Annotated in this window: 46 protein-coding genes and 1 tRNA gene (1 of these 47 cut by a window edge); 33 read left to right on the top strand and 14 right to left on the bottom strand. The window is 70.7% G+C overall.

The window, feature by feature from the left end; translation table 11 throughout:
• Nucleotides 1–133 precede the first annotated feature (133 nt).
• Together D4740_RS01595 and D4740_RS13415 are read left to right on the top strand one after the other, a co-directional pair.
• Nucleotides 134–961 carry a GAD-like domain-containing protein gene (locus tag D4740_RS01595; protein WP_119835164.1) on the top strand — a complete coding sequence of 276 codons (828 nt, stop codon included), beginning with the start codon at nt 134–136 and terminating at the stop codon, nt 959–961.
• A 131-nt stretch (nt 962–1,092) separates the two neighbouring features.
• The gene (locus D4740_RS13415; RefSeq protein WP_182911302.1) at nt 1,093–2,373 is read left to right on the top strand and encodes a polymorphic toxin type 15 domain-containing protein; all 1,281 of its coding nucleotides are present in this window, start codon (nt 1,093–1,095) and stop codon (nt 2,371–2,373) included.
• Between the two features lie 268 nt (nt 2,374–2,641).
• On the opposite strand, the gene D4740_RS01585 is transcribed toward D4740_RS13415, so the two are convergent.
• Nucleotides 2,642–2,908 carry a hypothetical protein gene (locus tag D4740_RS01585; protein ID WP_182911301.1) on the bottom strand — a complete coding sequence of 89 codons (267 nt, stop codon included), beginning with the start codon at nt 2,906–2,908 and terminating at the stop codon, nt 2,642–2,644.
• 263 nt (nt 2,909–3,171) lie between these two features.
• On the opposite strand from D4740_RS01585, the gene D4740_RS01580 reads away from it, so the two are divergent.
• Both D4740_RS01580 and D4740_RS01575 read left to right on the top strand, forming a co-directional pair.
• The gene (locus D4740_RS01580; RefSeq protein WP_396027211.1) at nt 3,172–5,565 is read left to right on the top strand and encodes a type IIA DNA topoisomerase subunit B; all 2,394 of its coding nucleotides are present in this window, start codon (nt 3,172–3,174) and stop codon (nt 5,563–5,565) included.
• Between the two features lie 219 nt (nt 5,566–5,784).
• Entirely contained in the window at nt 5,785–6,849 is a 1,065-nt protein-coding gene (locus tag D4740_RS01575) for a GNAT family N-acetyltransferase (protein ID WP_119835161.1), read from the top strand.
• 113 nt (nt 6,850–6,962) lie between these two features.
• Here D4740_RS01575 and D4740_RS01570 read toward each other — a convergent pair whose 3' ends face one another.
• The gene (locus D4740_RS01570) at nt 6,963–9,494 is read right to left on the bottom strand and encodes a DNA topoisomerase (ATP-hydrolyzing) subunit A (RefSeq protein ID WP_119835160.1); all 2,532 of its coding nucleotides are present in this window, start codon (nt 9,492–9,494) and stop codon (nt 6,963–6,965) included.
• Between the two features lie 99 nt (nt 9,495–9,593).
• Between D4740_RS01570 and D4740_RS01565 the strand changes: the two genes are divergently transcribed.
• Both D4740_RS01565 and D4740_RS01560 read left to right on the top strand, forming a co-directional pair.
• On the top strand, nt 9,594–10,193 hold the full coding sequence (locus D4740_RS01565; protein ID WP_119835159.1) for a DUF5998 family protein: 600 nt from the start codon (nt 9,594–9,596) through the stop codon (nt 10,191–10,193).
• A 101-nt stretch (nt 10,194–10,294) separates the two neighbouring features.
• Nucleotides 10,295–11,563 (top strand): alkaline phosphatase family protein, encoded by a 1,269-nt coding sequence (locus D4740_RS01560; protein ID WP_182911313.1) that lies wholly within the window; start codon nt 10,295–10,297, stop codon nt 11,561–11,563.
• Nucleotides 11,564–11,616: 53 nt separating this feature from the next.
• On the opposite strand, the gene sepH is transcribed toward D4740_RS01560, so the two are convergent.
• Nucleotides 11,617–12,945 (bottom strand): septation protein SepH, encoded by a 1,329-nt coding sequence (gene sepH / locus D4740_RS01555; RefSeq protein ID WP_119835158.1) that lies wholly within the window; start codon nt 12,943–12,945, stop codon nt 11,617–11,619.
• Nucleotides 12,946–13,333: 388 nt separating this feature from the next.
• On the opposite strand from sepH, the gene D4740_RS01550 reads away from it, so the two are divergent.
• The 5 genes from D4740_RS01550 (at nt 13,334) to D4740_RS01530 (ending at nt 16,596) form a co-directional block, all read left to right on the top strand.
• Entirely contained in the window at nt 13,334–13,639 is a 306-nt protein-coding gene (locus tag D4740_RS01550) for a DUF4193 domain-containing protein (protein ID WP_119835157.1), read from the top strand.
• Nucleotides 13,640–13,658: 19 nt separating this feature from the next.
• Nucleotides 13,659–14,255 (top strand): hypothetical protein, encoded by a 597-nt coding sequence (locus tag D4740_RS01545; RefSeq protein WP_147392813.1) that lies wholly within the window; start codon nt 13,659–13,661, stop codon nt 14,253–14,255.
• Between the two features lie 270 nt (nt 14,256–14,525).
• On the top strand, nt 14,526–15,302 hold the full coding sequence (locus D4740_RS01540; RefSeq protein WP_119835155.1) for a DUF3710 domain-containing protein: 777 nt from the start codon (nt 14,526–14,528) through the stop codon (nt 15,300–15,302).
• 13 nt (nt 15,303–15,315) lie between these two features.
• Nucleotides 15,316–15,744 carry an OB-fold nucleic acid binding domain-containing protein gene (locus D4740_RS01535; protein ID WP_119835154.1) on the top strand — a complete coding sequence of 143 codons (429 nt, stop codon included), beginning with the start codon at nt 15,316–15,318 and terminating at the stop codon, nt 15,742–15,744.
• A gap of 78 nt (nt 15,745–15,822) precedes the next feature.
• Entirely contained in the window at nt 15,823–16,596 is a 774-nt protein-coding gene (locus D4740_RS01530; RefSeq protein WP_119835153.1) for a DUF3159 domain-containing protein, read from the top strand.
• Between the two features lie 32 nt (nt 16,597–16,628).
• On the opposite strand, the gene D4740_RS01525 is transcribed toward D4740_RS01530, so the two are convergent.
• A complete protein-coding gene (locus tag D4740_RS01525; RefSeq protein ID WP_119835152.1) occupies nt 16,629–17,345 on the bottom strand; it encodes a TrkA family potassium uptake protein in 717 nt (238 codons plus the stop codon).
• The gene (locus tag D4740_RS01520) at nt 17,345–18,016 is read right to left on the bottom strand and encodes a TrkA family potassium uptake protein (RefSeq protein ID WP_119835151.1); all 672 of its coding nucleotides are present in this window, start codon (nt 18,014–18,016) and stop codon (nt 17,345–17,347) included. Before D4740_RS01520 ends, D4740_RS01525 begins: the two co-directional genes overlap by 1 nt.
• A 48-nt stretch (nt 18,017–18,064) precedes the next feature.
• On the opposite strand from D4740_RS01520, the gene D4740_RS01510 reads away from it, so the two are divergent.
• The 4 genes from D4740_RS01510 to D4740_RS01495 all read left to right on the top strand — a co-directional run bounded on the left by D4740_RS01510 (nt 18,065) and on the right by D4740_RS01495 (nt 25,753).
• The gene (locus tag D4740_RS01510) at nt 18,065–20,209 is read left to right on the top strand and encodes a DNA-binding protein (RefSeq protein ID WP_182911300.1); all 2,145 of its coding nucleotides are present in this window, start codon (nt 18,065–18,067) and stop codon (nt 20,207–20,209) included.
• A gap of 163 nt (nt 20,210–20,372) precedes the next feature.
• Nucleotides 20,373–21,842 carry a class I SAM-dependent RNA methyltransferase gene (locus D4740_RS01505; protein WP_119835259.1) on the top strand — a complete coding sequence of 490 codons (1,470 nt, stop codon included), beginning with the start codon at nt 20,373–20,375 and terminating at the stop codon, nt 21,840–21,842.
• 391 nt (nt 21,843–22,233) lie between these two features.
• Complete coding sequence (gene acnA / locus D4740_RS01500) at nt 22,234–24,906, top strand: aconitate hydratase AcnA (RefSeq protein ID WP_119835148.1); 2,673 nt, start codon at nt 22,234–22,236, stop codon at nt 24,904–24,906.
• Between the two features lie 283 nt (nt 24,907–25,189).
• On the top strand, nt 25,190–25,753 hold the full coding sequence (locus D4740_RS01495) for a helix-turn-helix transcriptional regulator (RefSeq protein ID WP_119835147.1): 564 nt from the start codon (nt 25,190–25,192) through the stop codon (nt 25,751–25,753).
• 652 nt (nt 25,754–26,405) lie between these two features.
• Here the strand turns inward: D4740_RS01495 and D4740_RS01490 are convergent.
• Nucleotides 26,406–27,020, bottom strand: a complete 615-nt coding sequence (locus D4740_RS01490; RefSeq protein ID WP_119835146.1) for a YbaK/EbsC family protein — start codon at nt 27,018–27,020, stop codon at nt 26,406–26,408.
• A gap of 318 nt (nt 27,021–27,338) precedes the next feature.
• Here D4740_RS01490 and D4740_RS01485 point away from each other — a divergent pair, with 318 nt between their 5' ends.
• Together D4740_RS01485 and D4740_RS01480 are read left to right on the top strand one after the other, a co-directional pair.
• Entirely contained in the window at nt 27,339–28,883 is a 1,545-nt protein-coding gene (locus D4740_RS01485) for an NAD(P)/FAD-dependent oxidoreductase (RefSeq protein WP_119835145.1), read from the top strand.
• Between the two features lie 75 nt (nt 28,884–28,958).
• Nucleotides 28,959–29,465, top strand: coding sequence for a tRNA (cytidine(34)-2'-O)-methyltransferase (locus tag D4740_RS01480; protein ID WP_119835144.1), 507 nt, complete (start codon nt 28,959–28,961; stop codon nt 29,463–29,465).
• Between the two features lie 140 nt (nt 29,466–29,605).
• On the opposite strand, the gene D4740_RS01475 is transcribed toward D4740_RS01480, so the two are convergent.
• Both D4740_RS01475 and D4740_RS01470 read right to left on the bottom strand, forming a co-directional pair.
• On the bottom strand, nt 29,606–30,457 hold the full coding sequence (locus D4740_RS01475; RefSeq protein WP_119835143.1) for an SDR family oxidoreductase: 852 nt from the start codon (nt 30,455–30,457) through the stop codon (nt 29,606–29,608).
• Nucleotides 30,454–31,029 (bottom strand): YbhB/YbcL family Raf kinase inhibitor-like protein, encoded by a 576-nt coding sequence (locus D4740_RS01470; RefSeq protein WP_119835142.1) that lies wholly within the window; start codon nt 31,027–31,029, stop codon nt 30,454–30,456. Before D4740_RS01470 ends, D4740_RS01475 begins: the two co-directional genes overlap by 4 nt.
• Before the next feature lie 273 nt (nt 31,030–31,302).
• Between D4740_RS01470 and D4740_RS01465 the strand changes: the two genes are divergently transcribed.
• From D4740_RS01465 to dnaE, 4 genes are all read left to right on the top strand, one after another.
• Nucleotides 31,303–32,244 (top strand): hypothetical protein, encoded by a 942-nt coding sequence (locus tag D4740_RS01465; protein ID WP_119835141.1) that lies wholly within the window; start codon nt 31,303–31,305, stop codon nt 32,242–32,244.
• Nucleotides 32,241–34,001, top strand: a complete 1,761-nt coding sequence (locus tag D4740_RS01460) for a DNA polymerase Y family protein (protein WP_119835140.1) — start codon at nt 32,241–32,243, stop codon at nt 33,999–34,001. The genes D4740_RS01465 and D4740_RS01460 overlap by 4 nt, the downstream gene beginning before the upstream one ends.
• A gap of 256 nt (nt 34,002–34,257) precedes the next feature.
• Nucleotides 34,258–34,905, top strand: coding sequence for a thymidine kinase (locus tag D4740_RS01455; protein WP_119835139.1), 648 nt, complete (start codon nt 34,258–34,260; stop codon nt 34,903–34,905).
• Between the two features lie 178 nt (nt 34,906–35,083).
• Nucleotides 35,084–38,671, top strand: a complete 3,588-nt coding sequence (dnaE, locus tag D4740_RS01450; protein WP_119835138.1) for a DNA polymerase III subunit alpha — start codon at nt 35,084–35,086, stop codon at nt 38,669–38,671.
• A gap of 148 nt (nt 38,672–38,819) precedes the next feature.
• On the opposite strand, the gene D4740_RS01445 is transcribed toward dnaE, so the two are convergent.
• Nucleotides 38,820–40,382, bottom strand: a complete 1,563-nt coding sequence (locus D4740_RS01445) for an AI-2E family transporter (protein ID WP_119835137.1) — start codon at nt 40,380–40,382, stop codon at nt 38,820–38,822.
• Nucleotides 40,383–40,466: 84 nt separating this feature from the next.
• On the opposite strand from D4740_RS01445, the gene D4740_RS01440 reads away from it, so the two are divergent.
• Both D4740_RS01440 and D4740_RS01435 read left to right on the top strand, forming a co-directional pair.
• The gene (locus D4740_RS01440) at nt 40,467–41,480 is read left to right on the top strand and encodes a D-hexose-6-phosphate mutarotase (RefSeq protein ID WP_119835136.1); all 1,014 of its coding nucleotides are present in this window, start codon (nt 40,467–40,469) and stop codon (nt 41,478–41,480) included.
• Between the two features lie 139 nt (nt 41,481–41,619).
• Nucleotides 41,620–41,707, top strand: a tRNA-Leu gene (locus tag D4740_RS01435).
• Between the two features lie 150 nt (nt 41,708–41,857).
• On the opposite strand, the gene D4740_RS01430 is transcribed toward D4740_RS01435, so the two are convergent.
• On the bottom strand, nt 41,858–42,451 hold the full coding sequence (locus D4740_RS01430) for a DUF805 domain-containing protein (protein ID WP_119835135.1): 594 nt from the start codon (nt 42,449–42,451) through the stop codon (nt 41,858–41,860).
• Nucleotides 42,452–42,629: 178 nt separating this feature from the next.
• Here D4740_RS01430 and D4740_RS01425 point away from each other — a divergent pair, with 178 nt between their 5' ends.
• The 5 genes from D4740_RS01425 to D4740_RS01405 all read left to right on the top strand — a co-directional run bounded on the left by D4740_RS01425 (nt 42,630) and on the right by D4740_RS01405 (nt 47,829).
• A complete protein-coding gene (locus D4740_RS01425) occupies nt 42,630–43,850 on the top strand; it encodes a GNAT family N-acetyltransferase (protein WP_119835258.1) in 1,221 nt (406 codons plus the stop codon).
• 119 nt (nt 43,851–43,969) lie between these two features.
• Nucleotides 43,970–45,529 (top strand): MFS transporter, encoded by a 1,560-nt coding sequence (locus D4740_RS01420; protein WP_119835134.1) that lies wholly within the window; start codon nt 43,970–43,972, stop codon nt 45,527–45,529.
• Nucleotides 45,530–45,567: 38 nt separating this feature from the next.
• A complete protein-coding gene (locus D4740_RS01415; protein ID WP_119835133.1) occupies nt 45,568–46,101 on the top strand; it encodes a TetR/AcrR family transcriptional regulator in 534 nt (177 codons plus the stop codon).
• Nucleotides 46,102–46,320: 219 nt separating this feature from the next.
• Nucleotides 46,321–47,415, top strand: a complete 1,095-nt coding sequence (locus D4740_RS01410) for an NAD(P)/FAD-dependent oxidoreductase (RefSeq protein ID WP_119835132.1) — start codon at nt 46,321–46,323, stop codon at nt 47,413–47,415.
• Between the two features lie 60 nt (nt 47,416–47,475).
• Complete coding sequence (locus D4740_RS01405; RefSeq protein WP_119835131.1) at nt 47,476–47,829, top strand: DNA primase; 354 nt, start codon at nt 47,476–47,478, stop codon at nt 47,827–47,829.
• Nucleotides 47,830–47,910: 81 nt separating this feature from the next.
• Here D4740_RS01405 and D4740_RS01400 read toward each other — a convergent pair whose 3' ends face one another.
• Nucleotides 47,911–48,891 carry an aldo/keto reductase gene (locus tag D4740_RS01400; RefSeq protein ID WP_119835130.1) on the bottom strand — a complete coding sequence of 327 codons (981 nt, stop codon included), beginning with the start codon at nt 48,889–48,891 and terminating at the stop codon, nt 47,911–47,913.
• 167 nt (nt 48,892–49,058) lie between these two features.
• Entirely contained in the window at nt 49,059–49,280 is a 222-nt protein-coding gene (locus D4740_RS01395) for a sulfurtransferase TusA family protein (RefSeq protein ID WP_119835129.1), read from the bottom strand.
• Nucleotides 49,281–49,327: 47 nt separating this feature from the next.
• On the opposite strand from D4740_RS01395, the gene D4740_RS13080 reads away from it, so the two are divergent.
• Complete coding sequence (locus D4740_RS13080) at nt 49,328–49,462, top strand: hypothetical protein (protein WP_259390581.1); 135 nt, start codon at nt 49,328–49,330, stop codon at nt 49,460–49,462.
• Here the strand turns inward: D4740_RS13080 and D4740_RS01390 are convergent.
• A complete protein-coding gene (locus D4740_RS01390) occupies nt 49,455–50,549 on the bottom strand; it encodes a YeeE/YedE family protein (protein WP_119835128.1) in 1,095 nt (364 codons plus the stop codon). The two genes, D4740_RS13080 and D4740_RS01390, sit on opposite strands and share 8 nt — an antisense overlap.
• A gap of 661 nt (nt 50,550–51,210) precedes the next feature.
• Nucleotides 51,211–51,981: a RecB family exonuclease gene (locus tag D4740_RS01385; RefSeq protein WP_396027215.1), complete on the bottom strand. Its 771-nt coding sequence runs from the start codon at nt 51,979–51,981 to the stop codon at nt 51,211–51,213.
• Nucleotides 51,982–52,331: 350 nt separating this feature from the next.
• Between D4740_RS01385 and D4740_RS01380 the strand changes: the two genes are divergently transcribed.
• The 4 genes from D4740_RS01380 to arc form a co-directional block, all read left to right on the top strand.
• The gene (locus D4740_RS01380; protein WP_119835127.1) at nt 52,332–53,483 is read left to right on the top strand and encodes a site-2 protease family protein; all 1,152 of its coding nucleotides are present in this window, start codon (nt 52,332–52,334) and stop codon (nt 53,481–53,483) included.
• Nucleotides 53,484–53,536: 53 nt separating this feature from the next.
• A complete protein-coding gene (locus D4740_RS01375) occupies nt 53,537–54,760 on the top strand; it encodes a multidrug effflux MFS transporter (RefSeq protein ID WP_119835126.1) in 1,224 nt (407 codons plus the stop codon).
• 101 nt (nt 54,761–54,861) lie between these two features.
• Nucleotides 54,862–56,172: a tRNA (adenine-N1)-methyltransferase gene (locus D4740_RS01370; protein ID WP_259390580.1), complete on the top strand. Its 1,311-nt coding sequence runs from the start codon at nt 54,862–54,864 to the stop codon at nt 56,170–56,172.
• Nucleotides 56,169–57,481: the 5' portion of a proteasome ATPase gene (gene arc / locus D4740_RS01365; RefSeq protein ID WP_119835125.1), read on the top strand. It continues 616 nt past the right edge of the window; only the first 1,313 of its 1,929 coding nucleotides appear in the window; the start codon lies at nt 56,169–56,171; its stop codon lies beyond the right edge, outside the window. The genes D4740_RS01370 and arc overlap by 4 nt, the downstream gene beginning before the upstream one ends.

Below are 57,481 nucleotides of genomic sequence, written 5' to 3'. Positions count from 1 at the left end.
GCTGTCTTCTTCAGGACAGGGTACTGCACTGAAGTTGGTTGACGAGTTCCGGACCGCTTGTCACGAAAATAGGTGAAAACTGGCTTCCTGAAACGCCTGCGCTGCCTCCGTGGTCTGGGTTACGGTTGGGTTTATGCGGATGAGCAAGGAGGAGTGGCACCAGGCGTGGCTGCACGCGACCCCTGAGTGGGTGGACGCGAACATGGACGACCTGGTGGAGGAGGGGTACGCGCCGATGGGTGTGGGCCACCCGGTGACCCAGGAGCACCTGGGCTACTTCGGTGGGGTGCTGCCCGCGTCGGTGCTGCACCTGTGGCGCCGGTTCGGGTTCGAGGGCTTCGGGCAGGGGCGGTGGTGGTTCACCGACCCCTTCCTGTGGGCGCCGGTGGTGGACGCCTGGCTGGAGGGCACCCCTGTGCCGTTCCCCAGCCAGCGGTGGTGGTGCCTGGCCCGCTCGGCGATGGGTGACATGGAGCTGTGGGGGGAGGTCTCCGGACCAGCACTGACCCTCACCCCCGCCCTGGGACGCGTCTACCCCCACTCCGGCAACGCGGCCAAGATGCCGGACCCGGTAAGGCGTGAGCGCATGGGGGCCACCACCCTGGTCTCGGCGTCGGAGGACCTGGACGACGACGACACCGGGGTGCTGGTGGCCGACTGGGCTATCGAGCACCTGGGGGTGCTGGGGGCGGGGCAGGTCTACGGGCTGACCCCGGCCTACTGCTTCACCGGGAGGGTCAGCACCAGCCAGGTGGGTGTCGAGGACGCGGTCGCGCACCTCACCTTTCTGGCCCAGGCCCAGGACCACGTCCTGGGCCCCGACTTCTCCTCCGCAGCCGCGCAGGCAGCCGCCAGCATCGCCGCAGACGGCCCGGGCACCGGTGACGGGACAGGCGGCGGCCCGGGCGGGGATGGTGGCCCCGGTGACGAGGGGACGGGCGGGCCGGGGGCGGGGTCGTGATGCCCGGGCGCTGGCGGGACCGGCCCCGCTGGCTCAGGCGCGGGCGCGGGCGCCCACCCGCCCCCGCCGCTGGTCCCGCAGGCAGCGGTGGTGGTCAGGCCCCCGGCCACGGCGGCGGGAGCACCGCCCTGGTGGCCTCTGACATGTTCACCCCCGGGCGGGCCGGTGGGAGGGAGGTCCTGGTGTGGGAGGGATCTGCTGCGGCGCCTGCCAGCCCGCTGGCCTGGCACTCGCGGGTCCCGGTGGAGGTGTTCTTCCACACCGGCCACCACGACTCCACCCAGGCGCTGGCCTCCGAGTTCACCCGCCAGCTCGACCGCCAGCTCTCGGCCCTGTCCCTGCTGTCGGCGGAGCGCCTGCTGGAGGGCATCCGCGCCTACCGCACCCAGGGCCGCCACCCCACCTCCACCAGCACCCGCAAGGACAAAAAACTCTTCATGAAGGAGGTCGTGCGCGAGCTGGTGGACGACTACCAGTTCTCCCGGGAGGACGCGCGGGCCGCGACGCGGGAGGTGGACCGGGCGCTGGTGGTGCTCCACGAGTCCGACCAGGTCACCTACGGCCCCTCCCAGCCCGCCACCACCGCCGAGGGGTGGCCCTCCCTGGGCCACGGGGCGGTCAACTCCTCTATCGGGGGCCAGAACAAGCCCATGGCCGCAGTCCTGGAGCAGGCCGCCCTGGCCGTCCCGGCCGACCGGAGGCCGCGTGTGCGCCTGCTGGTGCGCGCGGTGCTGACAGGCTCCCCCACCCTGGCCCAGGACCTGCGACACGGGCGCACCCACCTGGAGCCCCGCACCCAGGCCCAGAGGGACGCCACCAGCCCCCGGGGGCCGCCGTGGACCCCCACCCACCTCGCCTCCACCATCGCCACCGGCCACACCCCCTGGCACCCACCACCACCCCGGGCCCCGCAGCCGGGACCAGACCAGCCCGGGGCCGAGCCCCACCAGCCGGGCCAGCCCGCCACCACCCGGCCAGGCCCCACCCGCGTCGGCGCCGCTACGGCTGGGCCGCCCCAGACGGGCCAGCCGCCCCAGGCGGACAGGCCGGGCCAGCCGCCCCGGCCCCTGACCCGCGAGGAGGTCCTGGCCAGGATCACCGCAGCCACCCAACAGGCCGCCCAGGACCGGCCCGGAACACCCACCGGGACCGCCCGCACCACCCGCCTGCGCGAGGCCTCCTTCCCCCACCCGCCCACCACCGCCGCACGAACACCACCACCACAGGCCCAGCCCCAGACAGGCCCCACCACAGACAGACCGTCCCGAGCGGGCCAGCCGGGCCACAAGATCACCCCCGAGGAGGTCCTGGCCGACATCAAGGCCCGAGCCGCCCGAATGACCCAGGAGCCCCCCACCCCACGCCAGACCCCCACCAGAAAGCACCGACGCAACCGAGGCCTAGGCCGCTAAAACCCACCAACCCCACACACCCGCACCCACGCAGCCGCTCCTTCAGAGGTAACCCGTCTGCCGCCCCGGCCTGCCCGGAGCCTGACGGTCTGCCCAAGCCTTCCCCGGGACGGTGTGCGAGGCTCGGGTACGGGAGGGGAGCGCCGGGGCGTCGCTGCACGCACCCGAAGGTCGGAGAGTGGAAAACGGAAACCGGAAGAGCAGTGATCCCCCCGGCCTCCGGGGCCGGGGGGATCACGGACGTCAGTGCTGGACTGGGCTGGGTCAGTCAGTCCTGGGACAGGAGGCGGTCGGACTCATCCTGGACGAACAGGGCGCTGGCCTGCAGGGCGTCCGCGTGGGCGCGGCCGTGGTGGGCGCAGAAGAGGAGCTCTCCGGAGGCGAGGACCACCCGGACGTAGGCCTGGGCACCACAGGCGTCGCAGCGGTCAGCAGTCGTGAGGGGACGCCGGGCCTGGTCTGTGGAGGTGGTGCTGGCAGGGGCCGCCGCGGTCGCCTCGGTCGCGGCGGCGGTGGTCGTGCTCATTGCGTTCATGACCCCAATGACATCACGTCCAGCCAGGCGGATCCTACCCGGGAGGCCTCCTTCCGCCCCGGGCGCAGCACCTGTGCCCACGGCGAACGGTGGGAATCCGCGCGGTGGTCGAGCTCCTGCATCAGGCTCACCCTGCGGGTCGGCGCCCGGCAGAGGCGTACCTGCTGCGACTGCCCTGGCCCGGTCCTGGCGGCGCGGAGGCGTTCTACCTCCCTGTGGTGGGGCAGAACGCCTGTTCGACCCTGATCCGCTATGGTTCGCCCGTGCCCGCATCCAAGACCGCAACCAGCCGTACAGACAAGCCTGCCACCACGTCAGGCAGGTCTGAGCAGCCTGCTCAGACCTCCTACTCCGCCCGTCACCTCTCTGTCCTGGAGGGGCTGGAGGCTGTGCGCAAGCGCCCCGGCATGTACATCGGCTCCACCGACCAGCGCGGCCTCATGCACTGCGTCTGGGAGATCCTGGACAACGCCGTTGACGAGGCCCTGGAGGGCCACGGGGACGACATCACCCTGGCCGTCCACGACGACGGGTCGATCGAGGTGCGTGACAACGGCCGCGGCGTTCCAGTGGACGTCGAGCCCTCCTCTGGGCTGACAGGGGTGGAGCTGGTCTACACCAAGCTGCACGCGGGAGGGAAGTTCGGCGGGGGCTCCTACGGTGCCGCAGGCGGCCTCCACGGGGTGGGCGCCTCCGTGGTCAACGCCCTGGCGGCCCGCATGGACGTGGAGGTGGACCGGGGTGGCCAGACTTATGCCATGAGCTTCCGCCGGGGTGAGCCGGGGGTCTTCGACGACTCCGCCGGGCGCAGCCCGGAGTCTCCCTTCACCGGCTTTACCCAGGCCTCGCAGCTGCGTGTGGTCGGCAAGGTGAGGGCGGGTGTGACCGGCACCCGGGTCCGCTACTGGGCTGACCCTCAGATCTTCCCCAGGCCGACTGAGTTCGACGCCGGAGCGCTGCGAGCCCGGCTGCGCCAGACCAGCTTCCTGGTCCCCGGGCTCACCCTGCGCCTGGAGGACCACCGTCCCCAGGAGGAGGCGATGGCCGCCTCCTCCACGCCGGCGGCGGACGCTGGCGCCACCGACGACGCCGTCCACGAGCCCTCCCTGCGGGTAGCCACGACAGGCACACAAAGGAATGCTGCCAGTGTCGCGGATGCCGTGAAGGGCGTCAGGGTGGGTGATGGTGACCTGTTCTCCGCCAGCGGGCAGATTCACAGGGGCGGTAACGACACTACCCGTGGCAGCATCTCTGCCAGCAGCCCAGACACCGCCGAGGTCTTCCACGCCCGGGGCGGGACTGCTGACTTCGTGGACTTCCTGGCCTCCGACGGCTCCGTGACGGACACCTTCCGCCTGACGGGCCAGGGCACCTACACCGAGACCGTACAGCAGCTGGACGCGGGCGGTCACCTGCGCCCCGTCGAGGTCGAGCGGACCTGCCTCGTGGACGTGGCCCTGCGCTGGGGGGTCGGTTACGACACCACGGAGCGCTCCTTCGTCAACATCATCGCCACCCCGATGGGAGGCACGCACCTCAGCGGGTTCGAGCAGGCCCTGACCCGGGTGCTGCGCAAGCGCATCGAGGCGGACTCCCGGGCACTGAAGCTTACCTCCCGTGACGGGCGGGTCGAGAAGGACGACATCCTGGCGGGCCTGACCGCCGTGGTGACCGTGCGCGTACCCGAGCCCCAGTTCGAGGGCCAGACTAAGGAGGTGCTGGGCACGGCTCCCGTACGCCAGATCGTGGCCAGGGTGGTGGACACCGAGCTGACGGCCCTACTGACCTCCTCCAAGAGGGACCTCAAGGCCCAGGCCCGCTCCCTGGAGGAGAAGATCGTCGGGGAGATGCGCGCCCGGGTATCGGCGCGCCTCCACAAGGAGATCACCCGGCGCAAGACGGCCCTGGAGACCTCCTCCCTGCCCGCCAAGCTGGCTGACTGCCGCAGCGACGACGTGGCGGCTTCTGAGCTGTTCATCGTCGAGGGTGACTCCGCCCTGGGAACAGCCAAGAACGCCCGTAACTCCGAGTTCCAGGCGCTGCTGCCGATCCGTGGGAAGATCCTCAACGTCCAGAAGGCCTCCCAGGCGGATATGCTGCGCAACGCCGAGTGCTCGGCCATCATCCAGGTGGTTGGGGCCGGATCCGGGCGGACCTTTGACATCGGCGCCTCGCGCTACGGCAAGGTCATCCTCATGACTGACGCCGACGTGGACGGCGCGCATATCCGCACCCTCCTGCTGACCCTCTTCTTCCGCTACATGCGCCCCATGATCGAGGCCGGGCGGGTCTTCGCCGCCGTCCCGCCCCTGCACCGTATCGAGGTGGCAGGCAGGGGGCGGCGTAAGAAGGAGGTCATCTACACCTACTCCGACGAGGAGCTGGTGACCACCCTCCAACGCCTGGAGCGCTCGGGGCGCAGCGTCAAGGAGCCCCAGCGCTACAAGGGCCTGGGGGAGATGGATGCCCACCAGCTGGCCGAGACCACGATGGAGCCCGAGCACCGCACCCTGCGGCGCATCACCCTGGCTGACGAGGCGGAGGTTGTCCGGGCGGAGTCCGTCTTCGAGCTCCTTATGGGCAGCTCGGTGGAGCCGCGCCGGGACTTTATTGTCCAGGGCGCCAGGGACGTGGACCGGGGGCGCATCGACGCCTGAGAACCTCTAGCAGGCCTCGGACAGGCGGTGGCAGCGACCAGACTGGTGACGACGCGTGGCGCGCTGAGTAGGTCGACGGGCTGGTACAGGCCGCAGGTAGGGAGGCCGTACTCGCCGTCCGACGGACCTGAGGTAGGCTTTGCCCCGGTCCTGCCCTGCCAGCCTTGATAGCCCCGGACACCTCCGACAGGTCCGGCCCTACCCGAAGGAGGGCGTCTTATGGCTCCAGTCTATGGTTCCCCTCGTGGCGGGGGCTGGTCCCCGTGGGCCATGCTGCGTCCCGGACCCCGGTCCTCGCTGTCGCGCCAGCTGTCGTGGATGCCGCTGAGCCCTGAGGACAACACCGAGCTCGCCGCTCTCATCTCCCGCGCAGAGACGGTGGACGACCCCCCCTACCGGACCACCGCCCAGGAGACCGCCGAGTACTTCATCGATCCCACCTACTCCGGTGTCGCAGGCCGCGACGAGGAGGGGGTCATGCGTGCCTTCGGGCTGGTACGTCTGCGCCCTGCTGGGGAGATCTACGCCTCCATGACCGGGGTCGTGGACCCGAGCAGGCGTGGGCAGGGGATCGGGCGCTCGCTGCTGCACTGGCAGGCTGAGCGGGCGCGCCACCTCGTAGGGGCCGAGCGGGCGGTCTCGCTGGCCGACTCCGCCGGTCCCAGGGCGCGGCACCAGCCTGCCCACGTGGTCACCACGGTCCTGGAGGGTGACGAGCGGATGCAGGAGCACCTGAGGCACATGGGCTTCGAGCCCCGCCGCTGGTACCGCGAGGTACGTCGCTCCCTGGCCCTGGACATCCCGGTGGTCCAGCTGGACGGCTTCCTGCGGGTCGAGCCGTGGACGCCCGAGATTGACGACGCTGTACGCCGGGCGCACAACCAGGCCATAGGAGAGGGCTGGGGCTCGCGGAGCCTGACCCCCGAGGAGTGGGCGCAGGGAGACGCCTACTTCGCGCCCCGCTGGAGCTTTGTCGCCATGGACCGCTCCGGCGACCGTGCCCGGGTGGCCGGCTACCTTCGCTCCAGCCGCTACGAGCAGGACTGGGAGGCTCTGGGCTGGACAGAGGGCTACACCGACATGCTGGGTGTGCTGCGTGACTACCGCAGCCGACGCGTGGGCTCGGCACTGCTGTGTGCCGCCATGCAGGCCTACGCGGTTGACGGCATGGAGTACGCGGCCGCAGGCGTGGACACGGACAACCCCTCAGGAGCGGTTGACCTGTACGAGTCCCTGGGCTACGAGCCCACGCGCGGGACAGTCCTCTACGTCCTGGACGTGTAGAGGCGGCTGGCACGTCAGACCTGGGCCGTGTGCTGGCGTGCCGCGGGGCGGGTAGGGGCTCCAGCCAGGCACACAGGCGCACTCCGCAGGGTCATCAGCCGGGTACCCGCAGCTCAGCCGACTCCGGTGACTGGCGAGTCTGGCTGGGTCCCCGAGCCGTCCCGGCGCTCGTCAGGCTCCGGCAGAGGGGTCGGTCTGCCGCCAGAGCGCACTGCCCTGACGGGGGCCACGCCGACCCACGCCAGCACCAGCTCATGCTCTCCGTGGAGGAAGCGGTGCGTGCGCACACCCGCCGTGGCACGTCCCTTGGCCGGGTAGCGGTCCAGGGGAGTGACCTTGACGCTGCCTCCGCCGGTGCCGGGCAGTGTCTGCCCGGCACCGGCGACGGTCACCACCACGGCCTCGGCAACCAGCTCCTCAGGGACGGCTCCGCCAAAGACCACCCGGGCTCCGGGGCGCAGGGAGATGCCTGCCATCCCGGCGGCGCCCCGACCCTGGGGCCGGACCCTGGCGGCCTGGAAGCGCAGCAGCTGGGCGTCGGAGGAGACCAGGGCGAGGAAGTCGGAGTCGGCGGCAGTGGTTGCGCACACCACCCGGTCCCCCTCGGACAGGGAGATGACCCCCCAGGTCTGGCCGTTGCGGGGCTCGTCCCCGGGACGTACCCGCTTGACCACGCCCTGGGCCGTCACGAGGACCACGGGGTCGGTCTGGGCGGGGCCTACGGGGACCAGCCCGACCACCTTCTCCCCGGAGGCGGTGTCTACCAGCTGGTGCACCGGTGCGCAGCCGGCCAGGGAGGGTGCCTCCCCGGTCCGCTCGACCTCTGGCACGGAGACCACGTCCATGAGGACGAGGCGCCCGGTGTCCGTCACGGCACCGACCGTGCCGCGCGTCGTGGCTGGGACCTGGGAGGTCAGGGCGTCGTGCGGGCGACGGGCACCGGTGCGGGCTACCGGCTCAGGGCCGCTGGTGCGCGCGACCAGGCCTGTGGCGGACAGGAGCACCTGACAGGGTACGTCGGGGACAGTCAGGGGTACCTGCGTGCTACCGGCCGTGAGTGCCACCGCCTGGTGCCGGGGGGCTGAGCCTGGTCCTCCCCCCGCCTCTGCCCTGTCCGAGACCTGGGCGGCCCCCACGACGTCCTCGCCGGAGGACTCCAGCAGCACGGTGCGCCGTGGCGTGCCGAACTCCTCGGCCACGGCGGCCAGCTCGCGGGAGACCACGTCGCGCAGCAGGGCCTCGTCAGCCAGCACCGCCTCCAGTCTGCCGATCTCCCGGGCCAGCTCCTCCTTCTCCTTCTCCAGCTCGATAACGGAGTACCTGGTGAGCCGACGCAGCTGGAGCTCCAGGATGTAGGCCGCCTGAACCTCGGTGAGGTCAAAGACCTGCTGGAGCCTGGTGCGTGCGGCCTCGGCGTCCTGGGAGGAGCGGATGACGGCAATGACCTCGTCGATGTCCAGGATGGCGATGAGCAGGCCGTCAACCAGGTGCGCCCGCTCACGGCGCCGTTCCAGTCGGAACCGGGTGCGGCGGGTGACGACCTCGGTGCGGTGGCGCAGGAACACCTCCAGGAGCCCGCGCAGCCCCAGAGTGCGCGGCTGCCCCTCAACCAGGCACACGTTGTTGATCCCGAAGGAGTCCTCCAGCGGGGTGTGCCTGTAGAGCTGGGCGAGCACGGCCTCCGGGTTGTAGCCGTTCTTGACCCCCACGACCAGGCGGGTGCCGTTCTTGCGGTCGGTCAGGTCATTGACGTCGGTGACGCCCTGGAGCTTCTTGGAGGCCACGGCGTCCTTGATACGGGCGATGACCTTCTCCGGGCCCACCAGGTAGGGCAGCTCGGTGAAGACGATGCCCTTGCGGCGTGGCCCGATGGACTCGATGTGGGCGGTTGCACGGGTAAGGAACTTCCCCCGGCCTGTGCGGTAGGCCTCCCGGATGCCGTCCAGGCCGACGACCACACCCCCGGCGGGCAGGTCTGGCCCGGGCACCAGCGCCATGAGGTCCTCCAGGGTGGCCTCCGGGTGCTCCAGCAGGTGGCGGGCGGCGGCGACCACCTCCACCAGGTTGTGGGGAGGCATGTTCGTGGCCATGCCCACGGCGATTCCCGAGGCTCCGTTGACCAGGAGGTTAGGGAAGGCCGCGGGAAGGACGCCGGGCTCGGTGAGCGTGTAGTCGTAGTTGGGGGAGAAGTCGACCGTGTCCTCGTCGATGTCCGCCGTCAGCGCCAGCGCGGAGGCCGCCAGGCGGGCCTCGGTGTAGCGGGCCGCTGCGGGGCCGTCGTCCAGGGAGCCGAAGTTGCCGTGACCGTCCACCAGGGGCAGCCGCATCGTGAAGGGCTGGGCCTGGCGCACCAGGGCCTCGTAGATCGCGACGTCGCCGTGGGGGTGGAGGCGGCCCATGACGTCACCGACGACACGGGAGCACTTGACGTGAGGACGGTCCGGGCGCAGCCCCATGCGGTCCATCTGGAACAGGATCCGCCGCTGGACCGGCTTGAGGCCGTCACGGGCGTCAGGCAGGGCGCGGGCGTAGATGACGGAGTAGGCGTACTCCAGAAAGCTGGTGCGCATCTCCGTGGACAGGTCGAGCTCGACGATCTCTCCGTCGTCTGGGGGAGGGGCCTGGGTGGAGGCGGACTTCGACATAGGCGCATTGTCGCCACAGCCAGGGAAGGCTGTCACCACGACACCCGACCCGTGACCGCTCCGACGGAGGCGACGGGGCGCAGGTGGCACAATTCGGGCATGACTCCCACGCGACGACGGGCTTCCCACGACACCCACGCGGACGGCGCCCTGGCGCTGGAGGTGGAGCGCGCCGGCTACTACCCCGAGCTGGTCCTGGACACCCTGGCCCTGGCGGCTGGCGAGGAGGAGGTCACGATCAGCCTGGTCCACGCCGAGACCACGTTTGCCGACTCGGTCCACCGGCACCTCACCGTCCTGGCTCTGACCCCCAGCCGACTCATCGTCGTCCACGTCGACGACGCCCCGCGGGAGGACGGCCGCCCCGGCGCCCTGGCCACCTCTGAGGCCGTCCCGGTCAGTCGTGTCCGCTCGGTGGCCCTGACCCGGGGGGTCAGCGAGCCCGCAGCAGGGGGCGGGACCCTCACGGAGATGACGATCGCCGTCTCCTGGGGGGCGGTGCGCCGCATCGACCTGGAGCCTGTGACCTGCGGTGACCCGGACTGCCAGGCTGACCACGGGATGTCGGGAGTCCTGGCTCCTGACGACATCGCCCTGCGGATCGCCGCCGGTGTGGAGGGGGACGCTGCCCTGGCCCGCGCCGAGGCCTTTGCCCGAGCCCTGTCCCGGGCCACGGCTCAGGCTGCGGCAGGCTCGTGAGCGGCGATCCCGGGGGGAGCCGGTGCCCCCCGCGTACCCAGGACACGGCGGACACGGCACCGGGTGCAGTACCTGCGGTATCCGGCGCGCCCACCGGTGACGTGGTGCCTGGCGCTGCGACTCCCGCAGGCACGCAGCATGCGGGCCTGCGCCAGGTCCTGGCAGCCGCCGCTGTCGGTGCGGGCCTGGTGCTGGCCGACGTGGGCGACCCGGCTCTGGGCGAGGCCGTCCTGGCTCACGACCAGGCCCTCCGGTGCGCTCGTGCGTGGGGCCTGTCCGAGCCAAGGCCGACTGTCCTCGTGCTGGTGGACGGGCTGGGTGCAGAGCTCCTGGACCAGCGGCGCGGGCACGCCCCGGTCCTGCGCCAGTGGTCCGCGCTAACCGGCTCCGGCACCGGGGCGGGGCTGACGACCTGCAGGCCGACGACCACGGCAGCCGCGCTGACCACCCTAGGCACGACCGCGCTGCCGGGCACGACCGGGATGGTGGGCTACTGCGTGCTCAACCCGCTTCTGGGCGGCCGCCTGCCCGAGGGGACCGTCCCCAGTGCGGACCAGCTGCTCAGCCTCGTCTCCTGGCAGGGAAGTGCCCTGGACCCCAGGTCCTGGCAGGACGTCCCGACAGTCTTTGAGCGGCTTCGCCGTGAGCCCGGGACCGCTCCGGGCAGGACCGGCCTAGCGGCAAGCGTGGGGCCCGCCCGCTTCGTCGGCTCCGGCCTCACCGAGGCGGCGCTGCGGGGCACGACCCACTTGGGGGCAGACCGTCTTGAGGAGCGCCCCGGACAGGCGGCCAGGGCGCTGCGGTCAGGTACTCCGCTGGTGTACCTCTACGTCGGTGAGCTTGACCACACCGGGCACCACCACGGCTGGCGCAGCCACCAGTGGCTGGAGCAGCTTGAGCGTCTTGACGCCGCGCTGGCAGAGCTGCAGCGCCGGGTACCGCCTGGTACCCGGCTCCTCCTGACAGCCGACCACGGCATGGTTGATACCGATGCCGCGCACAGGCTGGACCTGGCAGATCACCCCGACCTCGCTCGCGACGTGGTGGCCGTCGCCGGGGAGCCCCGGTTCACGCACCTGCACCTGCCGCACGCTGACGGGGCACTGGCTCAGGAGGTCGCCCAGCGCTGGCGCCAGCGGCTGGGGCCTCGCGCCGCCTGGGTCGGCACCCGGCAGGAGGCCGCCGTCCACCTCGGCCCCCTGGGGCCGAGGGCCCGTGACGTCACCGGTGACGTCGTGGTTGCTATGGGGGGCACCTGGGTCCTGGTGGACTCGCGTGTCCACTCCCAGGCCGCGCTGGCGATGCGCGGCGTCCACGGCTCCCTGACAAGGGCAGAGACGACTGTCCCGCTGATGACGACAGTCACCTGAGCCAGCAGCGGTAGGCCGGTAGACAGAAGAAGTGCACGGGGGCTAGCCGGAGGCTACTCCGGCTTGGCGCCGAAGACGATCTCGTCCCAGGAGGGGACGGAGCGTCGGGAGCGTCGTCTGGACCTGGGCGCGGGGGAGGCAGCCGTCTGGGCGGCAGAGGTCTGGGGGTCCGTGGCGAGGTTGGCACGGCTGCCCGCCCGGGTGGGGGCCGTGACTTCCGGTACCGGCTCGGTGTCAGGGTCCGCGGAGTCGGCAGGCACTCCGACGGCGGGGGTCTGCGAGGTGGGGTCGCTCGGCTCAGGTGCCGGGGCGAGGCGTGATCCTGCGCTGCCGCGACGCCGACGCTCGGACATGGAGTAGACCTGTGCACGGATGCCGGAGGTCTGGGTCCCGTCCTCCGCCGCGTACCCGGACTGTGGGGCCTCGGGGGCCTGGTCGGAGAACAGGAGCGCGTCCTGCGGGTCCTCTGCAGGCACCTCGACCTCCATGCGTCGTCCCCGGTTGGAGGCAAGGTCCGCCAGCAGGGCGTCGGTGGCGTCCAGGGTCGTGGCAGCCGAGGCGGGTCCGGCCGGGGAGCCGTTGCCAGGGGAGGCGGGCTCAGGGACGTGGGACGGTCCTGGCGCAGGCTGGGTGCCCTCGCCGAAGTCGTGCCGGACAGCCTCGTCAGGGCCGACCGAGTCCTGGGACGAGGGCGTCACGGCGGCGTGGCCGGGATGCTCCGCCCCGGGCGCACCAGCCCTCCCAGGCTCCTGGCCCCAGCGGGCCGAGGCCCCGGGGGCCTGAGAGTCCTGGTCGAAGACGGCGGGACGGCGCGAGGCGGAGGCGGCCTCGGTGAGCCAGCGGGCCTCGTCGTCCAGGGCGTGGACGGATCGGGCTGCCAGGTCCAGTGACCAGCGGGCGTGCTTCTCCTCTGCGGACTGGACGAAGGTCACCATGATGAGCCACGGGTCGCGGCCCTCACGCAAGGCGTCCCACTCCAGGCTGGAGGGGTTGACCCCTCGTGTCGCCAGACGGTCCACCACCAGGTCGCCCAGCAGCGGCGAGTCCTTCTCCCAGCCGATCCGGCAGGACTGAGCCTGGGTGACCGCCCACTGCCGCTCGGCGACCACCGGTCCCTCGTAGCGGCGCACATGCGCCACGTCCATCCCGGTGGCAACGGCGACCTCGGTGGCAGTGGCTCCGGCGCGCATGAGGGCCTGGAGCTGGCGGGGGCGAACGGGGGCGTCGGCAAGGACGGGAGTCGGCTGCGGCAGGACGGCGGCACGGTCACGGCGCACGGCAGCGCGCAGGGCGTCGTCGATGACGATGCTGTAGCGCTCACCGTTGGCGTCAGTCATGACGACCGTGTCCCCGTTGGCTCCCAGCAGCTCGAGCTCGACCATGGCTAGCCCTCCTCAGCGTCGTGACGGTACCGTGGCTCATGCGGCGGCTCGTGCCTTGCTTGTGAGGCGCCTGTGCACGCCCACACGACAGTCGTTCCCAGCCTGCCACCTCGAGACTGCCCACGGCGGGAGGCTGGGCGGTGTGCCTGCTGTGAGGCGTGCGCCCGGCAGGTGTCCTCCTCCCCCTGTTTTCTCTCCCCGGTTTCACTCTCCGGTTTCCTCCTTCATTCTGACTTGACGGCAGGTCCCTCGGTGCTATGGTGCGCGTGCCCTTCCCGGACGGGGCACAGCGGCACCACACCTGCGCCGCGAGGCTGCCCGCGCTGGTGAGATCCACCTGAGGTCTGGGAGCTAGATGAGAGCCGTCGAAAGAAAGAGTGACGAGGCCATGGCGACTGACTACGACGCCCCCCGCAAAAACGAGGACGAGCCCGAGGCCGATTCCATTGAGGAGCTCACTGCGCGGCAGAAGGACCAGTCGTCTGCCGCTATTGACGAGGACGAGAACGAGGCCGCTGAGGGCTTCGAGCTGCCCGGGGCGGACCTGTCCCGTGAGGAGCTGAAGGTCCACGTGGTGCCCCAGCTTGAAGACGAGTTCACCTGCTCGGAGTGCTTCCTGGTCCACCACCGCAGCCAGCTGGCCTACGTCGACGACGCCACGGGCCTGCCGGTATGTGCTGACTGTGCCGGCTGACGGCAGCCAGCGCGTCAGCATGAGGGACTGGCCGGGTCGTGCGCCTCGGGAGCCGCTGCCGCAGGCAGTGGTCCTCCCGGGGCGGGCGGCCAAGGACCCGCGTCTGTGGGCCAGCGTGGGCACAGGCATACTGACGGCCCTGCTGGCCCTGACTTACTGGTTCGGTACGCCCAGGCCTGCTCGAGGCCCCTACGCGCAGGACCAGCACCTTGAGACCGTCATCGCGGTCCGGCCCTACCTTCTTCCCTCCGTCTCCTGGCTGGTGCTAGGGGTGACCCTGATGGGCCTGTGCGTCACCCTCGCCGTCGCCAGCTCCTGGGTGGTGGCGAGGGTGTGGTCCGTGCACGCCGCCCGTCGGCCGGGCCTTGCCCAGCCTGGCAGGATCGTTCGCCTTCTGCCCGGGCTAGGGGTGGGCATGGCGGTGTCCGCAGTGGTGGGCGCTGCCCTCCTCCTGACCTGGCTCACCACCGGTCCCCAGGTGTCCGAGGTCTCCTGCCCGGAGCGTCCGGAGGGCTCCTGCGTACGGCTGGCGTGGGGCTGGACGGACCTTGACACGATCGTGTTTGACAGGCGCGGGCTGACCATGGTTCCTGTGCGCCTGGGCGGCAGCCAGTGAGCATCCAGTGAGCATGAGGTCTCCCGCCGGGCTGACGTGCCGGGCTGACGGTGCCGTGCTGTCACGCCTGGTGGGCAGGTCATCCCGGCGAAGGTCACCTGCGCCCGCCGTCCTGGTGCTGACTGCCGACCCTCGCAGGTGCGTCAGGGCCGGCTGGTGGGGCTTGTCCTAGACTTCGCCCGGAGCCTGTCCGCAGACCTCGTCCAGGGCCACGGTCCGCATTCGGGCCGGGCGTTCCTTACCTATACTCGTCGAGCTCAGGAGATCCGCATGGGACTGTTCTCACGTCGTCGTGAAGACCGCCGTGACCACGACAGCCGTCGCGCTGGAGACGACTCGAAGGCCTCGACACGGCAGGCCTCACGCCCCTCCGGGCAGGTGGATCCCGCTGCGGCCAGGACCGCAGCGCCCGCCGAGGGCGATTCCGCCTCCTCATCCACGCAGGGGCCCTGGGACGCCGCGAACCTGCCCAAGGAGCAGGAGGAGGTCACACGGGTGGACCTGGGCGCCCTGCGCGTCCCGGCCGTGGACGGTATGCAGGTCCGGCTGGAGCAGGCTCCCGGCGGCGTGCTCACCGCCGCCGTCCTTGCCCTGGGAGGCTCCTCCCTGGAGCTGCGTGCCTTTGCCGCGCCCAAGAGTTCGGGCGTGTGGGACGAACTGCGTGCCGACATCGCCCAGAGCCTGTCCGGGGCCGGGGCCAGGTACCAGGAGGTCGAGGGTGACTACGGGACCGAGGTCCTGGCCCAGATCCCCATGCGCGCCCCTGACGGGGCCACCTCGATGGGCACGGTGCGTTTCATCGGTGTCGACGGGCCCCGCTGGTTCCTGCGGGCGGTGCTTCAGGGGCCGGCCGCCTCCAGCACCGACCCGTCCGAGGAGCTGCGTGAGGTGCTGCGCCGCACCGTCGTCGTGCGTGACGAGCAGGCGCGGCCTCCGCGTGAGGTGCTGCCGCTGCACGCCCCGGGCGCGGCTGCCGCTCCGGAGGCCGAGGAGCTGCCGGGGCTGGACCCGTTGGCTCCCGGGCCGACGGTTGCCGAGGTGCGGTAGGCGCGTCGATCATATGGGTGTCTTCAGCGCGGTGCTCAGGGCTGTGCGCGGGGCCTGGCGCCACGGCGGCGCGCGGCAGCCAGAGGAGGGGGCCTCGGGGGAGACAGCGCTCTACCCCGGCACCCAGGCTGTCGCCGAGGTCCTGGTGCGGCGCAGAGCACGGGTCTGTGGTGTGCTGCAGGCCGTGACCTACAGCCCTGCGGTGGGCAGGCCGCTGCTGATAGGGCACCTGTTCGACGGCACGGGTCGCCTGGACCTGGTGTGGCTGGGGCAGCGACGCGTCGTAGGTATCGACCCCGGTCAGTGGCTGGTGGCCGAGGGCACGGTCGCTGACGGCAGCCCTCGTCCCCGTATCTACAATCCCGCCTACGAGCTTCTCGGGACGCCCCCTGAACCGTACCGTGACTGCTATCGTGGCTGCCGAGCCGTACCAGGGCCATGAGGAACCATGGGGAAACGTAAGAAACCGTGAGGAACCGTGAGGAACAAGGCCGCGAGGACAGGAGACTGGGACGACACGATGACAACGACGACAGGTACTCCCTCCTCCGGCGGCACGCCCTCTCCCGGCTTTGTCGGTCCGGTCGGCGGTGTCCGCCCATCCTCGGGGGGCAGCGGACTGGGCGCTGTCGGTGCGGAGCGCTTTGACGCCCTGGCGGCGGTGGGCGGACTGCGGGGGATCGCCGAGTCCGCGGTGCCCACGGTCGTCTTCGTGCTGGTTTTGGCACTGCGGCCCCAGGCGCTGGTACCTGCCCTGCTCGTCTCCCTGGGCGTCAGTGCCCTGGCCCTGGTCCTGCGGCTGCTGCAGCGCCAGGGCACGACCCAGGCGGTAGGCGGGGTTGTCCTGGTCCTGGTGTCTGCGGTGTGGGCCTGGCGCAGCGGCGAGGCCTCGAACTTCTACGCCACCGGCCTGGTCATCAACGGTGTGTGGTTGGTCGTCTGCCTCGGCTCGCTCGTGGCTGGCTGGCCCCTCGTCGGTGTCGCGGTGTCCGCGGTCTCATCCTCGGTATCCTCCTCCGCGTCTACCTCTACGAGGTCCTCCCCTGCGACGGGGGTGATGGGCTGGCGGTCCGACCCGGGCCAGCGCGGGCTGCGGCACCGCTACCGGCTGGGGACCGCCGTCCTGGCTGCGATGTTCTGCCTGCGGCTGGTTGTCGAGGTTCCCCTGTACCTGGCGGGCGACTCGGCGGTGTCGGCGCTGGGAGTCGCCAGGCTCGTCCTGGGGGTGCCGCTGTTCGCCCTGACCCTGTGGCTGGTGTGGCTGCTGGTTGCTCCGGGTCGTCAGGCCTCGTAGCCGACCTCCTGCCGCGGGCTGCCGTCACGTTCTTACAGGTCCTCGGGGTCGGTCTGGTCGCGCGCGGTGCCGGGCCCGGGGTCCTGGCGGGTAAAGAGCAGGGGAATCTGGTGCAGGTCGTCCTGTCCCTCCTGGGAGGTCAGGAAGACCAGCTCGTCGCCCCCCTCGAAGCGTTCCTCGCCGCCGGGGCTGACAGGCTGGTAGCCCCGTAGGATTGCCGCCAGGACGGTGTGCGGGGGCAGGCTGATGTCCCGGACCAGCCTGCCGACCACGGGCGAGTCACCGGAGAGGGTTAGCTCGTGCATCTGGGCGCCGGACTGGTGGAAGCGGAAGACCGGAACCAGGCTGCCGATGCTGACGGCCTCCTCCACCAGCGCCGTCATGAAGCGGGGAGTGGAGACTGCCACGTCCACCCCCCAGGTCTCGTCAAAGAGCCACTCGTTCTTAGGGTTGTTGACCCGGGCCACCGTGCGGGGCACGGCGAACTCGGTCCTGGCCAGCAGGGAGATGACGAGGTTGGCCTTGTCGTCCCCCGTGGCAGCCACGACCACGTCACAGTCTGCGGCCCCTGCCCTCTCCAGGGCGTCGACGTCACAGGCGTCGGCCAGGAGCCAGTCGGCCTCAGGGGCTGAGGCGATCCGCATGGCATCCGGGGAGCGGTCGACAAGGGTGACCTGGTGGTGGTGGCTGAGAAGCTCGCGGCCGATAGAGCGTCCCACCGAGCCGGCTCCGGCGATCGTGATCCTCATCAGGGACGGTCCTCCTGTACGGGGGGGCGGGAGAGCGCGCGCTGCACCCCGGCCACGCGGTCGCTGTTCACCGCGACGTGAAGAAGATCATGCTCCTGGACGACGCTGGTGGCCTGGGGGACGAAGGCGGTGTTCCCCCGGGAGACCCAGGCGACCTTGACGCCCAGCCTGTCCTCCAGGACCGGGACGGGAGTCCCCACCCACGCCGGGGAGAGGTCGGGCTGGAGCAGGGCCACCGCCCCGGTCGGGTCCTCCAGTTCCCGTGCCGTACCCCCGGGCAGGATTCGGCGCATCATCTGCTCCGCAGTCTGACGGACCGTAGCCACGGTGGGGATGCCCAGGCGAGCGTAGACGTCAGCACGTCGGGAGTCGTAGATGCGGGCCACGACCCGCTCCACCCCGAAAGTCTCCCTGGCGACGCGGGCAGCAACGATATTGGAGTTGTCCCCGTTGGACACGGCGGCAAAGGCGTAGGCCTCGTCGATGCCGGCCTGGTTCAGCGCGTCGCGGTCAAAGCCGATCCCCTTGACCTTGCGGCCGCTGAAGTCCGAGGGAAGTCGCCGGAACGCGTCGGCAGAGCGGTCGATGACGGACACGGAGTGGCCCGTGCGGTCCAGGCGGGCTGCCAGGGTGGCCCCCACCCGTCCGCAGCCCATGATGACGAAGTGCACGAGGAGGACGGTACTCCAGTCACCAGGCGCTGGCGCAATAATGGCCCTGTGCGTGACACCGCAGATCGTGGCAGGAGGGGACGGCTCGGAGCCGGCCCCTCTGCGTGGGCCCCGGCCGGTGCGTCCTGGTCCCGGTCCTGGGCCGGTGCGGCCGCCCTGTCCGTCACGGCCTACGTCCCCGACGCCGTTCTTGCCGCTGCCGCCGCCGCCGCAGGTGCGGCAGCCTCCGGGCTGGCTACGGGAGCCGTCCTGGTGTGCGTGGTCCTCCTCCTGCTCGTGGCCGTCTCCTACCGTCAGACCGCGCGCGAGGGGCAGGGGGTCGGTGACCTCGGCTACGGGGTCGTGGCCTCCAGCCTGGGGACATGGCCGGGGCTCGTGACAGCCGCCGCCCTGCTGACGTGCCACGCCCTGGCCCTGGCCGTGTGCACGGCCACCGCCGCCTCCTACCTGGCGGTGACCGTGCCCCGTCTGGCACCTGCCACGGTGCAGGTGGCGGCGGTGGGGGCAGCGGCCCTGGGGCTTGCCGTCCTGGGGGCCGACAGGCAGGTCGGCAGGGGGCTGAGCCGCCTCGCCCGGGTATGTGTGCCCGCCTATGCCGTGGTCCTCGGTGCCGTGGTGGTGGCTGGCCTGGCCCAGGACCTCACCGGCAGCCTGGGCCGGGCCGACTCCGCTGTCCTGGAGGTCCTGCCTGAGACAGGGGGGCAGCACGGGCAGCAGGGTCTGCCGTCCCTGGCAGCACTCCTCCCGGTGATGGGGGTGCTAGTGAGCGGTTCCGCTGTCCTGACCGGGGTAGGGCCCGTCTTCGGCGGAGGTTGTCTCCGTGGTGATCGTCCTGGCAGCGGCCCTGACGGCTCCCGGCGCGGCGGGCGAGATACCGCTCAGGACACCAGGCGGGACACCGTCTCCGGCCTTGTCCTGCTGGCGACCGGAGCCGCCCTGGTGGTGGTGATCGTCTACCTAGCCGGGACGGTCGGTGCGCGGGTCGTGGAGGACCCGGCCGGGCAGCTGCTGCGTGACGATCTCCCCGTGGGGGAGGGGTACCACCAGCTGCCTGCCAGCGTGCAGGTGGCTCGTGCCGTCTTCGCCGACGCCCCCCTGGTCCCCTTCCTGGTAGTGGTGACCACTGTGGCGGTGATGCTGCTTGTCGGCGCCACGGTCCTGACCCGCCTGCCCGTGCTCGCCGCCGTGCTGGGCAGGGACCACCTGCTGCCGCACAGGATGTGCCAGCCGGGGGACCGGCGGGTCCGCCTCTGGTGCGCCGCGATGGCCTGGCTGGGAGCCGTCGTCCTCCTGGTGGTGGCCCGTGGCTCGGTTGCTCGCCTCCTCCCGCCCTACGTGCTGACGACATCGGTCTACCTGACCCTGGTCCAGGTGGGCATGATGCGTCACTGGTCGTACGGGCTGGCCCGGGCAACCGACCCCCGCGCGCGTCAGCGCATGCGGCGCTCCCGCGCGCTCAATGCTGCGGGCGCAGCGGCGACCGGAACAGTCCTGGTCGGCCTCCTGAGCACCTGGCCGACCCGGGACGCGTGGATCGTTCTGGCCGTCCTGGCGCTCCTGGCTGCCGTGTGCTTGATCATGCGCGTGACCTGGCTCTACTACCGTCGTGTCAGCGCGGAGACGTCGCTCAACGGGCTCCAGGACGTGGAGGTCCTGCCCGCCCAGGTGCGTGCGGTGGTCCTGGCCTCCCGGTTCCACCAGCTCACCGTGCGTGCCCTGACCTACGCCCGTTCCACCCACCCGGCCTCCGTCGAGGTGCTCACGGTCGACATGGGCGACGGCTCGGCTGAGCGCCTCGTGGAGACCTGGGAAGAGGCCGGTGTCGCCGTCCCGCTGACTGTCCTGGGCTCGCCGACCCTGGAGGTGGTGCCGCCCGTGGTGTCCTACATACGCTCCCTGCGTAGTGACGCCCCCCAGGACCTGGTCGTGGTGTTCCTGCCCGAGCACCTGGTGAGCCACTGGTGGGAGCGTGTGCTCCTCAGCTCGACCACCACGCGTCTGGGGGCGGCTATGAGGCGTGTCCCCGGCGTGGTCGTGGCCTCCGTCCCCTGGCGCCTGGCTACGCCTGGCCAGCCCGGACGGGGCGGCCCGGGTGGCCAGGGTGCCGCTGGGGGAGTCGAGGACGTCATGGACGCAGACGTTGCTGCCCGCCGCGCCTCCCGGAGGCGCCGGGGACAGGGCGGGCCGGGCTGAGCCCGTGACCGTGGCGGCCCTGCGTACCCTACTGACTGTCAGGAACTGCCAGGACTACCAGGAGCACCACGTGACCCCCCGCCGTACCCCTTCTGCATCCTCTGCGTCCGGCCGCCCTCGACCCGAGGGTCGTGGCCGCCGTGGACGTCCTGGAGGCTCCAGGGTGGTCCGTCTCCCTGAGCCTGCCGGGAGGGGGTGGCCGAGCGGGACCGGGAAGCCGGGACAGTCGGGGCCGGGAGACCAGGAGGGGGAGGACCTGCTCCTCAGGGTCACGGCCCCTGCCCACGGGGGTCACTGCGTGGCCCGTCCCGTGGACGACCCCTCGGGCCGGGTGGTGTTTGTCCGCCACACCTTGCCAGGGGAGACGGTTCGCGCCCGGGTGACCCAGCGGACGTCAAGGGCCTGGAGAGCCGAGGTCGTGGAGGTCCTCGAGCCCTCACCGGACCGGGTGAGCTCGGTGTGGCCCGAGGCCGGTCCCTTCGGGGTCGGTGGGGGCGAGCTGGCCCACGTCTGCCTGCCCGCCCAGCGCGTGTGGAAGCAGTGGGTGCTGGCTGACTGCCTGCGGCGCGTCGGCGGGCCGCAGGTGGCCCAGGCGGTGGCTGCGCTGCCCGGTGCTGCCGCTCCCGGGGGCGTCGCCGTGGAGGTGCTGCCGACACAGGCGTACCAGGGTGCGGACTCGTCCCGGGAGGTGTCCGTGCAGGGCACAGGTACCCGGACCCGGATCACCCTGGAGGTGGGTGAGGAGGGCCAGGTCGGGATGCACGCCTTCCGCTCCCACAGAGTCCTTCCTCTCAGGTCCCTGCCCCTGGCGGTCGCCCGCATCCAGGAGCTGGGCCTGCTGGAGGAGCCACGCTGGCGTAGTCGCTACCGGCCAGGTGGGCGCATCAGGGCTGTGTCCCCGAGCCGGGGCGAGCCCGTTGTCCTCCTGGACGGCCAGGTGCTCACGGCAGCGGCACGTCCTGCAGACAGGCCACGCGTGGAGGAGGTTGTCGACGCCACCGGCCTGGGGCTGGGGGAGCTGCGCTACCTGCTGCACCCCGGGTGCTTCTGGCAGGTACACGTAGATGCACCCACGGTGCTGGTGGACCGGGTGGCGCGCGCGGCCCTGGGCGGGTCTCCTGGGGGCGCGAGTCCCGGGGACCACACCCGCACGCCGCTGGACCCGGGGCCTGCCCACGGGCAGCGGGTCCTGGAGCTCTACTCGGGCTCGGGCCTGCTCACGCTCCCCCTGGCGATGCTTGTCGGCTCCTCCGGCCAGGTCCGTTCCCTGGAGGGGGACGCCCAGGCCGTCAGGGACGCGCGCCGCAACCTGCGCGGCTGCCGCTGGACCCAGGTGGCCGCAGGCAGGGTGACGCCTCGGACAGTGTCAGCGGCGGGGAGCGCCTTCGACGGCGGCGGGCCTGACGTCGTCGTCCTGGACCCTCCACGGCAGGGCGCCGGTCGCCAGGTGGTCCAGGCGGTTGCCCGGACGGGGGCCGGGCGCGTCGTGCTGGTGGCCTGCGACCCGGCAGCCCTGGCCCGTGACCTGGCGGTCTTTCTCAGGTCCGGCTACCGGCTGGAGGCACTGAGTGCGCTGGACGCGTTTCCCCACACCCACCACCTTGAGGCCGTGGCAGTGCTGGTTCGGAACTGAGCCCGGCCGAGCTGGCGGGAGCAGGTCGCACGACTGCCCTGGTGCCTGTTCCGCGTGCCAGATCCTGGCCCTGAAACTCATCTTGCTCGTGTTGCGTACGACTGGCGTGACGTAAATGGGTGGTGGCTGTTCTGTCGGGCCGGGGCGGTGAAGGCACTGTGACAGCAACGACGCCACCGCGACGGCGCTACGGTGTTCGCTGCGATATCGGTGCGACGGCGGTGCGTCGACGGTGAGACAGTGGTGGCGGCCGTGCCCGTTGACAGCAGGTGACACGACCTTCGGTACCGTCTGCCCCTAGCAGTCTTGTCTGTCCGTCTCTCCCACCTGCCCGTCCCACTGTCCGTGGGCTGTCCGTGGCGGTGCGGACCCTCACGATAGGAGCAGTACCGTGGCCAGTCTCAACACCTTTGCCTCGCGTGACACGCTCGACGTCAACGGACGGTCCTACGAGGTCTACCGCCTTGACGCGGTCCCTGGCCTGGAGCGCCTGCCCTACTGCCTGAAGGTCCTTGCGGAGAACCTCCTGCGTACGGAGGACGGAGCCAACGTCACGGCTGACCACGTGCGGGCGCTGGCCTCCTGGGACCCTGCCGCCGAGCCGGACACGGAGATCCAGTTCACCCCGGCGCGGGTGGTCATGCAGGACTTCACCGGGGTGCCCTGCATCGTGGACCTGGCCACCATGCGGGAGGCAGTGGCCGAGCTGGGCGGCGACCCCGAGGTCATCAACCCGCTGGCGCCCGCGGAGATGGTCATTGACCACTCCGTCCAGATCGACTCCTTCGGCCTGACCTCCTCCCTGGAGCGCAACAAGGAGCGCGAGTACGAGCGCAACGCCGAGCGCTACCAGTTCCTGCGCTGGGGGCAGGGCGCCCTGTCGAACTTCCGCGTGGTGCCCCCCGGCACGGGGATCGTCCACCAGGTCAACATCGAGTACCTGGCCCGCACCGTCTTCACCCGCGACGAGGGCGGGGTCACCCTCGCCTACCCGGACACCTGCGTGGGGACGGACTCCCACACCACCATGGTCAACGGCATGGGGGTACTAGGCTGGGGCGTGGGCGGCATCGAGGCGGAGGCCGCTATGCTTGGCCAACCGGTGTCCATGCTCATCCCCAAGGTGGTGGGCTTCAGGCTCTCCGGCGCCATCCCGGCCGGGGCCACTGCCACCGACGTGGTGCTGACCATCACCCAGATGTTGCGCGCCCACGGCGTGGTGGGCAAGTTCGTGGAGTTCTACGGGGAGGGCGTGGCTGAGGTCCCACTGGCCAACCGGGCCACTATCGGGAACATGAGCCCGGAGTTCGGCTCCACGGCCGCGATCTTCCCCATTGACGAGGTCACCCTGGACTACCTGCGCCTGACCGGCCGCAGCGAGGAGGACATCGCCTTGGTGGAGGCCTACACCAGGGCCCAGGGCATGTGGCACGACTCCTCCCGTGAGGCCGTCTACTCCGAGTACCTGGAGCTGGACCTGTCCACCGTCGTGCCCTCCATCGCCGGTCCCAAGCGCCCCCAGGACCGCATCGAGCTGAGCGCTGCCAAGGAGGCCTTCGCCTCGGTGCTACCCACCTACGCCCCTGGGGGCTCCCGGCCCACTCCGGTCACCCTGGCGGACGGCACCCAGACCACCCTGGACCACGGGCACGTGGCCATCGCCTCCATCACCTCGTGCACCAACACCTCCAACCCCAGCGTCATGGTGGCGGCCGGGCTCCTGGCCCGTAACGCGGTTGCGCGGGGCCTGCGCTCCAAGCCGTGGGTCAAGACCTCCACGGCTCCGGGCTCCCAGGTGGTCACTGACTACTACGAGAAGGCGGGCCTGTGGCCAGCGCTGGACGAACTGGGGTTCAACCTGGTGGGCTACGGCTGCGCCACCTGCATCGGCAACTCCGGACCGCTGCCCGCCGAGGTCTCGGCAGCGGTCAATGACGCCGACCTGGCGGTGGTCTCGGTGCTGTCGGGCAACCGCAACTTCGAGGGCCGCATCAACCCCGACGTCAAGATGAACTACCTGGCCTCCCCGCCGCTGGTTATCGCCTATGCGCTGGCCGGGACCATGGACTTTGACTTTGCCACCCAGCCGCTGGGGCACGACCCTGAGGGCAACGAGGTCTACCTGTCCGACATCTGGCCCGACCCCGCGCAGGTGCAGGCCACCATCGACGCCACGATCGACCGGGAGATGTATACGCGCGACTACGCTGACGTCTTTGCCGGAGACGAGCGCTGGCAGGGCCTGGACACTCCCGAGGGGGAGACCTTCGCCTGGGACGAGGAGTCCACCTATGTGCGCAAGGCGCCCTTCTTTGAGGGCATGACCATGGAGCTGACCCCGGTCAGCGACATCGAGGGCGCCCGGGTGCTGGCCCTGCTGGGCGACTCGGTCACCACCGACCACATCTCCCCGGCAGGAGCCATCAAGGCCGACTCCCCGGCGGGCCGCTACCTGGCCAGCCACGGCGTGGCACGCAAGGACTTCAACTCCTACGGGTCGCGCCGCGGCAACCACGAGGTCATGATCCGGGGCACCTTCGCCAACATCAGGCTGCGCAACCAGCTGCTCGACGGCGTCGAGGGCGGCTACACCAGGAACTTCCTCACCGGGGAGCAGGAGTCGATCTTTGACGCCGCCCAGGCCTACCAGGCCGCAGGCGTGCCGCTGGTGGTCCTGGGCGGCAAGGAGTACGGTTCCGGCTCCTCGCGTGACTGGGCGGCCAAGGGGACGGCCCTGCTGGGGGTCAGGGCGGTCATCGCCGAGTCCTTCGAGCGCATCCACCGCTCCAACCTCATCGGCATGGGGGTGGTGCCGCTGCAGCTCCCGGACGGGGAGTCGGCAGCCTCGCTGGGCCTGGACGGCACCGAGACCTTCTCGGTGACCGGCCTGACCGCCCTCAACGAGGGCGTCACCCCCCGTACCGTCACCGTCGCCGCGGCCAGGACGGACGGGACCGAGGTGGTCTTTGACGCCGTCGTGCGCATTGACACCCCTGGGGAGGCGGACTACTTCCGCAACGGAGGCATCCTGCAGTACGTGCTGCGTCAGCTGGCCTCCAGGTAGCGGGCGGCTCCGGTGGGCAGCGCCCCAGGTAGCAGGGGCAACGCTGCGTTCTCGTCCCCCTGCCGGGACGCTGCCAGAGGCTGACCGTGCTCGTTCGGCGACTGCTGGGTGCCGGTGGGAGCCCGGGCTCCACAGGTGGAAGTTGTGACGGGGTTGTCTGCGGTTGTCCACCTGCTGCCCGCAGGCTCGTGGCGACGTGAGGGTCGGCACGTCACGATGGCGGGCAGGCGGCACGTCGGCGTGGTCGGCGCGCTGGCAGTCTCGTTTGCGAGGGAGGCGGGCAGTGACCGATCTGTGGGCCGTCACGGGGTTCACCCCGGACGGTGACGTGGATGACTCGGGAGGGACGGAACCGTGGGGTGAGGACAGTATGGTCCCTGCCCCGGAGCAGGATGTCCCCGGCGGGCCGGAGCTCGCGGTCCGGAGGTGGGGGACCCAGTCTCCCGGGGACTCTAGGTTTCCCGGGGGCGCTGAGTCTCTCGGGGGCATTGAGCCTCCTGAAGGCGTCGAGGGCGGGCAAGATGCTGAAGAGACAGGGATGGTGCGGGCGCTCGAGGCTCCGTGGGCGCGAGGTAGGCGGCGTCGTGCGGGCAGGGGAACGGGCACAGAGCCGGGCCTGTCGCAGGTGGTGGCCGGGAACATCCGCCTGGAGGCGGCCCGGGTGGGTGTCACTCAGGCGGAGCTGGCCCGATTCCTGGGGATGTCCCGCTCGGCGGTGTCGCTGAGGTTCACCGGAAAGGTTGACTGGCGTGTCGGTGAGGTGGGCCAGGTCGCCTGGTACCTCAACCTCCCAGCCACCGACCTGTTCGTGAGGCCCAGGGGAGCTCACAGAGACTTTTCCTGGTAGGACGGCTAGGAGACTGCTCCTGGTGAGAGGCGGCGCTTGTCCCAGTGGGGCGGTGCGCGACATGAGTCAAGAACTGCTGGCCGGACAGCGCCTCGCCAGTGTCTACCCGGTCCTGCGGACCCTGCCGCGGCATGCTTCTAGCGTGGGTGGTTGTGCCTCTGGCGTGGGTGCGCGATTGCGACCGCGCGGTGGGTGCGGCCCCTCCATCCGCCCTTAGGACGGTCGCTTTATGTGATATATCACGTTGTCCTGCGTGAGGTTGAATACTTGTTGTAGTAGTTCCACCTTGGCGGGAGTTGCGCGAGGTGGGCGGGTGCGACTCACGCCAAGTTGGCAAGCGTCCGCAAGGACGGGAGCCGTGCCATCCCACCTCAACCTGGGCAGATGACATCAGCTCACACTGTTCCGTCCCAGCGGGACTATCTCCACACAAGCGTTAACTGCACTAGCCAGGATCGTGCTGTTCCACCCTACCTGACACGGTGCAAACGGGTATATGCCTCAGGCTGCCAGCGCCTGCTGCTTCTGGCGCCTGCTCCGCAATTCCGCGCCCGTAGGCCGTAGCCGAGCAACTGGCTGGCTGTGCGGTTGACGGCGGAGGTGGCTGCGCGGCGGGAGGAGCGGCGTAGGCAGGGGATGGGTTGGATGGTGCTCAGGTGGTGGGTACGCCCAGGCCCTCGACCACCTCGGCGCCGGGCAGGGCGGCGAGCAGCTGGCCTGGGACCAGCAGCTTGGAGCCGCGCAGGCCCGAGCCGATGAGGACGCTGGGGCGGGCGGCGACGGCGGCGTCGATGAGCAGCCTCCACTGCCCGGGCAGGCCCACCGGTGTGATTCCGCCGTAGGCCATGCCGGACAGGTCCGTCGCCCTCTCCACGGGCAGGAAGGAGGCCTTGCGCACGTCCAGACGCCTCTTGACCACGTGGTTGACGTCGGCAAGGTCGGTCGCACGTACCACGCAGGCTGCGAACCTCTCCTCGCCCTGCCGCTTGCCCGATACGAGGACGCAGTTCCCGGTAGCGCGCGGGTCCAGGTGGTACCGGGCGTTGAGGGCGTCAGTGTCGGAGAAGGCCGGGTCGATCGGGACCACCCGGGCCTGGTGGGCCAGCTCGACCTGGGGCAGCTCGCGCAGCGCGGCCGCCACCGGGCCCGCCAGCAGGTCGGTGCGCTCCAGGGCGCTGAGCCACCCGGGGTCCGCGGCAAAGACCTCCTCGGGGTCGCGCAAGCGTTCAGTGGTCCGGTTGCTGGGCGGGTCACTGCTGTGGGTCATAGTTCCCTGTCCTGTCGTGTCCTGCTGTGCTCCTGGTACCCCGTTGGCCGAGTCCAGCAGTACCTGGGTTCTCCGGTTCCCCCTCCTGGTACCTCGCCGTGACGGGATCTGCCGGGCCTGCCGAGGTGGTCCGTACCCTAGCCCGTGGTGCCCAGGTCGCTCCAGTTCTCTTCCTGCGGTTTTCCTGCCGTTCGTTCCGGAATAGGGCGGCGGCTCGGGACGTTCGGCCTAGCGCACGTCCGGCGCCTCGCGCCTGTGACGGCAGCATCACCGACGCACCGCGATGAGCGCGACCGCACGACCAGAGGAGAGACCTCAATGCCGCAGCACAACCAGCCTGCCTGTCCCGGCCCTGCGAGCACCAGTAGCACTGAGAAGAGTGCTGGTACCGAGGAGGTCGACCTCCTCGTCGTCGGAGGTGGCAAGGCCGGCAAGTCCCTGGCCATGGCCCGCGCCAGGGCCGGTGACAGCGTCGTCATGGTCGAGCGGGACAAGATCGGCGGGACCTGCATCAACGTCGCCTGCATCCCCACTAAGACCCTCATCTCCTCCGCCCGGGTCCTCCGTGACGTCCAGGGCGCCCGTGCCCACGGCGTGGTTCTGACTGGCGGCTCCGCCCTCCCGGGCGCTGAGGGGTCCACCGAGGTCAGCACAGCCAGCGGTGGCGACGACGCAGACGGGGCAGACCAGGCTGCGGCCACCCCCCTGTCCCAGGCCCGTGTCGACCTGGCGGCCCTGCGGTCGCGCAAGGAGGCGGTGGTCAGCGGCATGGTTGCCGCCCACGAGACCATGTTTCCGGCCTCCGGCATGGACTTCTGCCTGGGCACGGCCCGGTTCGTCGCTGAGCGCACCGTGGATATCTTCCTGGCCGAGGGCGGTACCCGCCGTGTACGTGGTAGGACAGTTCTTCTCAACACCGGTACCACGCCGTCGGTCCCGGCTATCCAGGGGCTGGGTGACGTGCCGTACTGGACCAGCGAGGACCTGCTGACCCTGCCCGAGCTGCCCGAGCACCTGGTGGTCCTGGGCGGGGGCGTGATCGGCACGGAGATGGCCTCCCTCATGGGGATGCTGGGGGTGCCCGTGACGGTGGTGCACGCCGGTGAGCACGTCCTGGACCGCGAGGACGCTGACGTGGCTGCCGAGGTCACCGCGGGCCTGGAGGCCCTGGGTGTCACGGTCCTCACCGGTGCCCACGCCTCGCGCGTGAGCCCCTCTCCGCAGGGGGTCGTGGTCACCACCGAGGACGGGCGCGAGGTGGGCGGCTCCCACCTGCTCGTGGCCCTGGGGCGCACGCCTGTCACGCACGGCCTGGGCCTGGACGTTGCTGGTGTGGAGCTGGACCAGCGCGGCTTTGTCGTCGTTGACGACCACCTGCGCACCAGCGCCAAGGGCGTCTACGCCGCTGGCGACGTGGCTGGGACCCCCCAGTTCACCCACGCCTCCTGGAATGACTTCCGTGTCCTGCGTGACCTGCTGTCAGGCAAGGAGGCCTCCACCGCCGGGCGTCTCATCCCCTGGGCGGTGTTCACCACGCCTGAGCTCGGGCATGTTGGCATGGGCGAGGAGGAGGCGCGCGCAGCCGGCCATACGGTGCGGGTGGCCAAGAGCCCCACGGCCGCTGTGCCGCGGGCCAAGACCCTGGGGCGCACTGAGGGCTTCTACAAGGTGGTCGTGGACGCCGACACCGACCTCATCCTGGGGGCCGCCGTCATCGGGGCCGAGGCCAGCGAGGTGGTCACCAGCGTCCAGATGGCCATGCTGGGTGGCCTGACCTGGCAGCAGCTGCGTGACGCCGTCATCACCCACCCCACCATGAGCGAGGGGCTCAACATCGTCCTGGACGCCATGCCGCAGCCCTGATTCCGACGGGGATGGCGGTCCGGGGCGGCGGGCCCAGGGCCCCGGACCGGGCCGCCAGAGTGGCAGGATGTGCCTGTGCTGCACATGATCTTCTTCGAGCCGCGGATCCCCGGCAACACCGGTGCGGCGATCAGGCTCAGTGCCAATACCGGTGCCGCCCTCCACCTGGTGGACCCGCTGTTCAGCATGGACGAGCCCAGGCTCCGTCGTGCCGGGTTGGACTACCACGACTTGGCCAGGACGCGGGTGTACCAGACCCTGGAGGAGTGCCTGGAGCAGGTCCCCGGCCGGGTCCTTGCCCTTACCGCGCACTGCGACCGCCTCTACACCCAGGTGGACTGGCGTGACGACGACGCCCTGCTGCTGGGGCCGGAGCCGACAGGACTGCCCGAGGAGGTCATGAGCCACCCCCGTGTCACCGACCGCATCCGCATCCCCATGGTGGCTGGCAGCCGCTCGCTCAACCTCGCCAACTCAGCGGCCGTCGTCGTCTACGAGGCCTGGCGCTGCCTCGGCTTCCCCGGAGGACACGCCTCAGAGGGGGCGCAGCCGCAGGCTATACAGGAGCTGATGCGTCCCTGATGTCCGGGGGCGCTGGGGTCGTGGTGTCCTGGGCGGTCGGCCAGGCAGGGCCGGTCGCGGTGAGTCGTGCTCTATTGCCTCGCCTGCCGCCTCCTCGTGCTGTCTTGCTCACGTTCACCTGCGTCCTTGTCCAGCATTCGTCACAGCATGGCGGAGGGGCGGATCGACAGGTCCTCGACCACCGCATCCATGGAGGTGCTCACGGCCAGGCGCACTGCCGAGGCCACCGACTGTGGCGTCATGTGGTCAGCGGCACGGTAGGCCGGGGCGCGGCCTCCCTCCGCGTGCCTGCGCGCAGCACTGAGCGCCTGGAGCCGCTCCTGCATCGGAGTGTCCACCCGACCCGGGTAGATGGAGGTGACCCGGACCTGGCCGCGCTCCTCCTCGCGCAGCGTGTCGGCCAGGGCCTTGAGGCCGGCCTTGGACGCGCAGTAGAGGGAGTGGCCCGGCCAGGCGTGCAGGCTCGCACCTGAGCCGATGAACACCACCAGCCCCCTGGACTCCCGCAGGGCAGGCAGCACCAGACTCGTCAGGTGCGCGGCTGCCACCAGGTTCAGGTCCAGCACCGAGCGCCAGCGGGCGGGGGTGAGCCTCTCGACCGCTCCCGGTGCCTCCACCCCGGCGCAGTGCACCAGCACGTCGAGGCTGTCGAGCTGGATCCGGTTGACCAGGTAGGCCAGGGCGGTGTCGTCGGCCAGGTCGACCGGGCACACCAGGACCGCGGCCCCGGACTCCTCCTCCAGCGCACCCGCGAGCTCCTCCAGGTCGGTGGCGGTACGGGCGACCAGGACCAGGTTGTGGTCCCGCGCCAGGTCCCTGGCCACAGCCAGGCCGATGCCTGAGGTCGCCCCGGTCACCAGGGCTATCGGGCGCCGCTGGTGGCGTCCGGAGCTGCTCGTCGTGGAGAACCCGAAGGCCGGGGTGGCGGCCTCGCCCTGACGGCGGCGTCCCCCGGGTCGGGTCGGCTCGGTAGAACCGGGCGGTAGCGTCACTGAGCCTCCTTCAGGAAGGGCGCGGCACCCGGCTGCCCAGGCACGGAGTAGGTAGCGGTCAGCGTGGCCCGGGCGAGGCAGTGGGTGGCCAGCGTGAAGGCGGCGGCGGTGGGGGAGGCCCCGTCGTCAAGCCCGAGGGTGTCTACGTCCAGGGCGGAGACGGCAAAGACGTAGCGGTGGTCTCCGTCCCCGGCCGGGGGGTAGGGGCCGAACCAGGCGTGGTCCCCGCTGTCCCCGGCCAGGTGGAAGGCGGCTCCGTCCAGGTGGAGGTCGCTGGTGCCCGCCCCCTGCTCCAGCGAGGTCACCGACACGTCCAGGTCCACCACGGTCCAGTGCCACCACCCGGCCGGGGTGGGCGCGTCAGGGTCGAAGCAGGACACGACGAAGGAGCGGGTCTGCTCGGGAAAGCCCGACCAGCTCAGCGCGGGAGAGATGTTGTCGTGGAGGCCCGTGAATCTGTCGGGGACGCGTTCACCCTCAGTCACGTCCGGGGAGACCAGGGTGAAGGCGGGGACACGGGGCAGGAAGTCGTAGGGCGCGGGCGGTCGTGGGCGGGTGAGGTTGGTTGCCACGGTGTGCCTCCAGAGGGTGCGGTGCGCGGATGTCTGGCTTGCGGTCCGGTTCCTGAGATCCGGGTGAGGTCGGTTGGTGTCCGGGTGAGACAACGACAGCCGTGTGGTTCCCACTGTAGAGCAGCTGGGGGAGCCACGTCACCGCAGTGGCCGGGCGGGGCTGGCCGACTGGCCGAGCGTGACCAGGCTGAGCGTGTCGGTGCCCGGAGGTACCCTGGGCCTCACGGTCGAACATCTGTTCGAGCTGTGTCTGGTCCGTCTAGGGAGGAGTACATGACTGGAGTCTGCGGTAGTGGTGAGCCCCTCGGGGACAGGGGCGCGCGGCTGGCTGCGGCGCGTCTGGCCCTCAGGCGGGCGGAGGAGACCACCGGGCTGCGCCACCACGACCACCACGACGGTGCGCACGGGTTCCAACGGGCCATCGGCACCCGGTGGTCCTCGGGGCGCTCCGGGCTCTGGGACTACCTGGGGTCCTGCCCTGCCGGCGTCCTGCACCTGGAGGGGTCCACCGCGGTCCTCCTGGCCGCTGCGGCGCTGCGCCAGGGCGTCTACGGCTGGTGCGGGGTCCTGGGAGGGGAGGGGCTGGGCTGGTGCGCCGCTGCCGAGCTGGGCCTTGACCTGTCCCGGGTCCTCAGCGTCCCTGCCGACGGCCTGGGGCACGATGGCGTCCTGGCTGCCGCGGGAGTCCTGGTCGACGGGGTCGATGTCCTCCTCCTGAGCTCCCAGGCGGCAGGGTGCCTGGCTACCAGCAGCCGCAGGCGCCTGCTCGTACGGGCACGGGAGCGTGGCACCCTGGTCCTCACTCCTCTGCCCTGGCAGGGTGCCCGGACCCTGGTCTGCGAGCGGTCCTGCCTTGACGAGGCCGCTCCCGGGGCGGCCGGCCTGGGCTTACCTGACGAGGTGCGCAGTGACGTGCGTGAGGTGGACGGTAGCGCGGGTCATGACCCGTGTGAGGAGGCGCACGGCAGGGGCGTCGTCGTCCCCCTGCACCCTCAGGCGGTGCCGACCGCGCCTCCCGCCGCGCCCTCCACCCGCCGGGGGGCGGTAGAGATGCCGGGCGGATACCTGCGAGCCCTGGGCTGGAGCCTGAGCGACCCGGACCGAGGCCTGGGCGGCACGGTGCTCACCCACGGTCCGCACGGGCTGGGCGTGGGTGAGCCCGACCCGGTGGCCACCGCCTCTGCCTCTCCCGCGCCCTTGCGGGGCGCAGGATGAGCGCCTCGGGAGCCGTGCCGGAAAGACGCCTCCTGGCCCTGTGGGTGCCTGACTGGCCCGTGGTGGCCCTGACCCTGGAGGCCCGTGAGCAGCGTCGTGCAAGCGGCTCGTCCCCTCGGGGCGCCCGACTCCGGGAGAGCCGCGCTGATGTGGACCCGGCCCTGTCGCCTGTGGCCGTCGCCGCTGCCCGGGTCCTGGCCGCCTCGGCACCAGCCCGTGCTGCCGGGGTCACCGTCGGCATGAGGACGCGCCTGGCCCGGGCCACCTGTCCTGGGCTCCTCATCCTGCCGCCCCAGGCAGAGCGTGAGGCCCGCGGCTTCGAGCTCGTCATGGACGCGGTCAGCGCGATCCTGGCGGACCCGATCGTCGCCCGCCCGGGCCTGGCACTGTGCCCCGCCCGCGGCCCAGCACGGTGGGCCGGGGGAGAGGATCCGCTGGCCTCGGCTCTGGTCGAGGCCGTGGCACAGGAGGCTGACGTCGAGTGCCAGGTCGGCGTTGCCGGCTCCCTGGCCGGAGCGGTCCTCGCCGCCCGCCAGGGGGTCCTGGTCGAGCCCGGGGATACTCCTGACTTCCTCGCGCCCTGGCCGCTGGAGTCGCTCCTGGCCTGCCTGACCACCCCCCGTCTGAGGGCCGAGGGCCGCGAGCTGGTGGAGGTCCTCGGACGCCTGGGCCTGTACACCCTGGGCGACCTGGCGCGCCTGCCCCACGCCGATCTCGCGGCCCGGTTCGGGCCGACGGGCGCTAGGCTCCACCGGCTGGCCTGCGGCACCGAGCACGAGGTGCCGCGCGTCACCCGGCCCGCCAGGGACGTGAGCGTGGAGGCCGTCCTGGACCCACCTGCGCAGCGTGCCGACACCGCTGCCTTTGCAGCCCGGAACCTGGCTGAGGAGCTGGTCTCCAGGCTCGTCTCCCTAGGCCTGGCTGCCGACCGTCTCCTGGTGGAGGCGTCATGCCAGGACGGGACCGGTCTGTGCCGCTGCTGGATGCTGGAGACCACTCCCACGGCCGCCGAGGTCACCGACCGTGTGCGCTGGCAGCTGGAGGGCTGGCTGGCAGGCCGATCTGGGCGCCCGCCCGCCTCGGCCCTGGAGCGTCTGCGTCTGGTCGCCCTCGGGCTCTTTCCCGCCGGGGCAGCCCAGACAGGCCTGTGGCGGGGCGCCGGTGACCAGTCAGCCAGGCGGGCGCACCGCGCAGCGAGCCGTCTGGAGTCCCTCCTGGGTGCAGGTAGCGTCCAGGTGCCTCAGGTCGTCCCCGGGTGGGACCCGCGCTCGCGGGCGCGCTGCGTCACCTGGGGGGAGCAGGAGGGGCAGGAGCGTGGGCGTACCGGCCCTGCCCAGGGCCTTCCTCGGTCGCAGGAGGGACGGACAAGCGTCCCGTGGGCTGGGATGCTCCCAGAGCCCTCTCCCTCCGTGGTCCTGCCCCGGCCCTGTCCCGTACGACTTGGCAGCGCCTTAGGCGAGGACCTGGACGTTGACGTCCAGGGGCAGCTGCTTGGTACCCCCGCCCACCTGGAGGTCTCCTGCCCGGAGGCGGTCTGCCTGCGGGACCGGCGGGCCTGCCTCGGGTGTGTTCCCGGGGCGTGCTCGCCCCACCGGCTGCGTGTCCGCTCCTGGGCCGGACCCTGGCCCGTCAGCGAGGCGTGGTGGAGGCCTGGGGGCGCCTCGCGGCGCGCCTACCTCCAGGTGGTCCCCGAGCTGGGACCGCCCCTGCTGCTCGTGCGCGCAGGGCAGTGGTGGCTTGACGCCGTCTACTCCTGACCTGCTGCTCCTGCAACACCTCAGGCGGTCTTGCCCTGACCCCCTGCTCCTGCCCACCGGCTTCTGCCGCTTGCGATCTCCCAGTCCCCGGACGCTGACAGCAGCGTGTGTGGCAGCGTGTACCGTAGTCACGCCGCACCGGGACGTCCCGGGCAAGAACGTCCCGGGCAGGCGACAGCCGTGGCTGCCGTACCTGGAGGGTGCCAGCACGCCGACAGGTCCACGGGCCGGTACGCCGACCAGGAGGAGGAACCGCGTGGCCAAGCTCTACTTCCGCTACGGCGCCATGAACTCCGGCAAGACCACCAGCCTGCTCCAGACCGCCCATAACTACGAGGAGCGCGGGCAGACCGTCCTGGTCGTCAAGGCCGTCGTGGACACCAGGGGAAGGAGTGCCGTGGTCTCCCGCCTGGGTGTGTCCCGCGAGGTGGATCTTCTGGTGCAGGACGAGGACGACCTGCGCGCCCTGGTGCTGCGCCGTGCCCTGGCTGACCACGAGGCCGGGACCCCGCTGCGCCACGTCCTGGACTGCGTCCTGGTGGACGAGGCCCAGTTCCTCACGCCCTCCCAGGTGGACCAGCTCATGGAGCTCGTCCTCCTCGACGACGTCCCCGTCCTGGCCTACGGCATCCGCTCCGACTTCCGGACCCGCAGCTTTCCTGGGTCACGTCGCCTGCTTGAGATCGCCCATTCCCTGGAGGAGCTCAAGACGATCTGCCGCTGCGGCCGCAAGGCGGTCTTCAACGCCCGCAGGGCTGGAGGTGGGCCCGGCGGCGAGGGGGGAGGGTTCGTCTTCGACGGGGACCAGGTCGTCATTGACTCCGGGGAGGCTGGCGACGTCACCTACGAGTCCCTGTGCGGCAAGTGCTACCTCGCGGCCGGAGGTACTCTGTCGGAGCAGTGAGGGGCTGCCAGGGCCGAGTCTGTCGTTGGTGCCGCTAGCGTCGTCAGCGCCACTAGTATGGACACATGTTCGATTGCCTGGAGCGCTGTGAGGGGCGCGTTCCCCGCGCTGCCGACCGTACCGATCCTGTGGCTTCCTACGTCACCGTCCCCGCTACCGGCCTTCCGGGACCTGGCTCGTGACTCACCGCTACGCAGAGCTGCACGCCCACTCCGCCTACTCCTTCCTTGACGGCGCCAACGAGCCCGAGGACCTGGTCCAGGCAGCCATGGACCTGGGGCTGGAGGCGCTGGCCCTGACCGACCACGACGGCGTCCCCGGCATCGTCAGGCACGCCCAGGCTGGTCGGTCCCTGGGGCTGCCGACGGCCCACGGCGCCGAGCTCACTGTGGCCGACGGCTCCCACCTTCCCGTTCTAGCCCGTGGCCCTGAGGGGTATCGGCGCCTCGTGTCCGCCATATCCCGGCACAACCTGGGTACCGGGCACCGCGCTGAGCCCGCCCACGACCTGCTCGTCCTGGCCCAGGCCCTGCACGGCTGCAGTACCGGCGGCGGTAGCCTCGGCACCGGGACCCCGACGTCCGCTCCTGCCTGCCTGGTCCTCACCGGCACCGCCAACGGCCCTCTGCGACGGGCGCTAGGCGATCCCCGTCGCCCGCAGGACTGGGACCTAGCGGCGGCGGATTCCTGCCTGGGACGCCTCGTCGAGCTCTTTGCCGACCCCGACCGTCCTCGCTACCAGGACCGGGACATGGTGGGAACGGCAGCGGGCACCCCCCAGGCCAGCGCCTGTGCCGGCCTGGCTGTCGAGATCGCCCTGGACGGTGGCCCCTGCGACGCGGCCCTCACCGAGGTGCTCTCCCGACTGGCCCGTGCCCACCACCTGCCGCTCGTGGCCACGGGGGCGGTACGCTGCGCCCGCCCCGGCGACGCCCCCGTGGCTGACGTCCTGACGGCGACCCGCTTGGCGACCGACCTGGAAGGCGCTCGCGGGTACCTGCCCGCCACTGGACGCTGGCTGCGTGGGGCGCAGGACATGGTCCGCCTCCACCGCCGCCTTCCGGCGGCGGTGGAGGCTGCGGCGCAGATCGGAGCCGAGATCGCCTTCGACCTGTCCCTGATCGCCCCGGACCTGCCCTCTCCCGAGGTCCCCCACGGCCACACGCCCGCCACCTGGCTGCGTGAGCTCACCCGCCGCGGTGCGACCAGCCGCTACGGCACCCCCGAGGAGGACCCGCGAGCCTGGCAGGTCCTGGAGCACGAGCTCGCTGTCATCGAGCAGCGCGGCTTCCCTGGGTACTTCCTCATCGTGCGCTCGGTCGTCGACTTCTGTGAGCGGCAGGGGATCCTGTGCCAGGGGCGGGGCTCGGCGGCGAACTCCGCGGTCTGCTACGCGCTGGGGATCACGGCTGTCGACGCCGTGCGTCACCGCATGCTCTTCGAGCGCTTCCTGTCCCCGGGGCGCAGCGGGTACCCAGACATTGACCTGGATATCGAGGCCTGTCGCCGGGAGGAGGTCATCCAGCACGTCTACACCCGCTACGGGCGCGACTACGCTGCCCAGGTCGCCAACGTCATCTCCTACCGGCCCCGCTCGGCGGTGCGTGACGCGGCCCGGGCACTGGGCTACCCGCCCGGGGTGCAGGACGCCTGGGCCAGCCAGGCGGGTACCTGGCTGGGGGCGGCTGCCCCCGGCGCTGCCTCGCGGTGGTCAGCGGCTCTACGGAAGGAGCCCGGCCCGACGTCGGCGGAGTCGTCTGGTGAGACGGTCCCCGCCCAGGTCCTGGAGGTGGCGGGGCGGCTGCTGCGCCTACCCCGGCACCTGGGCGTCCATCCCGGGGGGATGGTCCTGTGCGACCGCCCGGTTACGCAGGTCTGCCCGGTGCGCTGGGCGGCCAAGGAGAACCGCAGTGTCCTGCAGTGGGACAAGGACGACTGTGCCGCAGCCGGCCTGGTCAAGCTCGACCTCCTGGGGCTGGGGGAGCTGACCGCCCTGCGGCTGTCCTTCACCTCGCTGTCCCAGCGGGGTGAGACCGTCCCCGAGACCCCTGCCGACCAGGGGGCCGTGGCTGGTGCGGTGCCCGCAGTCACGGCTGGCGCCAGGGGCTCCGCCGACTGCGCCCCCTCAGCCAGCGGTGGTGTCAGTACCGGGGGCAGGACACGCCCGTCACAGGCCGGGCAGGCGTGGAGTCTGCACACTCTGCCGGAGGACGACCCTGCCGTCTATCGGCTGCTCAGCGCGGCAGACACCGTCGGGGTCTTCCAGGTGGAGTCGCGTGCCCAGATGGCCACTCTGCCGCGTCTGCGACCCTCGACCTTCTACGACATCGTCGTGGAGGTGGCCCTCATACGCCCCGGCCCTATCCAGGGTGACGCCGTCAGCCCCTACATCCGCCGCAGGCTCGGCCACGAGCCGGTCACCTACCTCCACGAGGTGCTCAGACCCGCCCTGGCCAGGACCCTGGGCGTCCCCCTCTTCCAGGAGCAGCTGATGCAGATTGCCGTTGACGCCGCCGGCTTTACCCCTGCCGAGGCGGACACCCTGCGTCAGGCCATGGGCTCCAAGAGGTCGACAGAGCGGATGGAGGCCCTGCACGACCGCTTCGTCGCGGGTATGGAGGCCCACGGTATCGACACCCCCACGGCTGAGACCGTCTTCGACCAGCTGCGCGCCTTCGCCGACTTCGGGTTCCCTGAGTCCCACGCCTTCTCCTTCGCCTACCTGGTCTACGCCTCAGCCTGGCTCAAGGTCCGCAGGCCCGAGGACTTCTACGCCGGGGTCCTGGCAGCCCAGCCCATGGGGTTCTGGTCACCGCAGTCACTCGTGGCCGACGCGCGTCGCCACGGGGTGCGGGTCCTGCCGACCGACGTCAATGCCTCGGCTGTCCTGGCCACCGTGGAGCAGCGTCCTGCGCCGGGTGCCCCTGGCTCCTGCGGCGGGGGTCCTGCTGGTGAGGACGGAGCCGATCCCTGGGGGCCTGTCAGCCCCTCGCCGCACGCCCTGACCTTCCTGGACGTCCACGGGGACCTGGGTGTGCGCCTTGGGCTGGCCTCCCTCAGGGGGCTGGGAGGCGGTGTCGCGCAGGAGATCGTCTCCCAGCGCCTGGAGGCGGGTCCCTACAGGGACGTGGAGGACCTGGCTCAGCGTGTGCGCCTAGGACGTCGGCACCTGGAGACTCTGGCGGCCTGCGGCGCCTTGTCCGGTCTCGGTACACACCGTCGCGAGGCCCTGTGGGCGGCAGGCCCCCTGGCGTCGGGGCGCCTGCACCGGGCTGCGAAGGAGGGGGACAGGTGGTTTCAGCCGCCCCTGCCCGGCACCGCTGTCGCTGTCAAGGCACCTGCGCTGCCGGTCATGGGTGAGCCTGAGCGCCAGGCGGCGGACATCAGGCTGAGCGGGGTGTCACCCCGGGGCTACCCGACCGTGCTCGTACGGTCCCGGCTGGGCCAGGCCGGTGTCCTGACCCTCGCGGAGGCCGCTAGCCAGGAGCCGGGGAGGCGGGTGAGGGCGGCGGGGGTGGTCACCCACCGGCAGCACCCGCGTACCGCTACCGGTGTGGTCTTCCTCAGCCTGGAGGACGAGACCGGGCTGCTCAACGTCGTGTGCCCTGCAGGCGTGTGGCGACGCTACCAGGACGTAGGGCGACGGGCTGCCGCGCTGGTTGTCCGGGGGCTGGTGGAGCGAGCTGACGGCGCGGTGTCCCTGGTTGCCGAGCGCCTGGACGCCCTGCCCGGTGTCGTCTCCACAGGCAGCCGGGACTGGCGCTAGGTGTGCTTGGCCAGGTTGGTTGGGTCAGTGTGGCCGGTGTGACGGCACACGGTGAGGTGACGTGTCGGGTCGCGCGCGTTAGGCAACGGAAACGTCATAGCACAACGCGGCACCATGTTGTCCTATGACGTTTCTGCTGCCGAGGCTGTTACTCCCGCCGGGTGGCCGTGTAGGCGGGCAGCTCCCCGAGCACTGGGGCGTCGCGCACGTGCAGCTCGGAGTACACCGACCAGGCCACGCTGATGACCGGGACGGCGACGATCGCCCCCAGCAGTCCTGCCGAGTACGTCCCGACGGCTACCGCGATGATGACGACCACCGGGTGCAGCGAGACCTGTCGGCCCATGATGAGCGGCTGGAGGATGTGACCCTCGATCTGGCCGATGCCGGCCACGCCCAGGCCTACCACCACCATGGTGAGAGGCCCCTGGGAGGCCAGGGCCACCACCATGGCGATCACCATGGCCACCGGGGCGCCGATCAGAGGGATGAAAGCACCGATAAAGACCAGCACCGCCAGCGGGGCGGCCAGGGGGATTCCCACCAGCTGCAGGAAGATCCCTGCCATGATCGCGTCGGTGAGGGCGACAATGACTGTGCCGCGAGCGTACCCGGCGAAGGTGTACCACCCTGCTCCGGCGGCCCGGTGCACGGACTCACGCAGGTGGGCGGGCAACTCGTTGAGGAACCAGCGCCACATCTTCTCCCCGGAGGCCAGGAAGAAGATCGTGGAGAAGACAGCCAGGGCCATGACGGCGAAGAAGTCGACGAGGCCGCTGGCGTTGGACAGGACCTCGCTGGCCAGCGACGGGGCGTTGTTCTGCAGGTAGTCCTGGCCCTGGGAGACCCACTCCTGGAACTGCTCCGTCAGCTGCTGCTGGGTTACGTGCAGGGGGAGCGGACCCGTCTCCACGAAGTCGACGATGGTGTCCAGGCCGTCACTGAACTGGGCCGCCAGGGAGTCCCACTGGCCGGTAACTGAGGTGACGACGTAGGCAACCAGGCCCACCAGGGAGGCTAGTGCCGTCAGCAGAGCCAGGAAGGTCGCCGGGTAACGGGGCATCACTCGGACGAAGAGGCTGACCAGGGGCTGGAGGATCGAGGTGAGAACCAGGGCGATGAACAGCCCGACGAACACCGGGACGACTCTGGCAGTGACGAACACCATCAGGGAGACGATGATGATGACGCCCAGCAGCAGCCAGGCTCCTAGGCCCCCACGGACCAGCCAGCGGGGTAGGGAAGCCAGGACAGTGCGGGTCGTGACGTTGTCAGTAGCCGGTACCGCGATGGCCTGCGGGTACGCGGGCTTCCGTGGTGCCGTGGCAGGCGGGTGGGCGGCCAGCGCCTGGTCGGAGTCGGTGGTGCTAGCTGGGCCGACCTGGTTGGGCTGCTCGGCCCCGATGTCCTGCCCGATGTCCTGTGCGCCCTGGCTAGCCCCGCCCTCCTGATGGTAGGCCAGGTGGGCGGCGCGGTCCGCCTGGCGTCGTTCCTCGGCCCGGTCGATGGTGCGTCCCAGGATCTCACGGACGCGACGCAGGTGTGCGAGCACCCCGGTGCGGTGGGTGCCGCCGCGGGGGCTCGCGCCGTCCGGTGCCTGGTCAGCTGCTGCGGGAGTTCGGGCCTGCGGCACGAGCACCTCCTGCTGGGCCTCGTCGGCGGTGCCGGAGGGCGGCTGCGTAAGCGGCTCCGGAGGCAGGTCTGTGTCCACGGACTCGTCCTTTAAGTTACCTGTGGGGGGTGCTGTGGCTGTGGTCGGGCTGACGGAAGGGGGCTAGCCTACTAGCGTGGAAGCATGGCACATGCAGCACATCGCCACACCCCCGACGACACCAGCGGAGCCTCCGGTGCCCCGGGCAGCACCGCCCTCAGCGCTGGCGCGGACCCTGTCCCTGGTACTGGCCAGGCCGACCCGTCCCTGTCTCTTCCCCCCACTGCGGCCCTCACCGCCGGACGGGGCGGTCAGCCCCGTCTCCTGGTCGATGCTCCGGCCGGGTACGGGGAGGTCTACCTCCACGGCGCCACCGTGACCTCCTGGAGACCCCGAGGCAGCAAGGAGGTCATCTTCACCTCCCGCCAGGCTGTCTTTGACGGACGGACCGCGATCCGCGGCGGCGTACCCTTGTGCCTGCCGGTCTTCAGCGACGGGATCCACGGTGACGCCCGCCCCAGGCACGGGTGGGCGCGTACCAGCCCCTGGCGGCTGCTGTCAGTGTCGCCCACCAGGGAGGCCGGGGTGCGGGCGCTGTTCCTGCTCTCCCGGGACCACCTGACAGCCCTGTACGAGGTGGAGGTAGGCCACGAGTTGGTCCTGAGCCTGTCGCTGCGCAACGACGCCGCCTCCCCACGGACCGTGGAGGCGGCGCTGCACACCTACCTGGCGGTCCATGACGTGACCGGGACCGAGGTCAGCGGCCTGGACGGCGCCCCTTTCACCGACAACCTCTCCGGCAGTGTCCTCAGCGGTCTTCCCGAGAACCCCCCTCCCGGGGCGGGAGGGCGCCACCTGCTGCAACGCGGACCCGTCACGGTCAGCGGGCCGGTCGACCGCATCTACCGCAGCGAGAGTGACCTGCGGGTGTCGGACCCGGGTCACCACAGGGTCATCACGGTGCGCAAGCGCAACGCCGCCTCCACCATCGTGTGGAACCCGTGGTCCACTGGCAGCGCCGCCATGCCGGACATGGCCGATGACGAGTTCGCCTCCATGCTCTGCGTGGAGGCGGGCGCGGTCCGCCAGGACGCCCCCACCATCATGCCGGGGGAGAGCTGGTCGATGCGGGCTGTCGTGGGTACAGAGCCTGCCTGAGCCCTAAGAAGGCTGTCCCAGATCAGTGTGACGGGAAGTTGTGACGGGAAGCACTGTGGGCTGGTTTTGTCGGCTTCGCCGCGGTCGTGCTAAGTTTCTCTGCGTTGCCTGGTGCTACTGAGGCAGCAGGAGTCATCCTGTCCGAGTGGCGGAATAGGTAGACGCGCTAGCTTGAGGTGCTAGTGCCTTATTAAACGGGCGTGGGGGTTCAAGTCCCCCCTCGGACACCCGGGCAGAGGGGTCCCGGAAGCCAGTACCTGGCTTCCGGGACCCCTCGTTCTCTGTCTGTCTCTGCTTCTCTATCCGTCTCTTTCTCTATCTGTCTCTGTCTGTCGCGTTCCGGGCGCCGGGCCTGATCAGCACCGGGACGGTGCGGGTCAGCCCCACTCGGGGCGGTAGCGCTCGGGGCGGGAGGGCAGGCACCACAGCACAATGAGCGCGATGCTCCCGCCGGGTACCAGGACGAGGAGGAAGAACAGCCCGGAGAACCCGCCGTCGTGGAGACGACGTACCCCCGACGCTATGTACGGGACAATGGTGCCCAGGCCGATGACCATGTACAGGAACCAGCTCACGGCTATGACTGCCGCGTTCGGCGTCCCGTCGGAGGAGGCCGCAGCGCTGCCGGCCGTCAGGCCCAGCACCACCAGCGTGACGACAAGCTGGGCCGCGAGCAGGGCAGCGAGGGCCCACCAGAACTCTGAGCGTGAGGCGTAGCCGCGGAACTGGGCGTAGCGCTGGAAGAAGCGCCTGACCGCCTGGATGGGGTCGGCTCCCGGCAGCGGCGCGACCTCAGGAGACAGGGTGGGGGAGAAGCCGGGCTGGCCGTAGCCAGCCCCGTAGCCGTAGCCGGCCCCGTAGGCACTGCCTGTTGCGTAGGCATTCTGCTGGCCGGGGTAGGCTCCGGCCTGCTGGGCATAGGCCTGCTGCGGCTGGGGCGCGCCCTGGCCAGGGCTGCTTGCGTAGGACATGGTGAGTGCTCCACTTCGTAGGGTGCAGATTTGTCAACACCGTACCCAGCCCGGAGTCAGGCCAGGGCGGCACCAGCAGACGACAGTACGCGGTAGCCGCGACGCCGCGTGAGCTAGGGGCGTGCCTGTCTCATCACGAGAGAGATGGCGGTCTTGGCGGGACGCTAGTATGACGACCATGCAGCCCTGCGATATTACGGTCCCTGCCGACGGCGACTGCCCTGAGCTCCTGCTGTCCGCGCCCACGCTGGCTGATATCGAGCGTATCGCCGAGATCTGCGACGACCCTGACATCCAGGAGTGGCTCACTGTGCCGCACGGCTACACGGTGGAGGACGCCCGTGACTTCGTCAACGACGTCGCCGCCCCCGGGTGGAAGACCGGCAAGGAGCTGACCTGGGGGATACGCGAGTCTGACGGCCGGGGGGGCTGGTACCTGGTCGGGCTGGTCAGCCTGGGCGCACAGCCCGGCGACGTCCGCACGCTCGGGTTCAGCCTGGCCGCCCAGGCGCGGGGCCGCGGTGTCATGACCCGGGCTGTGCGCGCCGTCGTCGACCTCGCCTTTGACGCGTCCGGACCGGTACGTGCCGCCGCGCTGCGCTGGGTCTGCGAGGTCCACGACGGCGTGCCCAACTGGGCCTCCTGGCGCGTGGCCTGGAGGCTCGGCTTTACCCGGGAGGCTCATCTGCGGGCGGCGCTGCCCAACAAGGGGGACCTGCACGACGCCTGGTACGCCACCCTCCTGCCTGGTGACCCGCGTGAGCCTCGAGCCCCCTGGGACGGTCCCGCTCCCAGGAGTGTCCGGGCAGCCTCCGGGCCAGAGGCAGCAGCACCGGGGTGGGGGAGCGGCTCCGGTGGCGCTGGTCGTGCCGGGGCAGCCTGGACGCCCCTGGTGCCCCACGACGGCGTGGGCAGGCGGGAGGGGGACGACCCTGAGGCCCTGGTGCGCCGCTTCCACCACGTCTACGAGCTGCCGGTCCGCACCGACGGCCCCTGCCTAGACCGTCCGAGCCTGGGCATGCGCATGAGCCTGGTCGCCGAGGAGTTCGCCGAGCTCACCGGTGCCGTCTACGGTGCCGACGCCCGGGCCGAGGTCGAGGCCGCCTACGCCCGGGCGGTCCGCTGCGACGACGGTACCCGCGACACAGTGGGCGCAGCCGACGCCCTAGCGGACCTGGTCTACGTCATCTACGGCATGGCCCTGGAGACGGGGATCGACCTGGCCGCCGTCCTGGCCGAGGTCCAGCGCTCCAACATGTCCAAGCTGGGTGAGGACGGCAGGCCTGTCTACCGTGAGGACGGCAAGGTGCTCAAGGGGCCGGGCTACTTCCCGCCCGACGTCGCGGGAGTCCTGGGCCTCCAGGCGGGAGACGAGGAGGGCAGGTCTCCACGGTCCTGACCTGCTGGGTACCTCCTGTGCCCGGGGCGGTCCGAGCGAAGCTGCTCCTGCCCTGCCTGTGCGTAGCAGCACAACGGACCCGCACCAATCTATACTGTACGTATAGTAAAGTTTCAGGCGTGACCCACACGCCTTGCACCCTCGCGTCCCCAGGGCGCACCGTCCCCAGAAGGCGGGACTGGTGTGCCCTGGCCGTCCTTGCCCTGGCGGTGACCCTGCTGTCCATCGACTCCACGGTCCTGTCCCTGGCGGTTCCCCTGATGAGCGCAGACCTGGGCACCACGGCCAGCCAGCTGCTGTGGATCGGTGACATCTACTCCTTCGTCCTGGCCGGACTGCTCGTCACCATGGGTAACCTGGCGGACCGTGTCGGCAGGCGCCGCCTTCTCCTCATCGGGACCGTGGGCTTTGGGGTCTCCAGCGCCCTGGCGGCGCTGGCGCCCAGCGCCGGGACACTCATTGCCGCCAGGGCGCTGCTGGGCCTCAGCGGTGCCACTATCATGCCCTCCACACTCTCCCTGGTGCGGACCATATTCCCTGACCCTCGCACCCGGGCCACGGCCATCGCGATATGGTCCGCGGGCGCGTCGGGTGGTCTGGCTCTGGGGCCTGTGGTGGGCGGGCTCCTCCTAGAGCACTTCTGGTGGGGCAGCGTCTTCCTCATCAACGTGCCCGTCATGGTGCTGGTCGTGGTCACTGGCCTGTTCCTGCTCCCAGAGTCGCGCAACGTACAGGGGGGCCCGGTCGACCTGCCCTCTGCTGTCCTGTCTGTCGTGGCGATCGTCTCGGTGGTCTACGCAGTGAAGTCCCTGGCCCACGACGGGCTGACGCTCCTGGCGGTCCTGGCCCTGGCGGCAGGTGCGGGCGCGAGCTGGGTTTTCCTGCGGCGGCAGCGCGTCCTGGACACCCCGCTCATCGACGTTACCCTGTTCCGCAGGCCCGCCTTCACCTGGGCCGTCCTGGCTACCGTCATGACCAACTTTGCCCTGGCGGGACTACTGTACTTCTTCTCCCAGTACCTCCAGTTGGTGCGAGGCATGTCCACCCTCTACGCCGGCCTGACCGAGATGCCGGCCTCTCTCGCCGCAGTCGTCGTCGTGGCCGTGGTCGCCTGGGCGCTACGGCACCTGGGCTACGGCAGGGCGCTGGAAGGCGGTCTTCTGACGGCCGCAGCCGGGCTGGCCCTGGTCGCCGTGGCGGAGTCCTACGGTGGTGTCGTCGGCATCGTCCTTATCTGCGCGGGCATGCTGGTGGTGGGGGCCGGGGTTGGCCTCGGCTTCACTATCTCTACCGGGGCCGTGTTGGCAACGGTGCCTGCCCAGCGTGCCGGGGCAGCCTCTGCCGTCTCTGAGACGGGTATGGAGCTCGGTGCTGCTCTGGGGATCGCGGTGCTGGGGACGGTCCAGGACGTCGGATACCGTCTCTACCTGGGTACCGTGGCGCACGGTGTCCCGGCGGAGGTAGCGCAGGCGGCCCGGCAGTCTCTGCCGACGCTGTCAGGCATTGTGGACGCTTCCAGCCCTGACCAGGCTGCTCTGCTGGACCAGGCCCGGACGGCCTTCACCCACGCCATGCAGACCACCGCCGTGATCGCGGCTGCCATCCTGGTCCTCGCCGGGATTATGGCCGCCCGCCGTGTTCCCGCCCAGGGTGCGCAGGACGGCGGCGAGCTCTCCTGACGGGGTGGGGTGGGACAGGGGCGTGACATCATAAGGTCATGAAGCAGTCCAGACGTGCCCTCATCATGGAACGTGCCCTGGAGATCACCCACGAGGAGGGCTTCGACGCCCTGACGTTCGAGGCGCTGGCCGAGCGTGTGGGGGTTACCCGCGGGGGGGTTGTCTACCACTTTCCCACCAAGGACGACCTCGCGGCCGGGATCGCCTCGATGCTGCTGGAGCACTGGCAGGCTGCTGCCCGCCTCGCCCTGGGGAAACCTCTAGGGCAGGCGAGCCAGGCTGAGCGCCTCCAGGCGCTGGCTCGCAGCATTCTGGAGGGCGAGATCCAGCGTGGAGAGTTGTCCTTCGTGATGTCGCCGGTCTCGAGGGCGGCCCAGCTGGCTGCGGCCTGGGACACCCTGTACAGCGAGTGGGTGGGTGACGTCAGCACCCTCACGCCGATCCAGCGCGTGGGACTCCTCGCTGTCGACGGCTGGTGGCTCAGCCGTGCTGACGACTCGCCGGGCGTAGACCTGCAGGACGAGGAGACCATGAGCCTCATCATCCGCATGGTGGCAGGTGAGGGCTTGTAGGGCCGGGACCAGGGGGAGCGGTCCTGTCGTGCGCCCGGACGTCTGGTCGGGGTTCCGGGCCATGCCTGTCCCTCCGGCGTCCTCCTCTCCCCAACGACTTCACCGGGTGACCAGCTCGTGGCAGGATGTGTCCATGGCGACGGCGGGCGGACCGTGGTGACGGGGACGAGCCCGCCGTACGGCCGTCAGCAACCACCTGCCTGACCGGAAGGAGCACACATGGCTCGCGTCACTGTTGTCGGAGGGGGATACGGTGGCATCACGGTCGCCAAGGCGCTTGATGACGTCGCTGAGGTCACTCTCGTGGAGCAGAAGGACACCTTCGTCAACCACGCCGCGGCTCTGAGGGCCGCCGTGGACCGGGAGTGGGCCGACAAGATCTTCATCCCCTACGACAACCTCCTGGTACATGGGCGGGTCGTCCACGGTACGGCCCTGGCGGTGCGGGGGACCACGGTGGAGGTCTCCGGCGAGGGGCCGGTGGAGGCCGACCACCTCGTCCTGGCTACGGGGACGGCCTACCCGTTCCCCGCCAAGCACATGGAGTCCTCCTCGGTCATCGCCAAGGCCCGCATCGAGCGGGTACGGACCAACCTGGAGCAGGCAGCGCGGGTGCTTATCCTTGGGGCCGGAGGGGTCGGTATCGAGCTGGCGGGGGAGATCACCTCCGCCTTTCCCGACATCAAGGTCACTCTGGTGGAGGCGGCCGACCAGATCCTCCCCTCCGACGACTGCAGGCCCGAGCTGCGGCAGTCCATCTCCGCCCAGCTGGCCCAGCGCGGTGTCGAGGTCGTCACCGGTGACACCCTCGGCTACCTGCCACCGGTTGACGTGGGGGTCCTCTCCCCGTTCCGGGTGGACACCAGGGCCGGGCGTCGTATCGAGGCCGACATGTGGTTCCGCGCCTACGGCTCCGCGGCTGCCACGGGCTTCCTCGGCGAGGACTACGACGACATCCGCCGCTACGACGGGACCATTCGCGTCGACAGCCACCTACGGGTGCTTGACCACCCCGGGGTGTGGGCTATCGGAGACATCACTGACGTGCGTGAGTCCAAGCGCGCCCAGGCGGCGCGTGACCACGCCCAGGTGGTCGCTCGCAACATCTCTGACGTCATCGCGGGCAGGCAGCCTTCAGCCACCTATGCCCCAGGCACCCAGATGACCGTCCTGCCGCTGGGTCCTGACGGAGGTGCCTCTCAGGTCCTGCGCGACGGTGTGCGTGTCGTGGTGGGACCCGAGGAGACTAGCCGCATGAAGGGGGAGGATCTTTTCCTGGGGTTTGTCCGTGAGGAGCTCGGGGCTAACGGCTGAGCGACGCGGGGGGCCGGTTCCCAGTGCGCCAGGCCGCCTAGAGCAGGTAGTCTATGCCACATGACGAACGACCCGCGGTCCGCACTCAACCGACTCATTGCCGCTTTCGAGGCGCACCTGGATGCTGCCGCTACCGGTGACGAGCTCTCGCCGGCCGTGGTCGCTGCCGAGAGCACGCTCCAGGAGGCTTTCTTCACCTACGACGACGCCCTTTTCACCGCCTTCGGGATCGAGCTGCCCTTCGACGCCTACGACGGTGATGACGACGAGCAGGATGACGACGACTACGACGACCTTGATTCCGAGGACTCCGAGGACGAGGACTATGAGGAGGACGACTCGGAGAACGGTACGTATGACGACGATCTTGACGACTACGGCGAGGAGGACCTGGAGACGCAGAGCGAGGTCTGAGCCCTTGTGCCGCCGTCTCTTACCTCAGCCAGCCTCGCCTCAGCCAGCCTCGCAGTAGCCCCAGGCAGCCCCGGCCCGGTCTCAGAACCGCTCGGGATAGCCCAGGACCGGTGCGGTTACCTCGTCCAGGGCGTGGCGGATCTGTACAGGCAGGTGCAGGTCCTCTGCCGCGAGCGCGCCCTGCAGCTGGGAAGGGGTACGTGCCCCCAGGATGGTGCAGGCGACTCCGGGGGCGTCGCGGGCCCAGGCCAGAGCCACCTCGACCGGCTTGCGGTCCAGGCCTGCTGCTGCGGTGGCAACCGCCTCACCGACTCCGCGGTGGTGCTCTGCCAGGTAGGGTGCCACGTAGGAGCGCAGGTGGGGGGATGCGGCCCGGGAGTCTGGGGGAGTGGAGGAGCGGTACTTGCCGGTGAGGACTCCCCGTCCCAGCGGGGCGTACCCGATCACGCCAAAGCCTAGTGCGCCCGCAGCAGGAATGAGCTCGCGCTCCACACCTCGGGCGAACAGGGAGTGCTCCACCTCTACGGCAGCCAGCCCTGGCCCCTGGATGCCCTCGCTGAGGAGGTCACTGACGCGTACGGTAGCCCAGGCGGGGTGGTTGGACAGACCCACGTAGCGTGAGCGTCCCGAGGCCACTGCGGTACGCAGGGCGTGGGCGGTCTCCTCCAGCGGGGTGGTGGGGTCTGGGACCTGGACCAGCCACAGGTCCAGGTGGTCGGTTCCCAGACGCTCCAGAGACGCGTCCAGGGTGTCCAGGAGGGTCCCGCGGGAGGCGTCGGCCGCGCTAGGACGCTCTCCGGTGCGCCACGTGCGCACTCCGGCCTTGGAGACCAGGACCACGTCCTGGCGGAGCACGTGCTCACGCAGAAGGGTTCCGACCACCTCCTCAGAGGCTCCCTCGCAGTAGGAGGCCGCAGTGTCGAGCACGGTGCCCCCGGCGTCGAGGAACACGTCCAGCTGCTCCCTGGCCTCCAGCTCGTCGGTGTCACGGCCCCAGGTCAGGGTGCCCAGACCCACTGACGAGACCCGCAGTCCGGTCCGGCCAAGCTTCCTGTGCTCCATGGGACAACCGTAGTAGTTCCTGCGACCCCCTGGTTGCCGGCACCCAGGTTGCGGGCGCCTGTACCAGCGTTGGCCGAGGATCCCGGCCCGGAAGCGCTGCACCCGTCGCCAGCCCCGGTGGCCACGTGGGCGGCGAGGCTGGCGACGGGGCACGACTCGGGTGGGAACTACCGGCGCACGGTGATGGACCAGGCAGCGTCACCGGTCTTGAGGAACTCGGTGACCTCGTAGCCGTTGTCAGAGGCCCAGGCAGGCAGCGACTGGGTTCCCTGGGTGCAGTCAAAGTTGATGACCAGCTCGTCCCCCGGGTCGAGCTCAGCCATGGCCTCCTCTGCCTCCAGGACGGGGAACGGGCACACCTGGCCGGTGGTCTCCAGGACGGTACGCATGAGGATGTCCTCTCTGTGCTTTGTGCTTTTCTGTACTGTGTGGGTACGTGCTTGTGGCAGGTGTCTTCCTGGCAGGTGCCGACCTCATGGTGAGGGTGCTACGGCTGCCGTCCGGCGGCGGGGACCGCTCCTCACTCCTCTTCTCTCTTCTTCGCCGCCTGCCCGGCTGCCACCTCACCTGACCGTGGCGGCAGCGGGCTGCGTGGTTGCGCTAGATCCAGCTGCCCTGGCTGCGCGGCGACGCTGGCGGGGACGGATGATGGTGGCCCAGGCGGCGGCGCCGACCCCGAGCACCTGGAAGGTCAGTGCCATCCAGCCCTGCCACGACAGCAGGGAGGTCTGGACCAGGGCGTTACCGATGGAGCACCCGCCTGCCCAGGCTGCTCCCACGCCCATGAGGACGCCGCCCCCGATGGAGCGCTGGATGACGCTGGCGGAGGGTACACGCACGCGGAACTCGCCGGAGGCCTTGGCCGCTAGGTAAGAGCCCAGGAGGATGCCCAGGACCAGCAGCACACCCCAGTCCAGGTACTCGGTGTCCCCGGTGACGACAAGCCCCACCAGGTTCGACGAGGGTGTGGTGATACCCAGCCCGTCCTCACGTCCGGACGCCCAGGACAGGGGCCAGGCGAGGATTGCCACGGCACCGACCAGGGCCCCGGTCACCAGCGGGTTCCAGGACCTCTCCAGGAGGAGGTGGGCCAGGCCCCGGCGCTGGGCGGGCAGCCCGACCTGTGGTCCCAGGCCCCGAGAGGCGACGACCCTGCGGTGCACCAGGGCGGCAGTGAGGCCAACCAGGATGACTACTCCTGCCCAGTCGGGGACGCCGATGGTGGCGGGCAGCGTCGTCAGCTCGGTGACCCACAGGCCCTTGACCCACTCTGTGGTTCCGGCCAGGATGCCGTTCTTGGAGGCGGCTGCGGTCACCGCGTAGGCGACCAGCGCGAACCAGGAGCCGACCAGTCCCTCCCCGGCCCGGTAGTAGGTCCCGGTGGCGCAGCCCCCGGCCAGGACGATCCCGGTGCCGAAGATAAAGGACCCGGCCACGGTGGCCACGACGGAGAGCCGGGGGACCTCCGGGTTGATAGCTCCCAGGCCGGTCAGAGCGGCCACGCCGACGGACTGGACGGCTACGGCCAGGAGGAAGGCAGTGAACCAGCGCCAGGAGCGGGAGACCCACAGGTCCCTGAACGCGCCGGTGATGCAGAACCGGCCGCGCTGGAGGATGAAGCCGAGGGCAGCGCCCACGGCAAGTCCGGTGATAATCATGGAGTGTCCTTAAGCGTATGTCTTGGTATGTCTATCGATGTGTCTGTGTGCGGCTGCGGGCTGTGGGGCGATCCGCAGGTGGGCCGTACTCGTGCAGCAGCCGTGGGCAGGGGAGGCGAGACCGGCCCGCACCACCGTGATGGCGCTCAAAGGTGCGCGGGTCGGGGTTGGTGAGGGGCGAGTCCTATTCAGTGGCGCCCCAAGACGATGGAGGCACGCCACTGCCAGGTCCGCAGGTGGAGGCGGGAAGGAGTGGGAACGGGCGACGAGGCCCTGTACGTGTCCTGGCCGGGACGTGGGGCACCTGTACCGCTACGGGACGGGCGGCCCTCAAGGGAAAGGCTGCTGAGATGAGGGAACGTTGCCGCGAGCAGCCTGCCTCAGCGCGTCCAGGCCAGGGACATACACAGCCGGGTCCCGCGCGGTGCGGTACGGCAGGTGGGGGCCTGGCTGGCGTTCATGGGCTGCTCCGGTCCTGCTAGTCCTACTGGCTAGCTTTACGAGACGGGGACGCGGCCGGAAGAGGCCGCTTGCCAGGAACACTAGCGGTCACGGCGAGACTCTGGCAAGGCCTGGGTCGGGGACGTGTAGATTGTCCGGATTGTGGGACGGCCGTAGGGGGCTGACGGGGCTGCTGCGACTGGCAGACGGGGGTCCGCCCTCAGCTGGCAGGTCGGCGCGCGGTAAGGAGGCGGGCCAGGCCGTCGTCCGGGATTGAGGGAGTGGTGCCCCCGAAAAGGGGGCACTGGGGCTGAAAGGAGCACCAGTCGCACAGACGCGAGCGGCGCGGCCTGAACTCTCCTGCCCGGGCGCAGTCCTCGATCTCATGCCACATCTGTGTGAGCCTGATCTCTGCAGACTCTAGCTCGCCTGGGCGGGGGTCGTGGGTAAGGGTGCGCCCGTCCCTGAGGTAGACGAGCTGAAGGCGGGCCGGGACCCGGCCCCGCAGCCGCCACAGCACCAGCCCGTAGAAGCGCATCTGGAACAGGGCGTCCTCTATGTAGCGGGGGTGCGGGCTGCGGCCGGTCTTGTAGTCCACCACCCGCATGGCGCCGTCGGGGGCGACGTCGAGACGGTCCACGAAGCCACGCAGAAGCAGGCCGTCGGAGGTCTCGACCTGGACCAGGAGCTCGCGCTCGGCAGGCTCTAGACGGGTGGGGTCCTCCAGGGAGAAGTAGGCGCGGACCAGGTCCTGGACCTCCTCCAGCCACTTCTCCACCTGTGCGGCATCAGTGAACAGCTCCATGACGGCCGGGTTCTTCTCCCGGTGGGCCTCCCACTGGCCGGGAAGCATCGCCACCGCCGCCTGCGCGGTGCGCTCGGTGGCAGGAAGGTCATAGAGACGCTCCAGCACGCTGTGCACCACGGTTCCCTTGTGGGTCGCCAGCGACCCGGGCTCAGGCAAGCGGTCTACCGTACGAAGCCGGAACAGGAGCGGGCACTGGAGGAAGTCCTTGGCCCGGGACGGAGACAGAGCGGCCCGTCTGCGATCCCAGCCGTGGGCCTGCCCTGCCCGCTGCGTCTGCGAAAGGGCGCGGACGGTCTCTCCCGGTGACGTGGCGGGATGTGGCGGGCGCGACCTACCCTCCGGCTGGTTGCGTGGCTGTTGCGGCTGGGCCGGCTGGGGCAGCTGGGTCATGGGGTGACGCTACCGCTGTCAGCGGGTGAAAGCCGCTTGGGTGCACGGGCCTGTGGACAGTGTCCCTGACGGCCGGCTGCAGTGGGCGGCCCCTGCGGGCGGTGCCACGCAGAGCCGACACAGGCTGACGTAGGCTCTGGCGCATGCCTTTCTCCTCCACCTTGCCCCCGGCACGGTCGGGACGGTCCGGCGAGTGGGTCCTGGGGCGCGTCGGCGGGGCGCCGGTGGTTGTGTCTGCCAGCTCCCTGCTGCTGGGGCTCCTGGTCGCCGTCGGCTGGTACCCCTCAGTCTCCCGTGCCCTGGGAGCCCTGGGCACGTCGGTCGTGGTCGGTGTGGTTGCCGCCACCGTCGTAGGCGTGGCCCTCAGCGTCCTCCTCCATGAGCTCGCCCACGGCCTGACCGGGACGCTGCTGGGCTGCAGACCCGTGCGCTACGAGCTCTACCTGTGGGGAGGACGTACCAGCTTCGGGCGGGCCGCCAGTGCCTGGGCGCCGTGGAAGGACGCGTTAACCTCTCTGTCCGGTCCTGCTGCCAACCTGCTCCTGTGGGCAGGAGGGACCCAGGTCCAGCGGCTTGTCTGGGAGGCGGATGGGCAGTGGGCGCTCCCGGTCTATGCGACCGCCTGGGCCCTGACGTGGGTCAACCTCGCCCTGGCGGTCTTCAACGCGCTCCCGGGCCTGCCCCTGGACGGCGGCCACGCCCTGGCGGCCCTCCTCGCCCAGCTGACCGGCAACCAGGACCTGGGGCGCAGGACCGCCGCCTGGGGAGGTCTGCTCGTCGTCGCGGCAGCGGCGTGGTGGTGGGTCCTGCGGCCACTAGTTGTCTACGGCCTGCGTCCCGGTGCTACCACCCTGGTCCTGGTGGCGCTGGTGGGCTGGTCCGTCGGCGCCACCAGCTGGCGGGTTCTGGGGCTCGGCCGTGGCTCGCGTGCGGCGGCCTCCCTCGACCTGCGGACCCTGGCCCGCCCGGTGGCCGTCACGGGCCGTGACACCCCGGTACCGCAGGTCAGGTCCCTGCTGGAGCGGGTGGACCTGGTAATCGTCGCCGACGGGCCGCGGCTGGTGGGCGGCATCGACACCGCTACGCTGGCCCAGGTCGGCCTGCAGGCCGAGGGGAGTGGGGCGGAGGCCGTCGCCGACCAGGTGTGTACGGTCCTGCCGCCTGCCTGCCTCACCACCGCCGTGACGGGTCAGCAGGCTGCCGAGGCGATGCAGGCGGCCCGATCCGTGTCCCGGTGGCTCGTGCTGGTGGAGTCGGACGCCATCAGCGGCGCGGTCCCGACCGGGGCTCGGTGACAGCCCGGCACACCTGGTGAAGGCCCGGTGACATCGACGTGGAAGGATCAGGTGTGACCTCGCTGTCCTCCAGACCCGCTGCCGCCTCAACGGGTCTCCTCCTGGCCTTGGCGGTCCAGAACGCTGTGCCCCCCTTCGCGACGGACATGTACAGTCCCGCCTTCCCGGAGGTCACAGCAGACCTGCACACGTCGGCGACCAGCGTGGGCCTGACGCTGACCGCCTTCTTTGTCGGTATGGCCCTGGGTCAGCTTGTCGGCGGGCCGGTGTCCGACCAGCGGGGACGTCGCCTGCCCATGGTGGCTGGCGGGCTTGTGTGCACCGTCGGCGCCGTCGTGTGCGCCCTGGCGCCGAACATCACTGTGCTCGTCCTGGGGCGCCTGCTCCAGGGGCTTGGTGGCGGTGCCGCCGCAGTGGTGGGACGGTCGGTCCTCGTCGACGTCGCCCACGGGGACATGCTCGCCCGCTTCATGTCGATCCTCATGGCTGTCAGCGCCCTGGCACCCATGGTGGCTCCCGTGGCCGGGGGCGCGGTACTGACCGTGGGCACGTGGCGTGCCGTCTTCTGGTGCCTGATGGGCTTCGGCCTGCTCATGACCGCGACGGCAGCGCTCCTGGTGCCTGAGACCCTGCCCCCGCACAGGCGCCAGTCCGGAGGAACCAGGCGCCTGGTCTCCGGGGTGCGTGCGCTGGTGGCCCGGCGACGGTTCGTCGGGTACATGCTCACCTCTGCCTTCTCCGGCTTTGCCATGTTCGCCTACATCTCCTCCTCGTCCTTCATCCTCCAGGGGATCACGGGGCTCAGCCCCATGGCCTTCTCCCTCTTCTTCGCCAGCACCGCGGGCAGCCAGATGCTCCTGTCGGTGGTCAACGCCAACCTTGTCACCCGGGTCAGGCCCCACCGGCTCGTCGCCCTGGGGCTGTCCGTCTCGGCGGTGGGAGTCATAGTCGTGGCGGTCAGCGTCGTCCTTCTTGACGTGGCACTGGTCCCGTTGTGCGCAGGGTTTCTGATGGTGATGTCCGCCCAGGCCTTCGTCTTCGGCAACTCCAGCGCCCTGGCGCTGGGGGAGGTTCGCCATGTCGCGGGGGCTGCCAACGCCCTGCTGGGCCTGGCGCAGGCCGTGGCCAACGCGACCGCCGCCCCGCTTGCCAGCTCAGGCGGCAGCGACACGGCTGTGCCGATGGTGGTAGTCATGGTTGTGGGTGTCACAGGAGCCTGGGCTGCCTACACGGTCGTAGGGCGTACCACCCAGAGGAGACATCTGCCGGAGGCCTGAGCGGTGTAGGCGCGAGCACGGTGACGCGTTGTCCCCCACGTGCCACCACCCGTCCCGTCGTCGTCGGGTGCACCGGGGCGGAGGTCATAGACTTCCTGGTGATGACAGACAGCAGCCCCAGCCTCCGTGGTCCCGGGTCCCCGGGCGACCCTGCTCCGGGTGCCCCGGCAAGCCGCTGTGCCCCCTCACCACGGCTCCGAAAGGATCGGTCCCGCGAGCGTCGTCCCGGGACCGACCAGGCTGAGGGAGGCCCGCAGGCCCCCTCTTCGCAGCCCCTGACGCCCCCGGCAGCCGCTGCCAGCGCCTCCCTGCCACGTCACCCGACCCAGGAGGTGCTGGACCAGGCCGGACGGCGAGGACCCTTCCACTACGGTGACCGGGTGCAGGTCACCGACTCCAAGGGTCGTCAGCACACCTTCGTCCTGGACCCCCGCGGCTACTTCCAGTCCGTGCGCGGGTCCTTTCACCACCGGGAGGTGGTCGGTCTGGAGGAGGGCTCTGTCATCGTCACCGCTACCGGGCACGAGCTGCTCCTGCTGCGGCCCCTGCTAGCCGACTACGTCCTGTCCATGCCGCGGGGGGCGCAGGTGGTCTACGCCAAGGACGCCGCCCAGGTCGTCGCTCTGGGCGACATCTTCCCCGGGGCCCGCGTGCTGGAGGCCGGAGTGGGCTCGGGCGCGCTGACCATGAGCCTGCTACGTGCCGTCGGCCCCCAGGGGCACGTGCTGTCCGTCGAGCGCCGGGAGGACTTTGCGGCTATCGCCGCCTCCAACGTCGACTCCTGGTTTGGTGGGCATCACCCTGCCTGGGAGCTGCGCACCGGCGACTTCGCCGACGTCGTCGCCGCCCACGTGACCCCGGCCACCGCCGACCGGGTGGTCCTCGACATGCTCGCTCCCTGGGAGAACACCGAGGCGGTAGCCACGGCCCTGGTCCCAGGGGGGGTCCTTGTGACCTACGTCGCCACTGTCACCCAGCTCTCCCGCACCGTCGAGGCCCTGCGCCACAGCGGGCTTTTCACCGAGCCGGTCTCCTGGGAGTCGATGGTGCGTACCTGGAACGTGGACGGCCTGGCGGTACGGCCCGACCACCGTATGGTGGCCCACACCGGCTTCCTGGTGTCAGCGAGGCGTCTGGCTGCGGGCAACCGTCCCCTCACCCGCAAGCGGCCGCCAGCGCGTGGCGCCTATGACGAGGGCGGGTACTGGGTGGCCCAGGACATAGGGGAGCGTACGAGTACGGACAAGAAGGTCCGCCGCGTCCTGCGTGACGCCCGAGCCAGGCAGCCCCTAGACGCCACCCCGGTCCAGCCCGGCGCTGCCGGGGACGACGACGTGCACGGTGCTGAGCCACCCTCGCGGCACTGCCTGTCCTCGCGGCCGGTGCCGGACCCGCACGGAGCAGGCGCATGAGCAGGAGCGGCCCCGCTGCTGAGCGCCCGGGTTCCCAGCAGGCGGAGGGAGGGTCCGTGGTCAGTTCCAACAGTCCCCAGGCCCAGGACCAGCCTGGCGTCCCCGACTTCACCAGCCACCAGCTGCGCGAGGCGCGGGCCGAGGCCGTGAGCCTGGCAGCCAAGAACGACAGGCTCGTCGCGGCGCTGGCCGCAGCCCGTGAGCGCATCACCGAGCTGGGCGCCCAGCTGGACGCGGTCACACGCCCTGCGGTGACACTGGGGCTTGTCGTCGAGGTCTTCCCACCAGCGGCCCCCGTGCCCTGGGCGGCGCACGAGCAGGCACCGGCGGGGGCGTCAGCGGATGAGGGCACCCAGACCCCCTCCCGGCAGGTCCTGGTCTACCTGGGGGGCAGACCCATGGGGCTGGCCGCCCACCCCGGGCTCGCCCCTGAGGAGCTCCAGGTAGGCCGCCTGGCAGCTGTCAACGACCAGATGCTCGTGGTGGGTACCCTCCCAGCACCCACCACCGGCGAGGCCGTCACCCTCGACGAGGTGCTTGACGCCACCCGGGTCCTGGTGACGACTGGCAGCGGGGCCAGCCGCGTCCTGGCCCTGGCTGACCACCTGGATACTGAGCGCCTGCGTACCGGGGACACCCTGGCAGCCGACCCTCGTGCCGAGGTGGCCACCGCCGTAGTGGAGCGCACCGGCGTCGCGCAGCTCGTCGTGTCCGAGGTCCCGGACGTCTCGTGGGAGGATATCGGCGGTCTAGGTCCCCAGATCGAGCAGGTCCGCGATGCTCTGGAGCTTCCTTTCACCAGTCCCGGCCTCTACCGCGCCTACGGACTGCGCGCCCCCCGGGGGGTGCTCCTGTACGGGCCGCCCGGGTGCGGCAAGACCCTCCTCGCCAAGGCGGTCGCCACCTCCTTGGTCGGCTCCCGTTCCGGTAGGGGCGGGCAGGCCGGGGCCGCCTTCCTCAGCGTCAAGGGGCCGGAGCTGCTCACCAAGTTCGTGGGGGAGACCGAGCGCCAGGTCCGGGCTATCTTTGAGCAGGCCCGTCGTGTGGCCGCCGAGGACCGGCCCGTGGTGGTCTTCTTTGACGAGATGGAGGCGCTTCTGCGCACTCGGGGCACGGGCGTGTCCAGCGACGTGGAGTCTACTGTCGTCCCCCAGGTTCTGGCGGAGATCGACGGCGTGGAGCCGCTGGGCAACGTGGTGGTTATCGGTGCCACCAACCGGGAGGACCTGATCGACCCTGCGGTGCTGCGGCCCGGTCGTCTTGACGTGCGGGTCCGTATCGACCGTCCTGACGCCGCAGGTGCTCAGGA

The organism is Actinomyces sp. 2119, from assembly GCF_003591215.1.
GTDB classification, from domain to species: domain Bacteria; phylum Actinomycetota; class Actinomycetes; order Actinomycetales; family Actinomycetaceae; genus Actinomyces; species Actinomyces lilanjuaniae.
The sequence above is the reverse complement of the archived record's forward strand: the minus strand, read 5'-3'. Positions and strand labels throughout refer to the sequence as shown.

What these genes read in the sequence shown, in the direction of transcription:
- D4740_RS01595 (WP_119835164.1), top strand. Translation starts at nt 134, where the DNA reads ATGCGGATGAGCAAGGAGGAGTGGCACCAGGCGTGGCTGCACGCGACC.
- D4740_RS01585 (WP_182911301.1), bottom strand. Translation starts at nt 2,908, where the DNA reads ATGAACGCAATGAGCACGACCACCGCCGCCGCGACCGAGGCGACCGCG.
- D4740_RS01575 (WP_119835161.1), top strand. Translation starts at nt 5,785, where the DNA reads ATGGCTCCAGTCTATGGTTCCCCTCGTGGCGGGGGCTGGTCCCCGTGG.
- D4740_RS01570 (WP_119835160.1), bottom strand. Translation starts at nt 9,494, where the DNA reads ATGTCGAAGTCCGCCTCCACCCAGGCCCCTCCCCCAGACGACGGAGAG.
- D4740_RS01565 (WP_119835159.1), top strand. Translation starts at nt 9,594, where the DNA reads ATGACTCCCACGCGACGACGGGCTTCCCACGACACCCACGCGGACGGC.
- sepH (WP_119835158.1), bottom strand. Translation starts at nt 12,945, where the DNA reads ATGGTCGAGCTCGAGCTGCTGGGAGCCAACGGGGACACGGTCGTCATG.
- D4740_RS01550 (WP_119835157.1), top strand. Translation starts at nt 13,334, where the DNA reads ATGGCGACTGACTACGACGCCCCCCGCAAAAACGAGGACGAGCCCGAG.
- D4740_RS01545 (WP_147392813.1), top strand. Translation starts at nt 13,659, where the DNA reads ATGAGGGACTGGCCGGGTCGTGCGCCTCGGGAGCCGCTGCCGCAGGCA.
- D4740_RS01540 (WP_119835155.1), top strand. Translation starts at nt 14,526, where the DNA reads ATGGGACTGTTCTCACGTCGTCGTGAAGACCGCCGTGACCACGACAGC.
- D4740_RS01535 (WP_119835154.1), top strand. Translation starts at nt 15,316, where the DNA reads ATGGGTGTCTTCAGCGCGGTGCTCAGGGCTGTGCGCGGGGCCTGGCGC.
- D4740_RS01530 (WP_119835153.1), top strand. Translation starts at nt 15,823, where the DNA reads ATGACAACGACGACAGGTACTCCCTCCTCCGGCGGCACGCCCTCTCCC.
- D4740_RS01525 (WP_119835152.1), bottom strand. Translation starts at nt 17,345, where the DNA reads ATGAGGATCACGATCGCCGGAGCCGGCTCGGTGGGACGCTCTATCGGC.
- D4740_RS01490 (WP_119835146.1), bottom strand. Translation starts at nt 27,020, where the DNA reads ATGACCCACAGCAGTGACCCGCCCAGCAACCGGACCACTGAACGCTTG.
- D4740_RS01485 (WP_119835145.1), top strand. Translation starts at nt 27,339, where the DNA reads ATGCCGCAGCACAACCAGCCTGCCTGTCCCGGCCCTGCGAGCACCAGT.
- D4740_RS01465 (WP_119835141.1), top strand. Translation starts at nt 31,303, where the DNA reads ATGACTGGAGTCTGCGGTAGTGGTGAGCCCCTCGGGGACAGGGGCGCG.
- D4740_RS01460 (WP_119835140.1), top strand. Translation starts at nt 32,241, where the DNA reads ATGAGCGCCTCGGGAGCCGTGCCGGAAAGACGCCTCCTGGCCCTGTGG.
- D4740_RS01440 (WP_119835136.1), top strand. Translation starts at nt 40,467, where the DNA reads ATGGCACATGCAGCACATCGCCACACCCCCGACGACACCAGCGGAGCC.
- D4740_RS01430 (WP_119835135.1), bottom strand. Translation starts at nt 42,451, where the DNA reads ATGTCCTACGCAAGCAGCCCTGGCCAGGGCGCGCCCCAGCCGCAGCAG.
- D4740_RS01425 (WP_119835258.1), top strand. Translation starts at nt 42,630, where the DNA reads ATGCAGCCCTGCGATATTACGGTCCCTGCCGACGGCGACTGCCCTGAG.
- D4740_RS01415 (WP_119835133.1), top strand. Translation starts at nt 45,568, where the DNA reads ATGAAGCAGTCCAGACGTGCCCTCATCATGGAACGTGCCCTGGAGATC.
- D4740_RS01410 (WP_119835132.1), top strand. Translation starts at nt 46,321, where the DNA reads ATGGCTCGCGTCACTGTTGTCGGAGGGGGATACGGTGGCATCACGGTC.
- D4740_RS01405 (WP_119835131.1), top strand. Translation starts at nt 47,476, where the DNA reads ATGACGAACGACCCGCGGTCCGCACTCAACCGACTCATTGCCGCTTTC.
- D4740_RS01400 (WP_119835130.1), bottom strand. Translation starts at nt 48,891, where the DNA reads ATGGAGCACAGGAAGCTTGGCCGGACCGGACTGCGGGTCTCGTCAGTG.
- D4740_RS01395 (WP_119835129.1), bottom strand. Translation starts at nt 49,280, where the DNA reads ATGCGTACCGTCCTGGAGACCACCGGCCAGGTGTGCCCGTTCCCCGTC.
- D4740_RS01390 (WP_119835128.1), bottom strand. Translation starts at nt 50,549, where the DNA reads ATGATTATCACCGGACTTGCCGTGGGCGCTGCCCTCGGCTTCATCCTC.
- D4740_RS01380 (WP_119835127.1), top strand. Translation starts at nt 52,332, where the DNA reads ATGCCTTTCTCCTCCACCTTGCCCCCGGCACGGTCGGGACGGTCCGGC.
- D4740_RS01370 (WP_259390580.1), top strand. Translation starts at nt 54,862, where the DNA reads ATGACAGACAGCAGCCCCAGCCTCCGTGGTCCCGGGTCCCCGGGCGAC.